Annotated in this window: 41 protein-coding genes (1 of these 41 cut by a window edge); 25 read left to right on the top strand and 16 right to left on the bottom strand. The window is 73.5% G+C overall.

Annotated features, from left to right (window positions below; all coding sequences use genetic code 11):
- Positions 1-461 precede the first annotated feature (461 nt).
- Positions 462-1,289 (bottom strand): DUF1028 domain-containing protein, encoded by an 828-nt coding sequence (locus QEZ54_RS28515; RefSeq protein WP_281307815.1) that lies wholly within the window; start codon positions 1,287-1,289, stop codon positions 462-464.
- 47 nt (positions 1,290-1,336) lie between these two features.
- Here QEZ54_RS28515 and QEZ54_RS28510 point away from each other — a divergent pair, with 47 nt between their 5' ends.
- From QEZ54_RS28510 to QEZ54_RS28495, 4 genes are all read left to right on the top strand, one after another.
- Entirely contained in the window at positions 1,337-1,840 is a 504-nt protein-coding gene (locus QEZ54_RS28510) for a polyadenylate-specific 3'-exoribonuclease AS (RefSeq protein ID WP_281307814.1), read from the top strand.
- 262 nt (positions 1,841-2,102) lie between these two features.
- Complete coding sequence (locus QEZ54_RS28505; RefSeq protein ID WP_281307813.1) at positions 2,103-3,128, top strand: 6-phosphofructokinase; 1,026 nt, start codon at positions 2,103-2,105, stop codon at positions 3,126-3,128.
- A 110-nt stretch (positions 3,129-3,238) separates the two neighbouring features.
- Positions 3,239-4,096, top strand: coding sequence for a pyrroline-5-carboxylate reductase (gene proC, locus QEZ54_RS28500; protein ID WP_281307812.1), 858 nt, complete (start codon positions 3,239-3,241; stop codon positions 4,094-4,096).
- A 159-nt stretch (positions 4,097-4,255) separates the two neighbouring features.
- Positions 4,256-4,624, top strand: coding sequence for a hypothetical protein (locus tag QEZ54_RS28495; protein ID WP_281307811.1), 369 nt, complete (start codon positions 4,256-4,258; stop codon positions 4,622-4,624).
- Between the two features lie 6 nt (positions 4,625-4,630).
- On the opposite strand, the gene QEZ54_RS28490 is transcribed toward QEZ54_RS28495, so the two are convergent.
- The gene (locus QEZ54_RS28490; RefSeq protein WP_281307810.1) at positions 4,631-5,104 is read right to left on the bottom strand and encodes a hypothetical protein; all 474 of its coding nucleotides are present in this window, start codon (positions 5,102-5,104) and stop codon (positions 4,631-4,633) included.
- A gap of 143 nt (positions 5,105-5,247) precedes the next feature.
- On the opposite strand from QEZ54_RS28490, the gene QEZ54_RS28485 reads away from it, so the two are divergent.
- Positions 5,248-6,675 (top strand): 3-deoxy-7-phosphoheptulonate synthase class II, encoded by a 1,428-nt coding sequence (locus QEZ54_RS28485; protein ID WP_281307809.1) that lies wholly within the window; start codon positions 5,248-5,250, stop codon positions 6,673-6,675.
- Here the strand turns inward: QEZ54_RS28485 and QEZ54_RS28480 are convergent.
- Positions 6,672-7,280: a hypothetical protein gene (locus tag QEZ54_RS28480; protein WP_281307808.1), complete on the bottom strand. Its 609-nt coding sequence runs from the start codon at positions 7,278-7,280 to the stop codon at positions 6,672-6,674. The genes QEZ54_RS28485 and QEZ54_RS28480 overlap by 4 nt on opposite strands.
- 162 nt (positions 7,281-7,442) lie before the next feature.
- Here QEZ54_RS28480 and QEZ54_RS28475 point away from each other — a divergent pair, with 162 nt between their 5' ends.
- The gene (locus tag QEZ54_RS28475; RefSeq protein ID WP_281307807.1) at positions 7,443-8,474 is read left to right on the top strand and encodes a GntG family PLP-dependent aldolase; all 1,032 of its coding nucleotides are present in this window, start codon (positions 7,443-7,445) and stop codon (positions 8,472-8,474) included.
- A gap of 113 nt (positions 8,475-8,587) precedes the next feature.
- Here QEZ54_RS28475 and bfr read toward each other — a convergent pair whose 3' ends face one another.
- The 5 genes from bfr to QEZ54_RS28450 form a co-directional block, all read right to left on the bottom strand.
- A complete protein-coding gene (gene bfr, locus QEZ54_RS28470) occupies positions 8,588-9,067 on the bottom strand; it encodes a bacterioferritin (RefSeq protein WP_212825900.1) in 480 nt (159 codons plus the stop codon).
- Positions 9,068-9,124: 57 nt separating this feature from the next.
- Entirely contained in the window at positions 9,125-9,313 is a 189-nt protein-coding gene (locus QEZ54_RS28465) for a (2Fe-2S)-binding protein (RefSeq protein WP_281307806.1), read from the bottom strand.
- Positions 9,314-9,386: 73 nt separating this feature from the next.
- Positions 9,387-10,232 carry a deoxyribonuclease IV gene (locus QEZ54_RS28460; protein WP_281307805.1) on the bottom strand — a complete coding sequence of 282 codons (846 nt, stop codon included), beginning with the start codon at positions 10,230-10,232 and terminating at the stop codon, positions 9,387-9,389.
- On the bottom strand, positions 10,232-12,220 hold the full coding sequence (gene pknB / locus QEZ54_RS28455; RefSeq protein ID WP_281307804.1) for a Stk1 family PASTA domain-containing Ser/Thr kinase: 1,989 nt from the start codon (positions 12,218-12,220) through the stop codon (positions 10,232-10,234). The genes QEZ54_RS28460 and pknB overlap by 1 nt, the downstream gene beginning before the upstream one ends.
- Positions 12,221-12,295: 75 nt before the next feature.
- Entirely contained in the window at positions 12,296-12,883 is a 588-nt protein-coding gene (locus tag QEZ54_RS28450; RefSeq protein WP_281307803.1) for a hypothetical protein, read from the bottom strand.
- A 132-nt stretch (positions 12,884-13,015) separates the two neighbouring features.
- Between QEZ54_RS28450 and QEZ54_RS28445 the strand changes: the two genes are divergently transcribed.
- The 3 genes from QEZ54_RS28445 to QEZ54_RS28435 are packed head-to-tail and all read left to right on the top strand — an operon-like array spanning position 13,016 to position 14,014.
- Positions 13,016-13,387: an Rv2175c family DNA-binding protein gene (locus tag QEZ54_RS28445; RefSeq protein ID WP_281307802.1), complete on the top strand. Its 372-nt coding sequence runs from the start codon at positions 13,016-13,018 to the stop codon at positions 13,385-13,387.
- A gap of 4 nt (positions 13,388-13,391) precedes the next feature.
- Entirely contained in the window at positions 13,392-13,703 is a 312-nt protein-coding gene (locus QEZ54_RS28440) for a lycopene cyclase domain-containing protein (protein ID WP_281307801.1), read from the top strand.
- Positions 13,700-14,014, top strand: coding sequence for a lycopene cyclase domain-containing protein (locus QEZ54_RS28435; RefSeq protein WP_281307800.1), 315 nt, complete (start codon positions 13,700-13,702; stop codon positions 14,012-14,014). Before QEZ54_RS28440 ends, QEZ54_RS28435 begins: the two co-directional genes overlap by 4 nt.
- Here the strand turns inward: QEZ54_RS28435 and mptB are convergent.
- Positions 13,953-15,515, bottom strand: coding sequence for a polyprenol phosphomannose-dependent alpha 1,6 mannosyltransferase MptB (gene mptB, locus QEZ54_RS28430; RefSeq protein WP_281307799.1), 1,563 nt, complete (start codon positions 15,513-15,515; stop codon positions 13,953-13,955). The two genes, QEZ54_RS28435 and mptB, sit on opposite strands and share 62 nt — an antisense overlap.
- A 57-nt stretch (positions 15,516-15,572) precedes the next feature.
- On the opposite strand from mptB, the gene QEZ54_RS28425 reads away from it, so the two are divergent.
- Positions 15,573-16,010: a ribonuclease domain-containing protein gene (locus QEZ54_RS28425; protein ID WP_281307798.1), complete on the top strand. Its 438-nt coding sequence runs from the start codon at positions 15,573-15,575 to the stop codon at positions 16,008-16,010.
- A gap of 151 nt (positions 16,011-16,161) precedes the next feature.
- Here the strand turns inward: QEZ54_RS28425 and QEZ54_RS28420 are convergent, their stop codons facing one another.
- Together QEZ54_RS28420 and QEZ54_RS28415 are read right to left on the bottom strand one after the other, a co-directional pair.
- Positions 16,162-17,232, bottom strand: coding sequence for a polyprenyl synthetase family protein (locus tag QEZ54_RS28420; protein ID WP_281307797.1), 1,071 nt, complete (start codon positions 17,230-17,232; stop codon positions 16,162-16,164).
- Between the two features lie 10 nt (positions 17,233-17,242).
- Positions 17,243-18,469 (bottom strand): helix-turn-helix transcriptional regulator, encoded by a 1,227-nt coding sequence (locus tag QEZ54_RS28415; protein ID WP_281307796.1) that lies wholly within the window; start codon positions 18,467-18,469, stop codon positions 17,243-17,245.
- Positions 18,470-18,746: 277 nt separating this feature from the next.
- On the opposite strand from QEZ54_RS28415, the gene QEZ54_RS28410 reads away from it, so the two are divergent.
- The 4 genes from QEZ54_RS28410 to QEZ54_RS28395 all read left to right on the top strand — a co-directional run bounded on the left by QEZ54_RS28410 (position 18,747) and on the right by QEZ54_RS28395 (position 22,071).
- Positions 18,747-19,490, top strand: coding sequence for a GntR family transcriptional regulator (locus QEZ54_RS28410; RefSeq protein WP_281307795.1), 744 nt, complete (start codon positions 18,747-18,749; stop codon positions 19,488-19,490).
- Positions 19,491-19,994: 504 nt separating this feature from the next.
- Complete coding sequence (locus tag QEZ54_RS28405) at positions 19,995-20,312, top strand: hypothetical protein (RefSeq protein WP_281307794.1); 318 nt, start codon at positions 19,995-19,997, stop codon at positions 20,310-20,312.
- Positions 20,313-20,392: 80 nt separating this feature from the next.
- On the top strand, positions 20,393-21,313 hold the full coding sequence (gene metF / locus QEZ54_RS28400) for a methylenetetrahydrofolate reductase [NAD(P)H] (protein ID WP_281307793.1): 921 nt from the start codon (positions 20,393-20,395) through the stop codon (positions 21,311-21,313).
- Positions 21,314-21,354: 41 nt separating this feature from the next.
- The gene (locus QEZ54_RS28395) at positions 21,355-22,071 is read left to right on the top strand and encodes a CDP-alcohol phosphatidyltransferase family protein (protein WP_281307792.1); all 717 of its coding nucleotides are present in this window, start codon (positions 21,355-21,357) and stop codon (positions 22,069-22,071) included.
- Between the two features lie 33 nt (positions 22,072-22,104).
- Here the strand turns inward: QEZ54_RS28395 and QEZ54_RS28390 are convergent, their stop codons facing one another.
- From QEZ54_RS28390 to QEZ54_RS28380, 3 genes are read right to left on the bottom strand one after another with little or no spacing between them, the layout of a single operon-like run.
- Entirely contained in the window at positions 22,105-22,668 is a 564-nt protein-coding gene (locus tag QEZ54_RS28390; protein ID WP_281307791.1) for a GNAT family N-acetyltransferase, read from the bottom strand.
- Positions 22,665-23,156, bottom strand: coding sequence for a YbaK/EbsC family protein (locus QEZ54_RS28385; protein WP_281307790.1), 492 nt, complete (start codon positions 23,154-23,156; stop codon positions 22,665-22,667). Before QEZ54_RS28385 ends, QEZ54_RS28390 begins: the two co-directional genes overlap by 4 nt.
- The gene (locus tag QEZ54_RS28380; RefSeq protein ID WP_281307789.1) at positions 23,116-24,111 is read right to left on the bottom strand and encodes a DMT family transporter; all 996 of its coding nucleotides are present in this window, start codon (positions 24,109-24,111) and stop codon (positions 23,116-23,118) included. The genes QEZ54_RS28385 and QEZ54_RS28380 overlap by 41 nt, the downstream gene beginning before the upstream one ends.
- 500 nt (positions 24,112-24,611) lie before the next feature.
- Between QEZ54_RS28380 and QEZ54_RS28375 the strand changes: the two genes are divergently transcribed.
- The 4 genes from QEZ54_RS28375 to QEZ54_RS28360 all read left to right on the top strand — a co-directional run bounded on the left by QEZ54_RS28375 (position 24,612) and on the right by QEZ54_RS28360 (position 31,452).
- Positions 24,612-25,019, top strand: a complete 408-nt coding sequence (locus tag QEZ54_RS28375; RefSeq protein ID WP_281307788.1) for an SAV_6107 family HEPN domain-containing protein — start codon at positions 24,612-24,614, stop codon at positions 25,017-25,019.
- Between the two features lie 100 nt (positions 25,020-25,119).
- Positions 25,120-25,896, top strand: coding sequence for a hypothetical protein (locus tag QEZ54_RS28370; RefSeq protein WP_281307787.1), 777 nt, complete (start codon positions 25,120-25,122; stop codon positions 25,894-25,896).
- 5 nt (positions 25,897-25,901) lie between these two features.
- On the top strand, positions 25,902-27,470 hold the full coding sequence (locus tag QEZ54_RS28365) for a DNA polymerase Y family protein (RefSeq protein ID WP_281307786.1): 1,569 nt from the start codon (positions 25,902-25,904) through the stop codon (positions 27,468-27,470).
- Between the two features lie 622 nt (positions 27,471-28,092).
- Entirely contained in the window at positions 28,093-31,452 is a 3,360-nt protein-coding gene (locus QEZ54_RS28360) for an error-prone DNA polymerase (RefSeq protein ID WP_281307785.1), read from the top strand.
- Between the two features lie 61 nt (positions 31,453-31,513).
- Here QEZ54_RS28360 and QEZ54_RS28355 read toward each other — a convergent pair whose 3' ends face one another.
- Complete coding sequence (locus tag QEZ54_RS28355; protein ID WP_281307784.1) at positions 31,514-32,233, bottom strand: helix-turn-helix domain-containing protein; 720 nt, start codon at positions 32,231-32,233, stop codon at positions 31,514-31,516.
- A gap of 223 nt (positions 32,234-32,456) precedes the next feature.
- Here QEZ54_RS28355 and QEZ54_RS28350 point away from each other — a divergent pair, with 223 nt between their 5' ends.
- The 7 genes from QEZ54_RS28350 to QEZ54_RS28320 all read left to right on the top strand — a co-directional run bounded on the left by QEZ54_RS28350 (position 32,457) and on the right by QEZ54_RS28320 (position 39,384).
- A complete protein-coding gene (locus tag QEZ54_RS28350; RefSeq protein ID WP_281307783.1) occupies positions 32,457-33,128 on the top strand; it encodes a DUF4097 family beta strand repeat-containing protein in 672 nt (223 codons plus the stop codon).
- Positions 33,129-33,308: 180 nt separating this feature from the next.
- Positions 33,309-34,589, top strand: coding sequence for a hypothetical protein (locus tag QEZ54_RS28345; protein ID WP_281307782.1), 1,281 nt, complete (start codon positions 33,309-33,311; stop codon positions 34,587-34,589).
- Positions 34,590-34,651: 62 nt separating this feature from the next.
- Positions 34,652-35,353, top strand: coding sequence for a PASTA domain-containing protein (locus tag QEZ54_RS28340; RefSeq protein WP_281307781.1), 702 nt, complete (start codon positions 34,652-34,654; stop codon positions 35,351-35,353).
- A gap of 49 nt (positions 35,354-35,402) precedes the next feature.
- Complete coding sequence (locus QEZ54_RS28335) at positions 35,403-36,155, top strand: methyltransferase domain-containing protein (protein ID WP_281307780.1); 753 nt, start codon at positions 35,403-35,405, stop codon at positions 36,153-36,155.
- A gap of 35 nt (positions 36,156-36,190) precedes the next feature.
- Positions 36,191-37,333 (top strand): nucleotide pyrophosphatase/phosphodiesterase family protein, encoded by a 1,143-nt coding sequence (locus tag QEZ54_RS28330; RefSeq protein WP_281307779.1) that lies wholly within the window; start codon positions 36,191-36,193, stop codon positions 37,331-37,333.
- Positions 37,334-37,562: 229 nt separating this feature from the next.
- The gene (dinB, locus tag QEZ54_RS28325) at positions 37,563-38,873 is read left to right on the top strand and encodes a DNA polymerase IV (RefSeq protein ID WP_281307778.1); all 1,311 of its coding nucleotides are present in this window, start codon (positions 37,563-37,565) and stop codon (positions 38,871-38,873) included.
- 127 nt (positions 38,874-39,000) lie between these two features.
- Entirely contained in the window at positions 39,001-39,384 is a 384-nt protein-coding gene (locus QEZ54_RS28320) for a DUF3040 domain-containing protein (RefSeq protein ID WP_281307777.1), read from the top strand.
- Positions 39,385-39,676: 292 nt separating this feature from the next.
- Here QEZ54_RS28320 and QEZ54_RS28315 read toward each other — a convergent pair whose 3' ends face one another.
- Positions 39,677-40,880: the 3' end of a DUF3488 and transglutaminase-like domain-containing protein gene (locus QEZ54_RS28315; RefSeq protein ID WP_281307776.1), read on the bottom strand. 1,250 nt of this gene lie beyond the right edge of the window; 1,204 of the gene's 2,454 nt are visible here — the last part of the coding sequence; the start codon falls outside the window, past its right edge; its stop codon occupies positions 39,677-39,679.

Here is a 40,880-nt window from a genome sequence, read left to right as displayed (position 1 = left end):
TGCATCATGCAAACCCACGCCGCTTGACAAACACCACTCACAGATCGCTGTCAGTGGTCGTAACGTGGCGCTGGGGCGCGTTGAATGACCGCCGGCGCTGATCTTCGCGTTGGAGATCAGCGTGGGTGGATAGAATCTCGGGTTTCGGGTTGAGGGCGCGCGGGGAAGTGACCGTAGATGGCGATCTTCGGAGCTGATGTCCCGTGATGCGGGAGCGGTCGAACGATTCGCAGTCGTCAATGCACCTGTACTGACCGCGGGCAGCGATCTTGGACCGTGACGCTGTGAAGATCACCACGTGCGGTCAAAAGCGCCGCTGCCACTTGAGATTTCGACCGCCCACTGTGATCTTCGCCGGAGCCGGAGCCGGAGCCGGAGCCGGAGCCGGAGCCGGAGCCGGAGCCGGAGCCGGAGCCGGAGCCGGAGCCGGAGCCGGAGCCGGAGCCGGAGTTGGGCTGGGGTCAGGTGGTGCGGAGGTGGGTGAGGACGAGGGGGTCGATGCGGCCGGGGACCAGGCGCTCCTCCAGGTTCTCGATGCCGGCCCAGGAGGCGAGGGCGGCGTCGAGATCGGAGTGGGTGTGGCCGCGGGCCGCCAGGAGGGTGCGTACCTCGGTGGCGAGGGTGCCGGACAGGTCGAGCAGGGTGGCCGGGTCGGGGCGGTCGAAGAGGAGGCTGTGGACGTCGAGCAGGCGGGCCAGTTCGGTGCACGGGTCGGGGTGGTCGTCGACGCGCAGGTCGACGACGGTGTCGCCGGTGCCGCCGTACCCCTGGCCGGGGCTGACGACCAGGAGCGCCGCGCTCTGCCGCCCGCGCTTGTCGCCGCCCGCCGCGTCCCCGGCGCGCAGCGCCGCGAGCAGCCGCCGGGCCAGGGGAGCGGCCGGGTCGCCGTCCAGCCACGCCTGCCGCATGGCGTCGACGACCTCGGGGCCGGTGAGGATGTTGCCCTGGATGGCGAAGCCGTCGCCGTAGGCGCCGCCGGCCCAGTCGTGGCAGCCGGGGCCGGTCCAGCCGGCGCCGTCTCCGGCCGTACCCACGACGCCGAGCTGGCGCTGCGCCCGGCCCGGATCGGCGGCGGTCAGCCCGGCCACGACGTCGGCCGCCGCGGTGCCCGTGCGCAGCAGGGCCAGGCCCTGCGGGCGGTAGGCGAGGTTGGCATAGGACTGGGTGGCGAGGGCGCCCACTGCGGCCTCGGCGGCGGGTACGGCCGCGCCGACGGCGAGGAACTTGCTCGCCACGGCCACCCCGTGTGCGGTGCCGTCGGCCGAACGCGCGACGATCGAGAACGTCATCGCGTCAGGGTAGGCGCGGCGTCGCGGCGGAAGGAAGACCGGTTCACATGGCGTATCGCTACTTCTACGACTGCGAGTTCATCGAGGACGGGACCACGATCGACCTGGTCTCGATCGGCGTGGTCGACGAGTACGGCCGGGAGTTCTACGCGGTCTCGACCGAGTTCGACCCCGGCAGGGCGATCCCGTGGGTGCGCGACAACGTGCTCAACCTGCTGCCGTCCCCGGCGGACAAGGCGTGGCGCTCGCGCGAGCGCATCCGTACCGACCTGCTGGACTTCCTGAGCGAGCCGGTCAAGGGCCGCCCGAACGAGACCCTGGAGCTGTGGGCCTGGTACGGCGCGTACGACCATGTCTGCCTGGCGCAGCTGTGGGGCCCGATGGTGGCGCTGCCGCGGGTGATCCCGCGCTTCACCAAGGAGCTGCGGCAGCTGTGGGACGAGACGGGCCGGCCGGGTCTGCCCGAGGCGGCCACGGCGCGCCATGACGCGCTGGTCGACGCGCGGCACAACCTGGCCCGCTGGCAGGCGATGACGGCCCGCAAGCGGTGACCGGGGCGCGGTGAGCCGCGCCGCCATGGCCTGTCAACGGCGAGTAACCTCGTCATTGCGAGGCTGTTGCGCCCTCCTGGTGCGGAATTCGCCGCCCCGACATCCGACCGACATTCGGACGTGGGCGGGGCGTGCTGGCCCTATCCGGGTGGTCGCAGTACAGTGCCCATTTGCGGCCCGCCCCGGCCGGCAGCGTAGCCGTGTTCACTCGTCATCCCGGGGCTAGGCAATGTGACTACCCGTATTCGGGAGGACGAGAACAATGCGTATCGGCGTACTCACCGGCGGCGGCGACTGCCCCGGTCTCAACGCGGTCATCCGCGCCGTGGTCCGCAAGGGCGTGGGCACCTACGGGCACGAGTTCGTCGGGTTCCGCGACGGCTGGAAGGGCCCGCTGGAGGGCATCACCCGCCCGCTGGGCATCCCGGAGGTGCGCGGCATCCTGCCCCGTGGCGGCACGATCCTGGGCTCGTCCCGGACCAACCCGTTCAAGATCGAGGGCGGCGTCGAGCGGATCAAGGACAACCTCGCCAACCTGGGCGTGGACGCCCTGGTCGCCATCGGCGGCGAGGACACCCTCGGCGTGGCCACCAAGCTGACCGACCTGGGCGTGAACGTCGTCGGCGTGCCGAAGACGATCGACAACGACCTGGGCGCCACCGACTTCACCTTCGGCTTCGACACCGCGGTCAACATCGCGATGGAGGCCATCGACCGGCTGCACACCACCGCCGAGTCGCACCACCGCACCGTGGTCGTCGAGGTCATGGGCCGCCACGCGGGCTGGATCGCGCTGCACGCGGGCCTGGCCGGCGGCGCGAACGTGATCCTGCTGCCCGAGCAGAAGTTCGACCTGGAGAAGGTCGTCGAGCACGTCGAGACCCGCTTCAAGACCAACTACTCGCCGATCATCGTGATCTCGGAGGGCGCCATGCCCACCGACGGTGACATGATCACCCTGAACGGCGAGCTCGACGCGTTCGGCCACGTCCGCCTCGGCGGCATCGGCAACTGGCTGGCCGACCAGCTGGAGAAGCGCACCGGCAAGGAGGCGCGCGCGGTCGTGCTGGGCCACACCCAGCGCGGTGGCACGCCGACCGCCTTCGACCGGGTGCTGGCCACCCGCTTCGGGCTGCACGCGATCGACGCCGTGCACGAGGGCGACTTCGGCAAGATGGTCGCGCTGCGCAGCACGGACATCGTCCGCGTCCCGCTGGCCGAGGCCACCCGCGAGCTGAAGACCGTCCCGCTGCACCGCTACAGCGAGGCCGAGGCCTTCTTCGGCTGACCCGCCGCCGCCCACGGCCCGCACCACCGCGTGCGGGCCGTGGGCCCCGCTCTTCCCGTTGATCATGAACTTATGGACGTGTTCGACGGTGTGTCGACCCCCATAACTTCATGATCAACATTTTGGGCGCGGGAGAGCGCAGGAGCGCGGGAGGCGTGGCAGTGCGGACGGTTGCGGTTGTCGGGGCTGGGAAGATCGGCGAGGTGCTGCTCTCCGGGCTGGTGAAGGCCGGGTGGCCGGTGGACCGGCTGATCGCGACGGCGCGGCGGCCGGAGCGGGCCGAGCAGCTGCGCACGCGGTACGGGATCCGGGTGCTGGACAACGCGGCGGCGGTCGAGGCCGCCGACGTGGTCGCCATCGCGGTCAAGCCGCAGGACGCCGGCGTGCTGATGGCCGAGCTCGGACCGCAGATCCCGGCGGGCAAGCTGGTGGTGTCGCTGTGCGCGGGCCTGCCCACCGCCTTCTTCACCAAGTGGCTCAACGACGCGGTGCCGATCGTGCGGGTCATGACCAACACCCCGGCGCTGGTGGACGAGGCGATGACGGCCATCTCGGCCGGGCCGCACGCCGTCGCCGAGCACCTGGCCGTGGTCGAGGAGCTGTTCACGCCGCTGGGCCGGACCATCCGGGTGCCGGAGAGCCAGCAGGACGCGGTCACCGCGCTGTCCGGCTCGGGTCCGGCGTACTTCTACTACCTCGTCGAGGCGATGACCGACGCTGGCATCCTGCTCGGCCTGCCGCGCCAGGTGGCGCACGACCTCATCGTGCAGACGGCGATTGGCTCGGCCATCATGCTGCGCGACTCCGGCGAGCACCCGGTGAAGCTGCGCGAGGCGGTCACCTCGCCCGCGGGCACCACCATCTCGGCCATCCGCGAGCTGGAGAACCACGCGGTACGCGCGGCGCTGCTGGCCGCGCTGGAGGCTGCCCGGGACCGGGCCCGCGAGATCGCCGACCAGGCCGCCTGACGGTGGTCATACCCCCGCGGGTGTGCGAGTTTCATCGCGCTGCCGCAGGTCACGCACCTCATTCACGCCTGCGGGGGTTCCGGCTCGGTCCACCCCCGACTTAGGCTCGGACCAGGGGATTCTTCCAACCCCACTCCGCCGAGCTGCTAGGAGGCGGCCATGCGACGTGCCCTGACCATCCTCGGGACCACCCTCGCCACGATCATGATCTCGGCCCCGGCGTACGCGTACGCGCACGACCGGGTGCGCAATCCCTACCTGCACGCGCTGCTCGACGTGCTCACCCTCGCCGTCGTGACGGCGCCGGTGTGGACGGCCTTCACCTGGTCCCGGGGCCGCCGCACGCCGATGCTGCTGGTGCTGATCGGTCTGGTGCAGATCCCGGCCGGGGTGCTGGCGTTCGTGCCGATCCCCAACCCGGTGCTGCACACGGCGGCTCTGATCGCCAGCCTCGGCATCACCGCCGCGTCCATCGTGTACGTACGCCGGGAGGCGCGCGCCGCGGTGCCGGCCGAAGTGGTCGGCTGACTCCGGTCACCCCCGCTGCCGGCCGGGCCCGGTGGCGCACAGAGAGCCGCTGTCGGCCGTGTGCGACTCGTCGCGGACGGCCGGCGGCACCACCGCGCAGGCACCCGTCCCGGCCGGTCCGGGCCGGGTGTCCGCGTGCTCGGCCACAGTGGCCTGCACGGGCAGGATGATCCGGTCGCGGCCGGTGTCCACCGCCAGCACCCCGGCCTCGCGGCGTACGCGGGGGCAGCCCTCGTGCGGGGCGGTCCAGCCCGCGTCGTCGCGGTAGGCGGTCCAGCGGCAGTGCTGCTCTCCGACGAAGCCCCACGCCATGAACAGCTCCGCGCCCCGGTAGCGGTAGACGCCGACGGTGGCGATCCGGTCGCCGTCGGGCCGGCGGAAGAACTCCCCGGTCAGCCCGGGTACCACGTGCCCCTCGAGGTCGATGTCGGGCACGGTGCGGTGCGGGCGGAAGTCGGCCAGGCGCGGCAGTACGGTCATACCTGATCAACGATCCCAGGTTGCGGGACGGCAGCGGGAATCGCATCCCGTAGCAGGACTGGTGGTTCACCTCGGCCAGCCACCTTTTGGGATGAGGCCATGTCGACGGCGGGCGCCCGGCGGTCGGCCGTAGTCTGGAGCGCATGCGCCACGAATGGCATGACCTCCGGCACCCCGGCCTGGAACTGGCCGAGGCCCGCCAGTACGGCGAGTCCGGTGTCAGCATCGCCCGCCCGGCCACCGAGAAGTCCGCCGAGGACCTCGGCCTCGACCACTGGCGGACGCTGCCGCGTGCGCAGATGCCGCCGTGGGAGGACTACGCCGAGGTCGAGAAGGTCTGCCGGGTGCTGGACTCGGTGCCCTCCGTCGTCGCGCCGTACGAGGTGGACCAGCTGCGCCGCCGACTGGCGCTGGTGTGCGAGGGCAAGGCGTTCCTGCTGCAGGGCGGCGACTGCGCCGAGACGTTCGCCGACAACACCGAGAGCCACCTGCTGGCCAACGCGCGCACGCTGCTGCAGATGGCGGTGGTGCTGACCTACGGCGCGAGCATGCCGGTGGTGAAGGTGGCCCGGGTCGCGGGGCAGTACACCAAGCCGCGCTCGCAGCCGCTGGACTCGCTCGGGCTGCCCGCGTACCGCGGCGACATGATCAACTCGCTGGAGCCGACCGCCGAGGCGCGCGTGGCCGACCCGCAGCGCATGATCCGGGCGTACGCCAACGCCGCCGCCGCGATGAACATGCTCCGGGCGTACCTCGGCGGCGGCCTGGGCGACCTGCACGCGGTGCACGACTGGAACCGCGACTTCGTGCGCACCTCCGCCTTCGGCGAGCGCTACGAGGCGATCGCCCGCGAGATCGACCGGGCGCTGGCCTTCATCCGCGCCTGCGGCATGACCGATGAGGAGGCGCTGCGCACGGTCACCCTCTACGCCTCGCACGAGACGCTGGCGCTGGAGTACGACCGGGCGCTGACCCGCATCGCCGACGGCCGCGCCTACGGCCTGTCCGGCCACTTCCTCTGGGTCGGCGAGCGCACCCGCGAACTCGACGGCGCCCACCTGGACTTCATCTCCCGCATCGCCAACCCGATCGGCGTGAAGCTCGGCCCGTCGACCACGCCCGACTACGTCCGGCGCCTGTGCGAGATGCTCAACCCCGACAACGTGCCGGGCCGGCTCACCCTGATCAGCCGCATGGGCAACCACCAGGTCCGCGACCGGCTGCCGAACCTGGTCGAGAGCGTGCGCGACAGCGGCGCCAAGGTCGTCTGGCAGTGCGACCCGATGCACGGCAACACCCACGAGTCGTCCAACGGGTACAAGACCCGCCACTTCGACCGGATCGTGGACGAGGTGCTGGGCTACTTCGAGGTGCACAAGATGGCCGGCACCCACCCGGGCGGCATCCACGTGGAGCTGACCGGCGAGGACGTCACCGAGTGCCTGGGCGGCGCGCAGGCCCTGGTCGACGCCGACCTGCCCGGCCGGTACGAGACCGCCTGCGACCCGCGCCTGAACACCCAGCAGTCGCTGGAGCTGGCCTTCCTGGTCGCGGAGATGCTGCGCGGCTAGTCCGCGCAGTTCTCGCCTCCCTCGAAGGCGACGACGGGGTCGAGCGTGAACTGCTGCTCACGGTCGACCCCGAGCACGGTGTAGCGCACCGGCAGCGCTCCCCACCAGGTCCGCGTGCAGCCGTCGCCCGGGTCGTTGTCCACGCGCACGGTGAGGTGGACGAGCACCGCCTCCTGCGCGGCGAGCGTGAACGGTGCGAACGGCTCGCCCGCGCCCAGGTTGCCGTCGACATCGCGGTTCACCTCGATCGCGGTGATGGGGAACATCGACTGCGGCCACTCCTGCGGGTCGCCACCGAAGCCGGTCACCCGCACCGCGAGCGGACCGGGGTTGCGCATGGAGATCGAGATCCGGTGCGAAGTGCCGAGGACCATGGGGTAGCGGTACTCGCGCACGTCACCCGCGACGTGCTCCACGGCGTCGGGCGAGCGGAGGCCCAGGTATCCGGGCTCCAGCTCGTAGCTCCGGGCGGTGACCTGCCAACCGGCTGAGGCGAGCACCACCGCGCTCAGCAGCGCCAGGACCGCGACGGCCCGGCGGCGGCCGCTCGGACGGGCGCTGGCGGCGAGAGGAGCGGCGGTCTCAGAAGCGGCGGTCTCGGTCATGGCGCGGAGCGTAGTGGTCGGCTGCTGGGTCTGCTGTCCCGTGATCCGAGATCGTGGACGCCCGGTGCTGCCAGAGCGACATCTGGCGTCCACGATTTCGGATCTTGGTCGATGGTCGGGGTGGGGCGCCGGGCGGCCGGGGCGATGCGGTAGGAACGAGGGATGACGCAGCTGGTTGACCTCCGCAGTGACACCGTGACCAAGCCCACCGCCGCCATGCGCGCCGCGATGGCCGGCGCGGAGGTCGGCGACGACGTGTACAGCGAGGACCCGACCGTCGTCGCGCTGGAGCAGCGGGTGGCGGCCATGTTCGGGCACGAGGCGGCGCTGTTCGCCCCGTCCGGGTCGATGGCCAACCAGATCGCGCTGCAGCTGGTCGTGCCGCCCGCGCAGGAGCTGCTGTGCGATGCCAACGCGCACGTGGTGACGTACGAGTTCGCCGCGGCCGCCGCCATCGGCGGCATCTCCAGCCGCACCTGGCCGTTCGCGGGCGGCGAGATCGACGTGGACCTGGTCGCGTCCATGATCCGCCCCGACGGCTACTGGGCCGTGCCGACCCGGGCCATCGCGGTCGAGCAGACCCACAACCTGGGCGGCGGCTTCGTCATCGGGCTGGACACCCTGCGCGGGCTGCGTGCCGCCGCCGACGCGGCCGGGATCGCGCTGCACTGCGACGGCGCCCGCATCTGGCACGCCCACGTGGCCACCGGCGTCCCGTTCGCCGAGTACGGCGCCCTGTTCGACACGATGTCGGTGTGCCTGTCCAAGGGGCTGGGCGCGCCGGTCGGCTCGCTGGTGGTGGGCAGCGCCGAGAAGATCGCGCGGGCGCGCTGGATCCGCAAGCGGATGGGCGGGGGTATGCGGCAGGCCGGCATCCTCGCCGCGGCGGGGCTGTACGCGCTGGACAACCACGTCGAGCGGCTGGCCGACGACCACCGGCGGGCGCAGCGGCTGGCGCTGGCGCTGGCGCCGTACGGGGTGGTGGACCCGGAGCGGGTGCACACGAACCTGGTGGTGCTCGATCTGGCGAAGTCGGCGGTGGACGCGCCCGCGCTGGCGGCTGCGGCCCGGGAGCGCGGGGTGCTGATGAGCGTGCTGGGGCCGCGTACCGGTCGCCTGATCACGCACCTGGACGCCGACGACGCGGCCGTGGATCACGCGACCGAGGTGCTCACGGGCATCCTGTCCGCCTGACCCGGCCCGCCCGGTCTTTAAATTGACGCTGGCCTATCTAGAAGACGGATTTCGGAGAATCGTCCTCTGGATAGGCCAGCGTCAATGCTAAGGCGGGGGAGGGCCGGGGTGGGTCAGGCTTCGGGGTGTTCGGTGACGTTCTGGAGGTAGAGGGCTTCGCCGAGGCTGGCGATCAGGCCGAGCTGGGTCTCCAGGTAGTCGACGTGCGACTCCTCGTCCCGCAGGATCTCCTCGAAGATCTTCGCCGAGGTCACGTCACCGACCGAGCGCATGTAGTCGATCCCGCCGCGCAGCCGCTCGACCGCCTCGACCTCGACCTTCATGTCGCACTCGAACTGCTCCTTGACGGTCTCGCCGATGCGCAGCGCGAAGAGCTTCTGGTAGTTCGGCAGGCCTTCGAGGAACAGGATGCGGTCGGTGAGCACCTCGGCGTGGCGCATCTCGTCGATCGACTCGTGCCGGGTGTACTTCGCCAGCTTCGTGTAGCCCCAGTTCTCCTGCATCTTGGCGTGCAGGAAGTACTGGTTGATGGCCGTGAGCTCAGCGGTCAGCTGCTCGTTGAGGAACTCGATGACCCGGGCGTCGCCTTGCATGAAAAAGAAACCCCCCACGAATTTTCCGTATAGGGGGAATCTACGCCAGAAAGTCTGTTATGCCGCGCTGACCGCGAGCGTGTCGGCGCCCTCTTCCTCGATCAGGTCATAGATGCGGTCGAGGCAGGTACCGCAGCCGGTGCCCGCGCCGCAGGCGGTGCCGACGCTGTCCTCGCAGCGGTTGCCGGCGCGGATCACGGAACGGATCTCGCACTCACGCACCCGCTCACAGATGCACACGAACACGGACGTACCCTTCGGCCGAGGAGTGGGCCGCTCTGTTCAAGCAAGCCTTGCCTCAGTAAGGGTGCCCTAAGGGTTATTCGCTGCGCAAGCCCCTGAGCAGGGAAATGTCAGTGGCGTGCAGCTCACCGGGGGTCTCGACGATCACCGGTACGCCCGCCAGCGCCGGGTGCCGCATCATCTCCCCGAACGCCGCCGCGCCGATGGTGCCCTTGCCGATGCTCTCGTGCCGGTCGCGCAGCGAGCCGCAGGTGTCGCGCGAGTCGTTGGCGTGCACCAGCGCCAGGCGGCCCGCGCCGCACACCGCGACCAGCTCGTCCAGCGTCTGCGTCATGCCGCCCGGCTTGGCCAGGTCGTGTCCGGCCGCCCAGGCGTGGCAGGTGTCGAAGCAGACCGCCAGCCGGGGGTGGAAGTCGACCGCCTCGAAGTAGGGCCCCAGGTCCTCGACCCGGGCCGCCAGCGACCGGCCGCCGCCCGCACTGGGCTCGACCAGCAGCTTCGGGCCGTCGTCGGGCAGCGCGTCCAGCAGCGGCAGCAGCACCTCGCGCACCTGCCGGAACGCCTGCGGGGCGTGCTCGCCGTCCACGGCCGAACCGGCGTGGAAGACCACTCCGGCCGCGCCGATGCCCGCCGCGCGCACCAGGGCGTGGGCCAGCGTCTCGCGCGACTGATCGACCGTGGCCTCGGTGGGGGAGCCGATGTTGACCAGCAGCGAGGCGTGCACGTACGCCGGGATCGCCCGCTGGTGGCAGCCCGCGGTGAACGCCTCGTCCTGGGCCGGGTTGCCGGCCGGGCGGGCCCAGCCCCGCGGATTGCCCACGTAGACCTGGACCGCCCCGGCCGACACCGTGTCGACGTACGCCAGCGCCGCCTTGGCCAGCCCGCCGGCGACGGGGGCGTGGCCGCCGATACCGTGTGTCATCAGACCTTGCACCTGATCCGGACGTGCTGCTGCGGCTGCACCGGGATGCCGGGCTCCGGGTTCTGCCGCTCCACGTGGCCGAACCACTTCTCCATGTCGTTGCCGGCCACCTCGACGTCGAGCTGCATGCCGCGCAGCTGGTTCTCGGCGTCCCGGCAGCTCATGTTCAGCACCGCCGGCATCGGGGTGCCCGTCGGGTTGTTGCTGGTCTTTAGCTTGATCACGGTGTCGCGCTCGACCCCGGCCCCGTTGGGCGGGTTCTGCTCCAGCACCTCGTCGTAGGGCTTGTCCGAGTCGACCTGCTCCACCTCGACGCGCAGGCCCATACCCTCGAGGATCTCCTTGGCCTCGGACAGGTTCTTCCCGACGACGTAGGGCACGGTCAGCGGGGCGCGGCCCTTGCTGACGACGACCGTGATCTCGGCACCCGCCTTGACCTCATCGCCCGCCTTCGGCTCGGTGTACAGGACGACGCCCTTCGGGATCAGGTCGTCGTACTTGTCCGCACCGCGCTTGACCACCAGCTTCAGCGGGTCGGCCTTGAGGTCGACCGAGGCCATGTCGAAGGTCTTGCCCGACACGTCCGGGACCATGTAGCGCTCGGGGCCCGCCGACAGCTGCAGCGTGATGGTGCCGCCGCGGATCACCCGGTCGCCTGCGGGCGGGTCCTGGACGAGCACGACGTCCTTCTCGACGGTCTCGCTGTAGATCGGCTGGCCGATCTTGACCTTGAGCCCCGCCTCGGCCAGCTTCGCCTCGGCCTGGGTGCGGTTCATGTTGACCAGCTGCGGGGTCACCTCGTAGCGGCCGAAGCCGAGCCACCAGCCGCCGAGCAGCACCAGCAGCGCCACCGCGACGCCGCTGGCGATCAGCGCCATGCGGCCGCGCGGGTTGCGCATGAGCTGCTGGTACGTGTTCTTGATCCGGTCGAGCGGGCTCTCCGGCTCCGCCTGCGCGCGCCGCCGCGTCCGGGGCGCCTGCTGCTGCGGGGAGGGCAGTTTCGCCCAGGCCGGGCGCTCGGCGGGGGTGACGTGGCTGACCACGACCGTGGCCTGCTCCATCACCGGGCGCAGGCGCTGCGTGGCGGCCCCGGAGACCACGGCCTCCCGGGCGCCCTGCGCCGAGCTCAGCAGCGCTCCGGCGTCGGTGGGCCGGGCCGAGGCCTGGCGGCGCGTCGCCGAGGCGACCAGCTCGTCCAGCACCGGCGGCAGGCCGGGCACGAAGCGTGAGGGCGGCGGCACGTCGCGGTCGACGTGCTGCCAGGCCACGTCGACCGGGCGCTCGCCGTCGTACGGCACGCGGCCGGTGAGCATCTCGAACAGCACGATGCCGGCGCTGTACACGTCGCTGCGCGGGTCGGCGTAGCCGTCGCGGACCAGCTCCGGCGCCACGTAGGCGACGGTGGCCATGAGCTGGCCGCTGGCGGGGTCGTCGGCGGCGCTGGCCTCGACGGCGCGGGCCAGGCCGAAGTCGGCCACCTTCGCGACCGCGTCGATCAGGTTGTGGGTGCCGCCGCTGGGCGCCTCGGCGATGAGCACGTTCTCCGGCTTGACGTCGCGGTGCACCAGGCCCGCGCGGTGCGCGGCGCCCAGCGCCGACAGCACCTGCTCCAGCACCGCGAGCGCCTCCACCGGGCTGAGCCGGCGGCGCTCGGCGAGGATGTCGCGCAGGGTGCGGCCCCGGACGTACTCCATCACCAGGTAGGGCAGGCCGTTGTGGGTGCCCTGGTCGTAGACGGCGACCACGTTCGGGTGGGTGAGCCGCGCGATGGTCTTGGCCTCGTCGGTGAACCGGTCGAGGCTGAAAGACTGCCCGGCCGCGTCGCGGACCTGGGCCGGGTGAATGATCTTCAGGGCGACGGTGCGTTCCAGCCGCTCGTCCACGGCCATGTACACCGTCGCCATGCCACCACGGGCCACGCGACCGCGAATGCGGTAGCGCCCGTCGACGAGTGTGCCGAGCAGCTGATCGGCGACCTGAGTATTCATCGCAGCGCAGTCTAAGTCAGGGACGGGCAAACGGCGTACACCCGAGGGTGCGATCGCCCCCGACCGGGCGTTTCATCACTCCCACCCCGTGCCGGGGGCCAGCGTGCCGGGCTCGGGCAGGTGCGGTGTCGCGGGGGCGGACTCCGTTGTGTCCGGAGTCACGCTGGGCATGGGCGAGGGCTCCGGGTCCTTCGACGGCAGGGGCGACGGGCTCGGCGAGGGCGACGGACTGGGGCTCGGCGAGAGGCTGGCCGACGGGCTCGGCCGGGGCGACGGGCGGCGGGTGGCCGGTACGCCGCGCGCGGGCACGGTCCTCGCCTCGTCCGACGGGCTCGGCTCGGGGCTCCACGGCGTCGGGCTCGGCGCCTGGACCGGCGTCGGGCTGACCGACGCCGGGACCCGGGGCAGGCCGGTCGGCGGACCGCCGGAGCCGAGCAGCGCGTCCAGGCCGCCCGCGACCGCGTAGTAGCCGCCCACGCCGGTGGAGACCATCAGCAGCGCCCCGGTGGCCAGCATCACGCGCCGCCGCCCGCGCGGGGCGGGTCCGTCGGCGTCCATGCTGATCACGGCGGTCCGCTCCTGCGCGCGACGGCGGTCGAGGTCGTAGCGCATCGAGCGGCGGGCGCCGTCGATCTCGCGTCGGATGAGCTGCCAGGGATTCATCGGAGGCTCCTTTCGCGCGGGTCGGTGTCGGGTCCGGCCGCGGGTGCGCGGTCGCCGGGTGCGCCGCGCGACGGGTCGTGTCCGAGGGGGATGCGGTGGTGGGGCCGGGCAGCGACGTGGCAAGGTGTGGAGGTGGCCGAAACTTCGCAGTCGACAGACCCCGGGCAGACGATCTCGCCGGAGGCCTGGCTGCCGCTTCCTGACGTTGCCGAGCGGCTCGACCTGCCGATCATCAAGGTGCACCAGCTGATCAAGGACGGCATGCTGCTGGCCGTGCGCCACGAGGGCGTACGGCAGGTGCCCGCCGAGCTGGTGGCGAACGACACCGTGCTCAAGCACCTCCCCGGTGTCCTGACGTTGCTGCGCGACGCCGGGTACAACGACGAAGAGGCGCTGCGGTGGCTGTACACGCCCGACGCGACGCTTCCGGGGACGCCCGCGAAGGCGCTGGGCGGCGACCGCGCCCGCGAGGTCAAGCGCCGGGCCCAGGCCGTCGCCTTCTGACCCCGTGTACGCCTATCTGGCGGTGCTCGGCGGCTGCCTGCTCTGCGCGCTGTGGCTGGAGCCGGTGCTGAAGACGGGCGTGCTGCGCCAGCCGCGCCGCCTGGCCGCCACGGTGCTGCCGGTGGCCGCGGTGTTCCTGCTGTGGGACCTCGCCGCGGTCGCCGCCGGCCAGTGGAGCTTCGACCCCGCCCAACTGCTGGGGGTATGGCTGCCCGGCGGCCTGCCCCTGGAAGAGGTCCTCTTCTTCCTGGTCGTGCCGCTGTGCGCGATCCTCGGCTTCGAGGCGGTCCGCACCGTGCTGGCCCGGCGGCGATGAGCTACACGCTGGCCGCCGTGCTCGGGGTGCTGGCCGCGGTGGTGCTGGACCTGTTCGTGCTGCGTACCAGGCTGCTGCTCGGGGTGGTGTTCTGGGCGACGTACCCGATCGTGCTGCTGTTCCAGCTGCTCAGCAACGGTGTGCTGACCGGGCGCGGGGTGGTCCGCTACGACCCGGCCGCGATCACGGGGCTGCGGATCGCGTACGCCCCGGTGGAGGATCTGCTGTTCGGCTTCGCCCTGGTGCTGGTCACGCTGTCGCTGTGGACCCGCGCCGGAGCCGCACGGCGGCCCAGACCACCAGGCCGGTGACGGCGAACGCGCCGACGGTCTTGGTCAGCACCGGCACGCCCAGCCCGTTGGGCAGGGTCAGGCAGGCGCAGACGATCGCGGCGACGGCCAGCGCGCGCCGCCGCCCCGGGTGCGCCTCGACGGCGGCGAGCAGCGCCAGCGGCACCAGCGCGTACCAGGGGTAGAAGACCGGGCCGAGCAGCGCCGTCGCGGCGACCAGCCAGCCGCAGGCGGCCAGCACCCGGGCCGGTTCGCCCCGGCCCCGCCACGCCGCGCGCAGCGCCGCCAGCGCGACCGCGGCCAGCATCAGCAGCCCGAGCACCCGCCCGGCCGCCACCGCCGCGTCGAACCACTCGACCCGGCCCGCCAGCCGCAGCAGGTAGCCCGCGGCCATGCCGAGCGCGGTCGGCGGCGAACTCCACTGGGCCAGCTCGCCCGTGCCCCGCAGCGCCGCCACCCAGCCCAGCCCGAGCCCGGTCGCGGCACTGAGCCCCGCGAACGACAGCACCGCCCCGCCCAGGGCCGCCCACCAGCGGCGCCCGACGAGCAGCAGCAGGAACGGCAGCACCACCAGCGCGGTCACCTTCACCGCCACCGCGCCCGCGAGCAGCACCCCGGCCAGCAGCGCCCAGCCCGGCCCGCTGCCGCCGCCCGCCGCCCGCCCGCTGTCGCCGGGCCGCGTGACGCCCGTGGCCGGGTCCGGTCGGGAGCCGGTCGCGACGCCAGAAGCGGGCCGCGCGGCCGCGATCACCGGTTCGGAGCCGGGCGCGGTGGCGGGAGGGGGCGGCGCGGCCGCGGGCAGGGCCAGGGCGAGGGCGGCGATGGTCAGGCCCGCGACCAGGGCGTCGTTGTGGGCGCCGGAGACGGCGTGCACCGCCACCAGCGGGCTGAGCAGGCCCAGCCAGTAGGCCGCGGCCGGGGCCACGCCGCAGGCGCGGGCCAGCCGGGGGCCGAAGACCGCGGCCAGGGCCAGCCCGGCCAGGGCCAGCAGGCGCAGCCAGGCCACCGCGGTGGACAGGTCCGCCCAGGTCCCGGCGCCGGACAGGGCCACCGCGAGCGGGCCGTACGGCGTCGGGGTGTGCCACCAGAGCTCCGGGACCGCGTCGGCCCAGGGGCAGCCGCCGTCGGCGACCCCGAGGGTGTACGGGTCGAGCCCGGTGCGCCACAGCCAGCCCTGGCAGGCGTACGCGTAGCCGTCGCGGCTGCCCAGCGGCGGCGCCACCAGCAGCGGCACCGCCCACAGCGCGCCCCGCGCCAGCATTCGGCCCGCGGTCGTGCCACCGGCGCCCCCGCCCATGGGCCGCGACCACCACCAGGCCAGCGTCCAGCCGGTCAGGCCGAGCAGCCAGCAGCCCAGCCCGGCCAGGAACGGGCCGCCGACCGCGCCGAAGCCGCCCGTGCGCAGCCCGGGGCCGGGGTCGCCGCCGGGCAGGGCGCCGGACAGGAACGCCGAGACCGCCAGCAGCACGCCCGAGACGCACCCGAGGAGGAGTGCGGCACGCCGCCTGCCGAGGGGGAACATCGGTCGATGATCGCACGGTCCTTGATCGCCAGGTGTGCAGCCCGCACACTGCCTGGTGTGGACAGGCAGGTATCGCGGCGCACCCTGACGCTCGCCGCCGTCGCGGCGGTGCTGCTGGTGGCGCTGATGGCGGTGGTGGGCTACTGCGCGCGTACCGCGCTGTCTCCGGAGCCCCCTGGTGCCGCGCCCGCCGGCGCCGGGGCGACGCCGGTGTCGGGGCTGGGCACGGTGCCGCTGGCCGAGCTGCCCAAGGAGGCGGCGGCGACGGTGGCGCTGATCGACAAGGGCGGGCCGTACCCGTACCGCAAGGACGGGACGGTCTTCGCCAACCAGGAGGGGCTGCTGCCCGCGCGGCCGAACGGGTACTACCGGGAGTTCACGGTGCCGACACCGGGGTCACCGGACCGGGGGGCGCGCCGCGTCATCGCCGGGCGCGACGGCGACCTGTACTACACGTCCGACCACTACGAGAGCTTCCGCCAGATCCTCCGCTGACCCGGCCCCGCCCCGCCCCGGCCCGCCCCGGCCCGCCCGCCCGTCCCGCCCCGCCTTTTATCGACGCTGGCCTATCTGGAAGACGGATTCGCGAAAACCGTCCTCTGGATAGGCCAGTGTCAATGCTAAGTGCGGTGCGACGGTGCCCCGGTCAGGTGGCGCGGTGGACCGCGGCGGCAGCCAGTTCGCGCAGCACGGCGGCCGCCTCCGGGTCGACCGGGGCCGCGTCCAGTGCCGCCAGCGCCGCGCTGGACAGCCGCGCGATGTACGCCTCCGTCTGCGCCAGCGCCCCCGTCTCGGTGATGATCTGCCGCAGCCGGGCCACGCCCGCCTCGTCGAGATCGGGCCGGCCCAGCCCGGCCGCCAGCTCCGCCCGGTCGTCCGGCCCGGCGCCCTCGAACGCCATCGCGATCAGGTACGTCCGCTTGCCCTCGCGCAGGTCGTCCCCGGCGGGCTTGCCGGTCGCCGCCGGGTCGCCGAACACGCCCAGCACGTCGTCGCGCAGCTGGAACGCCTCGCCCAGCGGCAGCCCGAACGCCGAGTACGCCGCGCTCAGCTGTGCCGGGGCCCCGGCCAGGGCCGCCCCGAACAGCAGCGGATGCTCCACCGTGTACTTGGCCGACTTGAACCGGGCCACCTGGCTGGCCCGGCGCACCGAGGTGTCGGCGCTGGCCTGGGTCAGCACGTCCAGGTACTGGCCGACCATGACCTCGGTGCGCATGAGGTCGTACACGGGGCGGGCGTGGGTGACCACGACCGGGTCCAGGCCGCTGCCGTGCAGCAGCTCGTCGGACCAGACCAGGCACAGGTCCCCGAGCAGCAGCGCCGCCGCCGCCCCGAAGCCGGTCGGCTCGCCCTGCCAGCGCTGCTGGGAGTGCAGCGCCTCGAAGCGGCGGTGCACCGACGGCTCACCCCGGCGGGTGTCGGAGGCGTCCATCAGGTCGTCGTGCATCAGGGCGCTGGCCTGCACCAGCTCCAGCGAGGCGAGCGCGGTGACGACGTCGTCGCGGTCCTCGCCGCCCGCCCCCCGGTAACCCCAGTACGCGAAGGCGGGGCGCAGCCGTTTCCCGCCGCCGAGGATGAACGACTCGACGGCGTCGGCGAGGGGGAGCAGGCCGTCGTCGATGGCGGCCATGTGCGTACGGCGTTCCGCCAGGAACACCGCGAGCGCCTTCTCCACCCGCGGGCGCAGGGCGGCGCGATCCACCGGGTGCATGGTCATGAACATGAACTTAGACGAGTCGTCGCAGGCCCTGCTCGCCCGGGAGGTAAGACGTGACGTACCTGATCAGGTCACTCAGCTCACGTGCCGCCCGCACGTCCTGGCGCGGGGCCAGCCGGGCGGCCAGTTCCCGGGTCTGCTCGGCGGCGCGGACCGAGCCCGAGCGGACCGAGGCGACGACGCCGTCCGCCCCGACCGCGCACGCCTCCTCCAGCTCGCCCACCCCGAGCAGCGCCCGCGCCAGCCAGCCGGAGTACACCGCCAGCGAGCGCGGCTGGCGCCCGCCGCGCAGCTCCGGGCGGCCCAGCAGCGCCAGCGCGCGCAGCGGGCGGTCCAGCGCGACCAGGCAGCGGCCGGTCATCGCCGCCAGTTCCGACTGGTCCAGCCAGTAGAGCCAGGGCGGCTCCCGCTCGGGCACCAGCCGCTCGCCGAGGCGCTGCGCCACGAGCAGGCAGCCGTGCGCGGCCCGCGGGTCGCCGCAGCGCGCCGCCGCGTACGCCGCCCGGTGCGCCAGCAGCGCCCGCAGGCCGGGACTGCCGTGCACCCGTACGCCGGCGGCGGCGGTGCGGGCCAGCTGCCAGGCTGGCCCCGGCTCCCGCTCGCCCAGCAGATGGCTGGCACTGCCCAGCAGATGCGCCCCGAGCTGCCGGTCCCCGGCCTCCATCGCCAGCACCAGCCCCTCCCGGTACGTCGCGAGCGCCGCGCGCGGCTGCCCCGCGTCGGCGGCGGTCCAGCCCGCCAGCTGCGACAGCTCCACCGCGGGCAGCAGCAGCCGCGCGCGGTCGGCCCCCTGCGCCGGACGCAGCGCCGCCACCGCCTGCCGCCGCCGCCTGGCCGCGACCGGCGCCAGGTCGGCCCCGCCGACCAGGTCGTCCATCCGCCGCAGCTCGCCGATGCCGGGATCGGGTGCGGCCGGCCCCGGGCCGCGGACCGGATCCTGCCGCAGCCAGCGACCGGCGAGCAGGCACAGGTCGGCGACCTCGGCGGTCGAGATCCGGCGCAGCTCCGGCGCGGCGGCCAGGCCCAACCGGGCGGGGGACAGGTCGAGCACGTGGGCCAGCCAGCCCAGCCACTGCGCGCCGGGCAGGCGGTCACCGCGCTCCCAGCGGCTCACCTCGTGCCGGGTCACGGTCGGGCTGTCCGCGGCGGCGCACAGCAGTTCGGCGAGCCGGGCCTGGCTGTAGCCGCGCAGCCGACGTTGCTGCGCGATCAGCCGACCCAGCGAGGACGGTGACATGGCGGCCTCCCACCCCGTGGTGCTCCTGCAGGCCGACCCCCGGCGCTGACCCCGTGCGCCGCCCAACTTCCTACCGTCCACCTACGACAACTCCCGGCCGCCCGCCGCCGACCTTCGCCCATGATCCGTTCTCGTGGACGCTGGGTGCTGCCATAGCGACATCAGGCGTCCACGATTCCGGATCTTCGAGCTTGTCCGGCAGTGGTTGGCGGGAGTCGAGAGCCGTGTGGTGCCGTAGAGTGCGACTGTTCCGAAGGATGAGGGGTGGTCCGGCGCGATGGCGGGCGAGCAGGCGGCGTACCGGCGGGTGGCCGATCAGCTCCGCCAACGGATCCTGTCCGGCGAGCTGCCTGAAGGCGCCCGGCTGCCCTCTCTGCGCGACATCGCCGCGCAGTACGACGTCGCCGTCGGCATCGCCACCCGCGCCCTCGACGTCCTGCGCGCCGACGGCCTGGTCATGTCCCGTCCGGGTGCGGGCACCTTCGTGCGCCGATTCGAACGGATCGTGCGCAGCTCACCGGGCCGGTTGGCCCGTGCGCATTGGGGCGCGGGCGCCTCGATCCAGGACCACGACACCGGTCCTCGGCCGCGCACGGTCGATGTCGTCGTCGGCGACGTGCCGGCCCCGGACTACGTTGCGAGCGCGCTCGGTGTCGAGACCGGCACTCCAGTCCTCTCGCGATCGCGGCGTTTCGCGGTCGAAGAGCGGGTGGTGCAGCTCGCCGTGTCCTATCTGCCCATTGAGCTGGCTCGCGGCACGCGGATCGAGCACACCGACACCGGGCCTGGCGGCGTCTACGGCCGCCTTGCCGAACAGGGTTGTGCGCCTGATCGGTTCACCGAGCGGATCATCGGCCGCAGTCCGACACCAGATGAGGTGGTCGCGCTCGATCTGGCCGCCGACGGTGCCCGCGTGCTGGAGGTGACACGGGCGGCCCATTCGGGCGAGCGCTGTGTCGAGATCACCCGCATGGTTCTCGACGCTGACGCCTACGAGCTGGAGTATTCCTTCCCCGCTTGAACGGCCGTTCCCTCCCAGCATAACTGTTCCGAACAGTTGTTGATTGTTCGGAACAGTTGTGTTTGACTGATGCCACACCGTCCACAAAGGAGGTCGGGTGGCATGGGTGAACCTGTCGGCGAGCTTGAGTTCCGTGCATACGCCGCAGCCCACGCGGCACGGGCCAGGGGTCTGCTACGGGAGCATCGACGTGACGGCTCGGGCTGCTGTCGCAGTTGCGGCAGACCGCATCCATGCGAGGTTCGGACGCACGCGGGCCGCCTGATCGTTCAGTTCGAGGACTGGGCGACGTACCCATAAGTCTTGTTCTTGCTTTCGGGCTGGCAAGGTAAGGACTCAAAGGGCGTTGGCCCACATACAGCTGGCCCCTCCCAAGGCGCGGCGGATGCGCTTTGCTGAGACGTCCGCGACGGTTGACCACTCCCATGGCCTGGCGCGGGCGCCGGGGCGGCGCGTCATCTCCCATGGCCCGCGCCGCCCCGGTCCTTCCTTCCTGGAGGTCCGATGGAGCTGCCCCAGATCGACTGGGAGAACCCGCCGCTCGATCCACCCGGGCAGGTCGCCCAGCCGCTGATGTGGCGCCTGGCCGCGCGCCTGCTGCACGACCACGTGACCGCCGACGGCTCCTGGCCGCAGGCCCGGTGCCGGACGTGCGAGCTGGTCTGGCCCTGCCCCGCCCGGCGCTACGCCGAGCGCGGCCTGCTCGCCGCCTGCCGCCACCCGGTGTCGGGGCGGGGCGCGGCCGCGTTCACCGACTGGTTCCTGGGCGCCGACGAGCCCTGGTTCTCGGACGGCGACGAGCGGTTGGGCGGCGGCTGGTGAGCATGATCACCAGGGGGTACGGCCGCCACACCCTGAGACGGATCGACCTCTCGGGCGCCGTGGCCGATAGAGTCGGCAGGGTGACACTGCGTGCTCCCTCCACCATGCCCGGGCCTCGCCCGACGGTCCGTGACCTGCTGTCGGCGGGGGAGCCCACGTTCTCGTTCGAGTTCTTCCCGCCGAAGACGCCCGACGGCGAGCGGACGCTCTGGCAGACGATCCGGGAGCTGGAGTCGCTGCAGCCCTCGTTCGTCTCCATCACGTACGGCGCGGGCGGCAGCACGCGCGACACGACCGTGCAGCTCACCGAGCGGATCGCCACCGAGACGACGCTGCTGCCGCTGGGGCACCTGACCGCGGTCAACCACTCGGTCGCCGAGCTGCGGCACGTGATCGGGCACTACTCCGACGCGGGCGTGCGCAACGTGCTGGCGCTGCGGGGCGACCCGCCGGGCAGCGACCCGCAGGCCGAGTGGACGGCCCACCCGCAGGGGCTGCACCACGCCGACGACCTGGTGCGGCTGCTCAAGGAGAGCGGCGACTACTGCGTCGGGGTGGCCGCGTTCCCGGAGAAGCACCCGCGCTCGCCCGACTTCGACTCCGACGTGGCTTACTTCGTGCGCAAGTGCCGGGCCGGGGCCGACTACGCGATCACGCAGTTCTTCTTCAACTGGGAGGACTGGGCACGGCTGCGCGACGCCGTGCACGCGTCCGGCTGCGACGTGCCGATCATCCCGGGCGTGATGCCGGTGACCAACGTCAGCCAGATCGAGCGGATGGCGCAGCTGTCCGGGGCGGCGTTCCCGGCCGACCTGGCGCAGCGGCTGCGCGCGGTCGCCGACGACCCGCAGGCGGTGCGGGCGATCGGTGTCGAGGTCGCGACCGAACTGAGCGCGAAGCTTCTGGCCGAGGGCGCACCCGGCCTGCACTTCATCACGTTGAACCGGTCGACTGCCACGCGCGAGGTGTGGCAGCGGCTTCGGGTGGGCGCCACGGTGTAGCCCCCGCCCGAGCCGGCCGATACCGGCCGGAAGTGGGGGGTATGACGACACCGACGACACCGGCGCCGCCGCAGGCCGTGGTGGCACCGATGAGCTGGGACGCCTACGTCGCGGGCTGGTCGAGCACGCACGACGGGTTCGATCCGCGCCACGCCGGGCCGCTGCTGCGCCGGTGGCTGCGGATCGCGTTCACGGTCGGCGGGGTGCTGGCGCGGTTCGGGCTGCGGCCGTCGTACCCGATGCTGATCGCCGCGGCATGCGCGGTGCTGGTGCCGCTGCTGGCGGCCCGCGGTGGCGCCTGGCCCGCGCTGGCGGCGGTGGCGCTGCTGCTCGGCGTCGGCGCCGACACGGTCGGGCAGACGCTGGCGGTGCTGCTGCGCCGCTCGACCCGGTTGGGCGGCTTCTACCGGGCGATGCTCGACCGGATGAGCGAGATGTGCTGGCTGGCGGCGCTGGCCGCGCTCGGCGCGCAGCCCACCGCGGTGCTGCTGTGCGTGGCGCTGGTGTGGCTGCACGAGTACGTCCGCGCGCGGGCCGGGGCGGTCGGGCTGCGCGCGGCCGGGTCGGCGACGATCGGCGACCACGGCACCCGCGTCTGGCTCACCCTGCTCTCGCTGCTGCTCGCCGCGGTGGCCACCACCCAGATCGGCGCGGACCTGGCCGCCGGCGTGGTCACCATGATGATGGTGCTGTGGCTGACCCTGGCCGTCCTGGGCCTGGGCCAGCTCATGGGCATAGTCCGCAAAGTCCTCACCTGACTCTGCCCGCCCAGCCCTCCTCCCGGTCAGCGTTCATGCAAGGCGGGGCGAGGGGGCGGCGGGGATCGGGAGGGTGTTGCCGAGGATGGCGAAGGGGCGGGGGTCGCCGGGGAACATCAGGTGGCGGCAGACGTCGGAGAAGCCGGTGCGGCGGTAGAGGCGCCAGGCGCGGGAGGCCTGCTCGTCGGCCTCGGGAGTGGACAGCAGGGTGGTCCGGGCGCGGGTCATCGACAGCAGCGCCCGCAGCTGCGCCTCGCCCAGGCCGTGGCCCTGCGCGCTGGGGCGTACGTGCAGCTCCACGACCTCGAAGCAGTCGGACATCCACTGACCGCGCTGGGTGTCGGACAGCACGGTGCTGACCACGTCGTGCCACCACTGGCCGGGGGCGGAGTGGTAGCCGTACGCGAAGCCGAGCAGGTGGCCCTGGAGGCTGAGCCCGGCCACGGCCCGGAACTGCGGCCGCCGCAGGTGGGTGGTGATGTAGCCGCGCCGCACCGCCAGGGCGTCGGCCTGGTACGACATCGCCTCGCCGAACACCAACAGCACGTCGTCCATCCGCCGGGACAGGTCGTCCGGCGTCCAGGCCACCAGCCTCATGCGGCCGCCACCTGAGCCGGGGCGGCCGAGGTGACCCGCAGCAGCTCGGGGTAGGTGATGGGGAAGACCGCGCGGGGCACCCCGCCCGCGGCCCAGATCTGGTCGTACTCGGCCAGGGCGGTGTCGATGAGCGTGCGCACCGGCTTGGGGTGGCCGAGCGGGGCGACGCCGCCGATGGGCTGGCCGGTGTGCTCGCGGACGAACTCCGGGCTGGCCCGGTGCAGCTTCGGCACGCCGAGGTCGGCGGCGACCCGGGCGGTGTCGACGCGGTGGCGGCCGGAGGTGAGCACCAGCAGCGGCTCGCCGCCCACCTCGAAGATCAGCGAGTTGGCGATCTGGCCGACCTCGACCCCGAGCGCCTGCGCGGCCGCGACGGCGGTGTGCACGCCGTCGTCCAGCTCGATCACCTGGCAGCCAGCGCCGGAGGAGTCGCGCGCGTCGGCGGCGTCAAGGGCGTGCTGGACTGCGGTCACGTTCGGGTGCGACATGGCTCTCATTCTGCCCCAGCGCCACCGGTTCCAGCAGCGCCGCGGGCACCCGCGCGGTCTCGGCGAGCACCACCCCGACCAGCACCAGCGCGCCGCCCGCCAGCTGGGCCGGGTTCAGCCACTCGCCCAGCACCAGCCAGGCGGCCGCGGTGGCGAAGACCGGCTCCACCATGCCGAGGATGCCGACGCTGGTGGCGGGCAGGTGCCGCAGGGCCCCGGCGACCAGCAGGTACGGCACGATCGTGCCGAGCACGAGCAGGTAGGCGGCCAGCAGCCAGAGCGGCGTGCCGCCCGCGGTGTGCCCGGCCAGCGCGCTCCAGTCCGGGGCGGTGCCGGTGGCCAGGCGCAGCAGCAGTCCGGCCAGGGCCGACACGCCGAAGGCCCAGCCGGTGAGCGAGATGGTGTCGCGGCTGGCCACGCCCTGGGCGCCGAGGATGTAGTAGCAGGCGAGCAGGGCGGCCGCGCCGAGTCCGGCGGCCAGGCCGACGCTGTCCAGGCGCAGGTCGCCCCATACCTCGGCGACGCAGGCGAGGCCGAGCAGGCACAGCAGCAGGCCGGCCCACAGGCGCGGGCGGACGGGCTGGTGCTGGCCGAAGCGGGCCCACAGGGCGACCAGCAGCGGCGCGGTGTACTCGAACAGCAGCGCGATGCCGACGGGCATGCGGGAGATGGCGACGAAGTAGAGCAGCGGGACGCCGAAGAAGCCGGTCAGGCCGTACGCGATCAGCAGCGGCAGCTGCCGGGCGGTGACCCGGAACCGGCGCAGCCCCGGCCGCAGCGCGGCGCCCAGCACGACCAGGCCGAGGCAGGCGCCCAGGGCGCGCAGCGTGGTCAGGTCGGGTGCGCTGACGCCGCCGCGCAGGATCAGCTTGGAGGCGGTGCCGTTGAGCGCGAACAGCAGCCCTGAGAGCAGGACCATGAGCATGCCCAGGGTGGGCCGGGAGCGGAACGGCACTGGTCGAGGCTACCTGGTGTCACGTACGTATCTCAATTTGGTCCTTACGCGGCGGGTCAGGGTTTACAACCGGGGGTTATCGAACTAATGTTCTACTCGTTGTTCGGACAGGTGTTCGAGACAATGATGTTGAACTGAAGAACAGTGATGTTGAACTGAAGATGTTCTCCAGGGGAAGCGGTTCGCGACGCGAACCCTGGGACGGTGTTCGCGACACCGTCATTGGTCGGCGAAGATTCGCGGCTTCGCCGATCGCAGGCGGGACGTCGCACGCTGCCCACCGACCCCCGGGCAGCGCGCGACGCGCCCGACCGGCGTGCCGGTCCGGGCGTGGCGTGGGGAAGCTCCACGCCCGACCGGCACCGCAACTCCACGCTCTTCCTCCGTGGCTGGTGAGACAGCTGGTGAACGTGGGCATGTCGTCAGTAGCCGTGCGACGCCGCACGGTGGCGATACGCCAGACGCGGCCGCTCGTGGCCGACGAGGAGGGAACCGCCGAGATGAGAGCCACCACGACGGTGCCGGCGCACACGCTGCCCCACCGGACCCCGATCGAGCTGATGAACCTGGCCCGCCGCGGACTCGCCGAGGCACACGCCCCGAGCGACCGCGCCCAGCAGTACGCCGCCGCCCACCTGGCCGCGCTGCGTGCCGCCGCCGCGGTCATCGCCGCCCGGGCCACCCCCGCGCCCGCGCGCCGCAAGCAGATCACCAGCGTCTGGATCCTGTTGAGCATGGTGGCCCCCGAGCTGACCCCCTGGTCGACGTTCTTCTCCGCCGGTGCCGCCAAGCGGTCCGCGGCCGAGGCGGGCATCGCGCGGGTCACCGCCGAAGAGGTCGACACCATCCGGCAGCAGGCGGGTCGCTTCATCGAGCTGATCGAGCAGATGCTCGACCTCGCGGCCTGACACCCGCGCCGCCGCCCCCTGCGGCGCCCACGACTTCCACATTCAAGCCCGCATCCGCGGGGCACCCGACTACCGATCGCGACGACAGGGGGCGGACGCCATGGCGGGGCTGAGCCTGGCCCGGCCGGTGGAGTTTCGGCACGAATCGGTGCGGCGGGCCAGCGACCTCGTCGCCGACGGCGCCGGCCTCAGCACCGACCGTACGCTGCCGGTGCTGCCGGAACTGCGTCGGCTCATGCCCGGCGGGCTGCGCCGGGGCAGCACGGTCGCGGTCGCCCCCAGCCCCGACCCGGGCTGCGGCGGGACCACCTCGCTGCTGCTGTCGCTGCTGTCCGCCGCGTCGGCCGCCGGCTCCTGGTGCGCCGTGGTCGGCCTGCCCACCCTGGGTATGGCCGCCGCCGCCGAACTGGGCATCGTGCTGGAGCGGTTCGCCCTGGTGCCCCACCCCGGGCCGCAGTGGGCCACCGTGGCCGGGGCGCTGCTCGACGGGTTCGACGTGGTCGTGGTCGCCCCGCCCGGACCGGTCGCCCCCACCGTGCGCGGCCAGCTCGCCGCCAGGGCCCGCCAGCGCGGCAGCGTACTGGTCCCGTTCTGCGGCCCCGGCCGCACCTGGGACGGCGCCGACCTCACCCTCAGCCTGGTCGACGGCGCCTGGCAGGGCCTCGGCCCCGGCCGGGGGCGGCTGCTCGGCCGGGAGCTGAGCATCAGCGCGTCCGGCCGGGGCGCCGCCGCCCGCCCCCGCCGCGCCACGGTGTGGCTGCCCGCCACCGCGGGCCTGGCCGCCACCCTGTACGGCAAGGTCAGCGCCGAGGTGTCCCCGCCCCCGGCCGTCCCCGGGCACTCCGACACGCCCGTCCGCCGACTGCACCTGGTGTGAGCGCGATGCGCGACACCCTGCGCACCATGCTCGTCTGGTGCCCCGACTGGCCCGTCATCGCCGCGGACCTCATCGACGGCGTGCCCGCCGACCGCCCCGTCGCGGTGCTGCACGCCAACCGGGTGGTGGCCTCCTCCGCCGCCGCCCGCGCCGAGGGCGTACGCCGCGGGCTGCGCAAACGGGAGGCACAGGCCCGCTGCCCGCAGCTGATCGCCGTCGACTACGACCCGGTGCGCGACGTGCGCGCCTTCGAACCGGTGCTGGCCGCGGTCGAGGAGGTGGCCGCCTCGGTGGCGGTGCTGCGGGCCGGGGTGTGCGCGTTCGCGGCCCGCGGCCCGGCCCGCTACCACGGCGGCGAGGAGGCCGCCGCCGAGCGGATCATCGAGCAGGTGGCCCAGGAGTGCCGGGTCGAGGCCCAGATCGGCGTCGCTGACGGCACCTTCGCGGCCCTGCTCGCCGCCCGGATGGGCCGCGTCGTGCCGCCCGGCCGGACGCCCGAGTTCCTGGCCGGGATGCCGGTGGGCACGCTGGACCGGCCCCAGCTGGCCGGGCTGCTGCGGCGGCTGGGCATCACCACCCTCGGCGCCTTCGCGGCCCTGCCGCCCAGCGACGTGCTGGCCCGGTTCGGGCTGGACGCGGCCCTGGCCCAGCACCTGGCCGCCGGACGCGACGACCGGCCGCTCGCCGTCCGGCAGGCGCCGCCGGACCTGGAGGTCGACGAGCGGTTCGACGAGCCCGTGAACCGGGTCGACACGGCCGCGTTCGCGGCCCGCGCGCTGGCCGAGCGGCTGCACGAACGGCTGGCCGGATACGGCATGGCGTGCACGCGGCTGGCGATCGCCGCGGTCACCGCCGACGGCCGCGAACTGCACCGGGTATGGCGCCACGACGGCATCCTGACCGCGGGCGGCATCGCCGACCGTACCCGCTGGCAGCTCGAAGGCTGGATCACGCGGCGGCAGCTCGGGCCGGGCCCGTCCCGGCACGCGACCACCCACGACCGGCCCGACCAGGGCATCGTCGCGCTGCGGCTCATCCCGGACGGGCTGGTCCGGCAGGTCGGGCTGCAGGCCGGGCTGTGGGGCGACCCCGGCGTCGAACGCGACCGGGCCCACCGCGCCCTGCACCGGGTGCAGGGCATCCTCGGCCCCGAGGCGGTGGTGACCGCCGTGCTCGGCGGCGGCCGCGACCCCCGCGAGCAGGCGACCCTGGTGCCATGGGGCGACGAGCGGATCGCCGCCCGCCCCGCCGGGCCGTGGCCGGGGCGGCTGCCGCCGCCGTCACCGGCGGTGGTGCTGGACCAGCCGCAGCCGGCCCGGCTGCTGGACGCGTACGGGCAGCTGGTGGGGGTCAGCGCGCGGTTGGAGCTGACGGCCGAGCCCGACCGGCTGGTGCTGGAGCGCGGCGCGGTCGAGGTCGTCGGGTGGGCCGGGCCGTGGCCGGTGGACGAGCAGTGGTGGGACTCGCGCCGCGCGGTCCGCGCGGTACGCCTCCAGGTCCTGCTGGCCGACGGCCGCGCCCTCCTGCTCACCCTGTCAGCCGCCGAATGGACCATCACCCTCCACTTCGACTGACCCACCCCAACCGCCCCGCGCCCCGCGCCTCGCGCCTCGCGCCTCGCGCCTCGCGCCTCGCGCCTCGCGCCTCGCGCCTCGCGCCTCGCGCCTCGCGCCTCGCGCCTCGCGCCTCGCGCCTCGCGCCGCGCGCCGCGCGCCGCGCGCCGCGCGCCGCGCCCCGCGCCCCGCGCCCCGCGCCCCGCGCCCCGCGCCCCGCGCGCCGGGCGCCGGGCGCTGCAGTTTCGGGGAAACTGCACGAATCCGGGCCATGATTCGCGCACTTTCCCCGAAACTGCAGCACCGACCACACTCCGGAGGGCTCCGAGCCTGGGTTTGAAATAGACGCTGGCCTATTACGTGGACTGGGGCAAGATCGAAATCAATGTAATAGGCCAGCGTCTATGCAAGAAGGGCCGGTGGGCGGGGCGGCCGCGGCGGCGGGCGGGAGCAGGCGGGAGCGGGTGGGAGTGGGAGCGGGAGTGGAAGTGGGGGTGGGAGCGGGAGTGGAAGTGGGGGTGGGAGCGGGAGCGGGAGTGGGGGTGGGGGTGGGTGGGTCGTGCTGGGTGGGTTTTCGGGGTGGGGGTCGTGTTCTCGGACCCCGTACATTCATGATCGACTTGGTAGTACACTTGTTCGAATCATGGGATGGAGCAGTAACGACAACCTGTCGTGGGCCGAGCTGGAGCGGCGGATGCGGGGCGGTAAGGCCGTCGACCCGCTCGCCGACGGCGGGGACGCGCCCGCGTTCTCGCGCAAGCGGGAGCCGTACCGCCCGGAGCCGGTGGTCCGGCCGCGCACCGGCGTGCCGTACGCGGAGCTGCACTGCCACACGAACTTCAGCTTCCTCGACGGGGCGAGCCACCCCGAGGAGCTGGTCGCCGAGGCGGTGCGGCTGGGGCTGAGCGCCCTGGCCATCACCGACCACGACGGCCTGTACGGCGTGGTCCGCTTCGCCGAGGCGGCCCGCGAGCACGGCCTGCCGACGGTGTTCGGCGCGGAGCTGAACCTGGCCGGGATGCCCCGGGGCGGCGTGCCGGATCCGGTGGGGGCGCACCTGCTGGTGCTGGCCCGGGGCCCGCAGGGCTACGCCAACCTGGCCCGGGCGCTGTCGAAGGCGCATCTGCGCGGTGGCGAGAAGGGCCGCCCCAGCTATGACCTCGACGAGATAGCCGGGCACCTGGACGGGCAGGGGGTGGTGCTGACCGGGTGCCGGAAGGGGCTGGTGCCGAGGGCGTTGCAGGCGGGGCTGCTGGCGCCGCCGGGCAGCGGGGGCGACGGCGGCATGAGCGCGGCCGCCAGGGAGCTGGACCGGCTGAGGACGCTGTTCGGCCAGGACAACGTGGTGGTGGAGCTGACCGATCACGGTGATCCGCTGGACGGCGACCGCAACGACGCGCTGGCGCAGCTCGCGGCCGGGGCGGGGCTGCCGGTGCTGGCCACGAACAACGTGCACTACCACGCGCCGGGGCGGCGGCGGCTGGCCACGGTGACGGCGGCGGTGCGGGCCCGCAGCAGCCTGGACCAGCTGGACGGGTGGCTGCCCGCCGGGGCGACCGCGCACCTGCGGTCGGGGGCGGAGATGGCGGCGCGGTTCGCGGCGTACCCGGGGGCGGTGGCGTACGCGGCGCGGCTGGGTCAGGAGCTGGCGTTCGACCTGCGGCTGGTGGCGCCGAAGCTGCCGCCGTTCACCGACCGGGCCGGCGAGCGGGTGGACGAGGTGGCGTTCCTGCGGGAGCGGGCGTACGCGGGGGCGGCGGACCGGTACGGGCCGCGGCAGGCGTATCCGGAGGCGTACGAGCGGATCGATCGCGAGCTGGCGCTGATCGAGCAGCTGGAGTTCCCGGGGTACTTCCTGGTGGTGTGGGACATCGTCGACTTCTGCCGGCGGGAGAAGATCTACTGCCAGGGGCGGGGGTCGGCGGCGAACTCGGCGGTCTGCTACGCGCTGCGGATCACCAATGTGGACCCGCTGGGGCCGGACGGCGGGCTGATGTTCGAGCGGTTCCTGGCGCCGGAGCGCGACGGGCCGCCCGACATCGACGTGGACATCGAGTCCGACCGGCGCGAGGAGGTCATCCAGTACGTGTACCGCCGCTACGGGCGGGAGCACACGGCGCAGGTGGCCAACGTGATCTCGTACCGGCCGAGGTCGGCGGTGCGCGACGTGGCCCGCGCCTTCGGGTTCTCGCCGGGGCAGCAGGACGCCTGGAGCAAGCAGATCGACCGCTGGAACGGCATCTCCGCCGCCGACGTGGAGGGCATTCCGCAGCACGTGGTCGACTTCGCCGGGCAGCTGCTGCAGGCGCCGCGCCACCTGGGCATCCACTCCGGCGGCATGGTGATCTGCGACCGGCCGGTGATCGAGGTGTGCCCGGTGGAGTGGGCGCGGATGCCCGGCCGCACCGTGCTGCAGTGGGACAAGGACGACTGCGCCGCGATCGACCTGGTCAAGTTCGACCTGCTGGGCCTGGGCATGCTGTCGGCGCTGCACTACGCGTACGACTTCCTCGGCGACGAGCTGGACCTCGGCGACCTGAAACCCGACGACCCCGAGGTGTACGAGATGCTGTGCCGCGCCGACACCGTCGGGGTGTTCCAGGTGGAGAGCCGCGCGCAGATGTCGACGCTGCCCCGGCTGCGCCCGGAGCGCTTCTACGACCTGGTGGTGGAGGTGGCGCTGATCCGGCCGGGCCCGATCCAGGGCGGCTCGGTGCACCCGTTCATCCGGCGCAAGAACGGGCTGGAGGAGGTCGACATCCCGCATCCGCTGATGCGCAACTCGCTGACCCGTACCCTGGGCGTGCCGCTGTTCCAGGAGCAGATGATGCAGCTGGCCGTCGACGTCGCCGACTTCACCCCGACCGAGGCCGACCAGCTGCGGCGGGCGATGGGGTCCAAGCGCTCGATGGAGCGGATGGAGCGGCTCAAGGACCGGCTCTATGACGGTATGGCCCGCAACGGCATCACCGGCGAGCTGGCCGACGACATCTTCAACAAGCTCGCCGCGTTCGCCAACTACGGCTTCCCGGAGAGCCACGCGATGAGCTTCGCCTACCTGGTGTACGCCAGCGCCTGGCTCAAGCGCTACCACCCGGCGGCGTTCTGCGCGGCGCTGCTCGGGGCGCAGCCGATGGGCTTCTACTCGCCGCAGTCGCTGGTCGACGACGCGCGCCGGCACGGGGTGCGGGTGCTGCGGCCCGACGTCAACGCCAGCGGGGTCAAGGCGGGCCTGGAGGGCGATCCGGGTACGCGGTGGGGCAGCGCGCCGGGTGAGCCGCCCTCGAAGTGGGGGCTGGGCGGCCCGGTGGTCCGGCTGGGCCTGGACACGGTGCGCACGCTGGGGGAGGAGGCGGCCGAGCGGATCGTGGCGGCGCGCGGCGACCGGCCGTACACGGACATGACGGATCTGGCCCGGCGCACCGGCCTGACCGCCGCCCAGCTGGAGGCCCTGGCCACCGCGGACGCCTTCGCCTGCTTCGGCCTGGACCGGCGCGCGGCGCTGTGGGCCGCCGGGGCCGCCGCCACCGACACCCCCGACCGGCTGCCGGGCACCGCGGTGGGCACGCAGGCGCCGATGCTGCCGGGCATGGATGAGGTGGAGCGCCTGGTCGCCGACGTCTGGGCGACCGGGCTGTCCCCGGACGACCACCCCATCCGGCTGGTACGGCCGCGGCTCAACGCCGACGGCGTGCTGCCCGTGGCGCAGCTGTCCGGCGTCGAGTCCGGTGCCCGGATCAGCGTCGGCGGCCTGGTCACGCACCGGCAGCGGCCCGCCACCGCGGGCGGGGTCGTCTTCCTCAACCTGGAGGACGAGACCGGCATGCTCAACGTGGTGTGCTCACCGGGCCTGTTCGCCCGCAGCCGCAGGATCGTGCAGCTCAACTCGGCGCTGATCGTGCGCGGACGGCTGGAGAGCGCCTCCGGAGTGATCAACCTGGTGGCCGACAAGGTGCTTCCCCTCCACATCGCCACGACGCCCGCCTCGCGCGACTGGCGCTAAGGAAGGGGCCCTTCTTATCGCAATACGTAGTAGAAGGGGCCCTTCTTCACTGCTCCTCTTACTACTCGCGAGTGGGCGCGGGGTTCGTGTGCAGGACCTCGCGGACCTGCTCGGCGGCTCGCATGATGCTCTCGCTGATGAAGTCGCTGAAGCGGGCGATGTTCTCCAGGCGGTTGGCGGCCGCGCCGGGCCCCAGGATGCCGACGCCCTGCCGCGCGGTCGCGGCGACCTGGGCGATGCCCTGGGCGCTGGCGACCGTCGACTGGTACCAGACGTCGTCGTCGACGTAGTAGCGGTCGCGCCGGCGCTCGTCGCGCTCGCGGCGCACCAGGCCCTGCTCCTCCAGGAAGGAGATCGCCTTGGAGACCGACGCCGGGCTCACCTGCAGCCGCTGGACCAGTCCGGCGGCGGTGACGCCGCTCTCGTCGGCGGTGAAGAGGCAGGTCAGCACGCGGGCCGTCATCTTGGGCAGGCCCTGGTTCATCATCAGGGTGGTGAACGTCTCCTCGTAGTCGCGCACGGCCTCGTCGTCGGGCCCCTGGCCCGGCGCCGGGGCACCCTGCCCCCGGGACGGGGACCGGCGCCGGTGGGCGCGGCGTTCGGTGGCGCGGTGGGCCAGGTCGGCGCGGTACGCGTTGGGGCCGCCGTTGCGCATCACCTCGCGGGTGACGGTCGAGGTGGGGCGGTCGAGCCGCCGGGCGATCTCGGCGTAGGCCAGGCCGTCGGCCAGCCCGAGCGCGATCTGCTGCCGTTCCTGCTGGGCGAGTCTGCCTCCCGGCACCGCCGTCTCCCTCCGTATGTCCGCTCCGGGCCAGCGTAGCGTTCACTCCCACTCAGTGCAACAAGCGCAGCCGATCTCATTGCGTTAGTTGTACATCTGTTGCAACGAAATATCGGCGACTAGCAGTGAAAACACCTCCGCTGTGCAACGAGTATGTTGCGTCATTCTTGAACGCAACGTAGCGTTTCGCATATCAGAAACATCGAGTGCTGAGGAGAGCACCATGCAGAAGTTCGACACCCCCGCCGCCATCGCCGCCGTCCTGAACATCCCCGCCGGGCGCATCCAGGTGATCGCGGCCGACCGCGCCGACACCACCGTGGAGGTCTGGCCCGCCGATCCCGCCAAGGGGCGCGACGTGAAGGCGGCCGAGCAGACCAAGGTGGAGTTCGCTGACGGCGTGCTGCGGGTCGACGGACCGGAGGTGGCCAACCAGCTCTTCGGCCCGTCCGGCTCCATCGAGGTGACGGTGCGGCTGCCCGCGGGTTCCCGGGTCGAGGCCAAGGCGGCCGCCGCCGAGTTCCGGGGCGTGGGCCGGCTGGGCGAGGTCGCCTGTGCGGGCGCGCACGGCACGGTCAAGATCGACGAGGCCGCCAGCGTACGGATCGCCGCCCACGCCGGGGACGTGACCGTCGGCCGCCTCACCGGGCCCGCGGAGATCACCGTCGAGAAGGGCGGCATCGCCATCGCCGAGGCGTTCGCCGGTGCGGTCGTGCTCCGTACCCGGATGGGCGACGTGACCGTCGGCGCCGCTCGCGGCGTCTCGGCGAACCTGGACGCCGGCACCACCTACGGCCGGATCCAGAACACGCTGTACAACGCCGAGGGCGCCGGTGCCGGTCTGCGCATCCACGCGACCACCGACTACGGCGACATCACGGCCCGCAGCCTTTAGGGCATCGGGCGATGACGGCGCGCGGGCGGCTCCCGATCGGGGGCCGCCCGCGCCCGTCGCGACTTCGGGTAGTCCACCGACTACAGCTAGTCCATGTCGGACGTGAGAAAGTCTTGTGTGGACCGCATCGTGCCGATACCGTCTGTCCGACCTACACCTCGGAGACGATCGGACACCGGCATGAGGAAAACGCTGCTTGCCGCATCCACCTGCGGACTGCTGCTGGCCACCCTTCTGGGCGATGCGGCACAGGCGGTCGAGGTGGCAGCACCGGCATGCACCGTCGACTCCCGGCCGGTCACCCTGGACGGCTCCCTGGTCGCCACCGATCTGCCCCGGTACGAGGCGTGGCTGGCCGACGCCAAGGCCGTCGAGCTCAACCACCGGGTCCAGGCCGACCGCGACGCGGCCATGGGCCTGACGCCGACGAGCACCCTGGCCGAGCAGCTGTCGGCCGGTCTCATCGGCACCGTGATGGACCACGCCACGCAGACGGTCGTCACCGTGGTCACCCCCGACTACCGCGAGGCGTCCACGCTGCGCGAACGGCTGGACACGGCCGGTGCGGCCGCCCGCGTCGTGGGCGTGAAGACCCGCACCCTGGTCGGCTGCCGCAGCGCCGCCGAACTGATCGAGGCCGAGCGGCTGCTGCACGGGCGGGCCTGGCACGCCGACGCGGCAAAGGCCGTCTTCAGCTTCGGGCTCGATCCGCGCGACTCCCGGTTCCACGTCAGCTTCGACCCGCGCTTCCCGCAGGCGGCGCAGGCGCTGCGCGACGCGCTGGGCGGCCGGGTCGTGGTCGAGTCCGGCGACGTACGCCGCGACGGGCGCCTCGACGACGGCGAGCCGCACTTCGGCGGCGCCGGGATCCGCGCCGGAGTGGGCACCGCCTCGACCAACACCTGCACCGCCGGGTTCATCGTCAAGCGCAACAGCGACGGCCGCAAGGGCGGCGTCACCGCGGGCCACTGCTTCGCCAACGGCCAGTCGGTCTACTCGGGCCCCAACTACTGGGGGACCAGCACGGGGGAGTACGGCTACCCGGACTACGACATGATCGCGGTCCTGTCGTCGACCGAGACGTACGACAACGTCATCCACTCCGACCCGTGCTGCCCGGTCAAGCGCAACATCATCGGCCGGTACAACCCGCTGGTGGGCGACCTGTTCTGCCAGAGCGGCATGAAGACCAAGGCCACCTGCAACATCGAGGTGCTGAGCCTGCTGGACCAGCTCTGCGACGCCGACGGCTGCACCACCGGGCTCATGTCGGGCTGGCGCAACAACGAGGTGCTGTCGCAGGCCGGCGACTCCGGGGCGCCGGTCTACCTCCGCTCCGGCACCGCCAACGCGTACGCGATCGGGGTGCACATCGGCTCGCGCGCCGGCGGCACCCAGGTGCTGTCGCACCGCATCGCGACCATCGAAGCCCATCTCGGTGTGACCCTGCTGACCTCCTGAGATCGACGGCAACCGGGGGCTTGCCGGCCGCGTCTGACCCCGCAACCGCAGAGGGAGTCAACATGCACAAGTGGACACTGGCCCTGGCCGCGACGGCGCTGGCCGGCCTGGCCGGCTGCGCGCAGCAGCAGCCCGTCGCCGACATCGCCGCCGTGCCGTCCCCGACCGCCTCGGCCCGGATGTCGATGGTGCCCAACCTGACCTCCGACAACCCGTCCGTGGTGGAGAAGGAGATCCTCGACGGCGAGCTCGTGCCGATCGTGAAGTACGAGCCCGGCGTGGTCGCCGACGCCAACACCGTGGTGAACACGGTGCCGCCGCCCGGCACCCGGGTGCCCGCGGGCACCGTGGTCACCATCGTGGTGGCCGGGTCCCCGGCCGCGAAGCTGTCCGCGGTGGTCGACGCCGACCGCGAGACGTTCGTCGGCATCGCCAAGGACCGCGACGGCTCCTGGGTGGTGGCCGTCTCGGCCACGGCCGACCTGCCCAAGACGCTGCAGCGGCTCAAGGCCGTCGCCGGGAAGGCGCCGTACCGGGTGCAGACCTGCGAGCGCAGCTGGGTCGAGCTGACCCGGGTGCAGCTCGAGCTGGGCCGCCGCGACTTCCTGCCCGGCGCCGACAAGCTCGCCTTCAGCACCGGCATCGACCCGATCGCCTGCGCGGTGCTGATGACCGTGCAGCTCAGCGACGGTGAGATCGCCGAACTGACCGCGCGCTACCGGGGTGCGCTGGTGGTGCGCCGGGGCGACGTACGGCGCGACTGAGCGCGGCGGCACGCCGGAGCGGCGGTCGGAGTCGGCTAGGCTCGCCAGCGTGGAGCGGACGAGTGTGGCGCAGCCGCGGATCGCGGGTCCCCGGACCGCGGTGATCTGGTCGGTGCTGCGGGCGGAGCTGGCGGCGCAGGACGGGCGACGGCTGGCCGTCGTCGACGTCGGCGGCGGCACCGGCGGGTTCGCGGTGCCGCTGGCCGAGGCCGGGCACAGCGTCACCGTGGTCGACCCCAGCCCCGACGCGCTGGCCTCGCTGCTGCGCCGGGCCGCCGACGCCGGCGTCGCCGACCGCGTGCACGCCATGCAGGGCGACGCCGACTCCCTCGGCGACCTCGTCCCGCCCGGCGGCGCCGACCTGGTGCTGTGCCACGCCGTGCTCGAGGTCGTCGACGACCCCGCCGCGGTCGCCCGGGCGCTGCACGACGCGCTGCGCCCCGGCGGGGCGGCCAGCGTGCTGGTGGCCAACCGGGCCGCGGCCGTGCTGTCGCGGGCCATGGCCGGGCAGTGGCGGGCCGCCGCCGACCTGCTCGCCGACCCCGAGGCCCGGCTGGCCGCGCGCGACATGCTGCGCCGCCGCTTCGACCTGGCCGACGCGCAGGCGCTGCTGGCCGGAGCCGCCCTGGCGGTGGAGTCGGTGCACGGCGTGCGCGTGGTGGCCGACGCGGTGCCCGGCGTGGTCGCCGACGCCGACCCCGAGGCGCTGACGGCGTTCGAGCTGGCCGTGTCCGCGCTGCCGCCGTACCGCGACGTGGCCACCCAGGTGCACCTGCTCGCGCGGCGCCGCGCCGCGCGCTGAGGCTCCGGCCGCGAGCCGGGAAGGGGAGTGGCCGGATGTTCCAGGCGCCGCGGTACGACGAGGGCACCATCGCCGACATCCTGCCCGGGGCGCTGACCGCGCTCGGGGTGCCCGGCCTGACCGACCGGCTGGGCCTGACCGCGCGCCTGCCCGACGTGCGCCGGGTGGCGGTGCTGCTGGTCGACGGCATGGGCTGGGGCCAGCTGCCCGCGCTGGCGCGGTCCGGGCCCACCGTGGCCGACACGCTGGCCGGGCGCCTGGGCGCGGCCGGGTACACCACCTGCGGCTTCCCCTCGACCACCCCCACCAGCCTGGTCAGCCTCAACACCGGCGCCGTCCCGGGCGCGCACGGGGTGCTCGGCTTCTACAGCCTGGTGCCCGGCACGAACACGGTGATCAGCCATACCCAGTGGCGCGACGACCCCGAGCCCGCGCGGTGGTCGCCGGTGCCGTCGGTCTACGCCGCCGCGGCCGCCGGGATCGACACCGCCGTGATCAGCCGCCCCGAGTACGTGGGCAGCGGCCTGACCACCGTGACCAGCACCGGCGCCCGGTACCTGCCCGCCGTCGGGGTCGACGAGGTCGCCGCCGGGATGCTCGCCGCGCTCAAGGACGGCCCCGGGCCGAGCCTGGTCTACGGCTACCACCCCGACCTGGACAAGGCCGGGCACAACCACGGGCTCACCTCGCCGCAGTGGGAGCGGGCCGCGGCCGAGGTGGACCGGCTGCTGACGATCCTGGTCGAAGGGCTGCCCGACGACGCGGCGCTGCTGGTCACCGCCGACCACGGCCAGCGCGACATCCCGCCGCACCGGCGCATCGACCTGCACGGCGACCGCGAGCTCTGCGACGGCGTACGGCACGTCGCGGGCGAGCCCCGGGTGCGCTACCTGCACACCGCCCCCGGCGCCGCCGAGGACCTGGTGGCGGTGTGGCGGGCCCGGTTCGGCCACGCCATCTGGGCGGGCACCCGCGACGAGGCGATCGCCACCGGCTGGTACGGGCCCGTCGCCGCCGACCACGCCGCCCGCATCGGCGACGTGGTGCTGGTCTGCCGCGACGACTGGGCCCTGCTGGCCTCCCGTACCGACGGGCCCTCGATCGCGACCATGGTCGCGATGCACGGCTCGCTCACCCCCGTCGAGATGCAGATCCCCCTCCTGACCTACCGCGCCTGACCCGCCCCCGCCCCCGCCCGCCCCCGTCGGGCGCGGGCGAAGCGGGCTGCAGTTTCGGGGAAAGTGCTGGAATCTTGGTGAGGATTCGTGCAATTTCCCCGAAACTGCACGATCCGCCCGCCGCGGGCCCGCGCCCGCGGCCCGGCGGCGCGGCCCGGCGGCGCGGCGCGACGAATCGCGGCGGTGCCGCGTTCGAACGGCTGTCCGACCCGCGCGGTAGCGTGCATCCGTGGGGCGCGCGTCGGGCGGCGGTGCGCCGGTGGCGGGCTTCGGGCCGACCGGCGACGATTCGGGCTGCCCGATCCTGCACATCGACATGGACGCCTTCTTCGCCTCGGTGGAGGTGCGCCGCCGCCCTGAGCTGCGCGGGCTGCCCGTGGTCGTCGGCGGCACGGGCGGGCGCGGGGTTGTCTCCTCGGCCAGCTACGAGGCGCGGGCCTACGGCGTGCGCAGCGCGATGCCGACCGCGATGGCCCGCGCCCGCTGCCCGCAGGCGATCTTCATCCAACCCGACATGGCCGCGTACGCCGAGGCGTCCCGTGCCGTCATGGCCGTGTTCCGCGACGTCACGCCCCTGGTCGAGCAGCTCTCGGTCGACGAGGCGTTCCTCGACGTGGCCGGTTCCCGGCGGCTGTTCGGCTCGCCGGCGCAGATCGCCGACCTGATCCGGCGCCGCGTCGCCGCGGAGCAGCGCCTGACCTGCTCCATCGGCGTGGCCTCCAACAAGTTCCTGGCCAAGCTGGGCTCCACCCGGGCCAAACCGGACGGTCAGCTGGTCATCCCCGCCGACCGGGTGCTCGCCTTCCTGCATCCGCTGCCGGTGTCGGTGCTGTGGGGCGTGGGCGAGCGCACCGAGGAGACGCTGCGCAAACTGGGCCTGCGCACGGTCGGCGACGTGGCCCAGGCGCCGGACGGGCTGCTGCGCGGGGCGCTGGGCCCCGCCCTGTCGGCCCACCTGCGGGAACTGGCCGCGGGCCGGGACTCGCGCCGGGTCAGCACCGAGCACCAGGAGAAATCGATCGGTGCCGAAGTGACCTTCGACACCGACGTCGACGATCCGCAGGCGCTGCGCCGCACCCTGCTCGCCCTGGCGCAGAAGGTGGCGGGCCGGGCCCGCTCCTCCGGCCAGGCCGGTCGCACCGTCTCCATCAAGGTGCGCTTCGCCGACTTCCGGACCGTGTCGCGCTCGCGGACCCTGGGCGGGCCGACCGACGTGGCGCACGACGTGTTCACGACCGCCTGGGAGCTGTTCGAACCGGTCCGGGCCCAGCAGCGCATCCGGCTCGTGGGCGTACGGTTGGAGGGGCTGCTGGCGGCCGACGGGGCGGTGCGCCAGCTGGCGCTGGACGAGCCGGAGCAGGGGTGGCGCGACGCGGAGGTGGCCGCCGACGCGGTCATCGCCCGGTTCGGTCGGGGGGCCGTACGTCCGGCCAGTCTTCTCGGGCCGAATCGGCGCGATTCGGCGCCCCGCGCGGCGGGGTCGCAAAATCCCGCTCCGGGCATGGTCGTCCCGCTTTCCGACCCGCCACCGCCCTCGTAGACTGACGGGTAGCAGTCGTCCGGCTGCGACACGTATTCACGGTTTGGCGATCATCACCTGGGGAATGGGGCGCTTCGACGCACCCTAGGAGAGAACCGCCGGACCCGGCGGACCGGGGAGGAGTGCCGTGCCGCTATCCGAGCACGAGCAGAGGCTGTTCGAGCAGATCGAGCGGTCGCTGTCCGAAGACCCTAAGTTCGCTTCGGCCGTGCGCCACAGCGATCCTAAGTTCCATGCCCGCCGGCGGATCATCGTCTCGATCGTGCTCATCCTCGCCGGCCTGGGCCTGGTGGTCTACGGCGTGGCCGACAGCTCGAAGCTGTGGCTGGGCGTGGTCGGGTTCGTGCTGATGCTGAGCGCGGCCGCGTACTGGATGGTCGCGCACCGTCGCAGCCAGAGCACCGAACTGCGCTCGGTCGGAGGAACCGCCACGCGGCGCACCCGCCGTGGCATGGGCCTCATCGACCGACTGGAGAGCCGCTGGCGCGAGCGCCGCGAGTTCGACCGCTGACACCCTCCCCGCCTACCTCGACGACGGCGAAGGGCCGCCCCTGACCAGGGGGGCGGCCCTTCGCCGTCACTGCCCTCTCACCGGGCTGCCCCGCACCCGGGTCAGGCTGCAGTTTCGGGGAAAGTGCTGGAAAGCGGCCCAAGATTCCAGCACCTTCCCCGAAATTGCAGCCATCTCCGGCCGGTTGAGCCTGAAACGCGGCCACCCGCGCCCGTCCCAGGGCGCGGGCCCGGTGGGACGTGGACGCGGGTGGCGTCGGGCCGGCAGGCCGTGCGGCCTACCGGGTGATGCTTCAGCGCAGCAGCTTGGGGCGGCGGATGCGCAGGGGGCGGGTGATGCGGACGAGGCGCTCACCGAACGCCGCCGAGCGGGCCGAAGCGGCCGCGGTGGCGGAGTAGACGGCGTTGCGCCAGCGGAGCAGGACCGACGGGGGCATCAGCAGCGCCGTCAGCCGTACGCCGCGGTCGGCGTCGGCGGCCAGGGCCGCCCGCACCGAGCGCACCGCGCCGCCGAGGCGGTCGGCCGCCAGCGGCGCCGGGGCGTAGCGGGCCCGCTCCTCGGCGATGCCGAGCAGCCTGGCCGCCTCGGTCGCGCCGCTGAGCCGGGTCCGGATCAGCCGCTCGACCGTGGCCCGGGGCGTCTCCGCCGGATCCACCGCGACCCGGAAGTCGATCATCGTGTCGATGAGCTCGTCCCAGGCCAGGTGGGCGCGGCGGCGGGCGGCGTCCAGGTCACCGGTCACGGTCAGCTCCGGGGCCGCGGCGTCGGTCGCGCCCTCCGGCAGCGGCGGGTGCGACCCGGCCGCCGTACGCAGGCCGCGGCGGCGGCGCAGCATGCTCCGGCGCAGCGCCGGTGCGGCGAGCACCAGCAGCAGCACCAGCGCGCCGCCGAGCGACCACCACACCCAGGTCGGGATCGCGGTCGCGGCGATAGGCCCGTTGCCCAGCTCTTCGCCCTCGTCCACGTTGCGGCGGGTCGGCCCGGCGCTCGGGTCCGGTCCGCCGCTGCCGCCGGGGGCGATCGACGGTCGGCTGCCCGGGGTCAGGTCCGGCGCGTCCACGTTCGGGGCCCAGGCCGGGTTGACCGAGCCCATGACGAACGCGGCCGGGGTGGCGTCGAACGGCACCCAGCCGAACCCGGCGAAGTACACCTCGGTCCAGGCGTGCAGGTTCTTGTTGGTCAGCGTGTAGACGCCCTCGTGGAACCGGTTGCCCAGCGCGAACCCGAACGCCACCCGCGCGGGCATGCCCGCAGTGCGCACCATCCAGGCCAGCGCCGCCGCGTACTGCTCGCAGAAGCCCTGCTTGCCCTCCAGGAAGTCGACGATCGCGTCGCCGCTGGTGCCGCTGGGGGCGAGCTGGTCGTAGCGGAACTCGTTCTTGGAGGAGAAGTAGTCGTACAGGCCGCGGACCTTGTCGTACGGCGTGGCCTTGTCCTTGGTCAGCCGCTGCACCAGGTCCTGCACCAGCTGCACCTGCGGCACCCGGCTGAACTGC

The organism is Catellatospora sp. KI3 (assembly GCF_029948125.1).
Taxonomy (GTDB): domain Bacteria; phylum Actinomycetota; class Actinomycetes; order Mycobacteriales; family Micromonosporaceae; genus Catellatospora.
This window is presented reverse-complemented; position numbering and strand designations above follow the sequence as displayed.

Excerpts from the sequence above, each read along its gene's own strand:
- QEZ54_RS28515 (WP_281307815.1), bottom strand. The coding sequence starts at position 1,289 with ATGACGTTCTCGATCGTCGCGCGTTCGGCCGACGGCACCGCACACGGG.
- QEZ54_RS28510 (WP_281307814.1), top strand. The coding sequence starts at position 1,337 with ATGGCGTATCGCTACTTCTACGACTGCGAGTTCATCGAGGACGGGACC.
- QEZ54_RS28505 (WP_281307813.1), top strand. The coding sequence starts at position 2,103 with ATGCGTATCGGCGTACTCACCGGCGGCGGCGACTGCCCCGGTCTCAAC.
- proC (WP_281307812.1), top strand. The coding sequence starts at position 3,239 with ATGATCAACATTTTGGGCGCGGGAGAGCGCAGGAGCGCGGGAGGCGTG.
- QEZ54_RS28495 (WP_281307811.1), top strand. The coding sequence starts at position 4,256 with ATGCGACGTGCCCTGACCATCCTCGGGACCACCCTCGCCACGATCATG.
- QEZ54_RS28490 (WP_281307810.1), bottom strand. The coding sequence starts at position 5,104 with ATGACCGTACTGCCGCGCCTGGCCGACTTCCGCCCGCACCGCACCGTG.
- QEZ54_RS28485 (WP_281307809.1), top strand. The coding sequence starts at position 5,248 with ATGCGCCACGAATGGCATGACCTCCGGCACCCCGGCCTGGAACTGGCC.
- QEZ54_RS28480 (WP_281307808.1), bottom strand. The coding sequence starts at position 7,280 with ATGACCGAGACCGCCGCTTCTGAGACCGCCGCTCCTCTCGCCGCCAGC.
- QEZ54_RS28475 (WP_281307807.1), top strand. The coding sequence starts at position 7,443 with ATGACGCAGCTGGTTGACCTCCGCAGTGACACCGTGACCAAGCCCACC.
- bfr (WP_212825900.1), bottom strand. The coding sequence starts at position 9,067 with ATGCAAGGCGACGCCCGGGTCATCGAGTTCCTCAACGAGCAGCTGACC.
- QEZ54_RS28460 (WP_281307805.1), bottom strand. The coding sequence starts at position 10,232 with ATGACACACGGTATCGGCGGCCACGCCCCCGTCGCCGGCGGGCTGGCC.
- pknB (WP_281307804.1), bottom strand. The coding sequence starts at position 12,220 with ATGAATACTCAGGTCGCCGATCAGCTGCTCGGCACACTCGTCGACGGG.
- QEZ54_RS28450 (WP_281307803.1), bottom strand. The coding sequence starts at position 12,883 with ATGAATCCCTGGCAGCTCATCCGACGCGAGATCGACGGCGCCCGCCGC.
- QEZ54_RS28435 (WP_281307800.1), top strand. The coding sequence starts at position 13,700 with ATGAGCTACACGCTGGCCGCCGTGCTCGGGGTGCTGGCCGCGGTGGTG.
- mptB (WP_281307799.1), bottom strand. The coding sequence starts at position 15,515 with ATGTTCCCCCTCGGCAGGCGGCGTGCCGCACTCCTCCTCGGGTGCGTC.
- QEZ54_RS28420 (WP_281307797.1), bottom strand. The coding sequence starts at position 17,232 with ATGACCATGCACCCGGTGGATCGCGCCGCCCTGCGCCCGCGGGTGGAG.
- QEZ54_RS28415 (WP_281307796.1), bottom strand. The coding sequence starts at position 18,469 with ATGTCACCGTCCTCGCTGGGTCGGCTGATCGCGCAGCAACGTCGGCTG.
- QEZ54_RS28410 (WP_281307795.1), top strand. The coding sequence starts at position 18,747 with ATGGCGGGCGAGCAGGCGGCGTACCGGCGGGTGGCCGATCAGCTCCGC.
- QEZ54_RS28405 (WP_281307794.1), top strand. The coding sequence starts at position 19,995 with ATGGAGCTGCCCCAGATCGACTGGGAGAACCCGCCGCTCGATCCACCC.
- QEZ54_RS28395 (WP_281307792.1), top strand. The coding sequence starts at position 21,355 with ATGACGACACCGACGACACCGGCGCCGCCGCAGGCCGTGGTGGCACCG.
- QEZ54_RS28390 (WP_281307791.1), bottom strand. The coding sequence starts at position 22,668 with ATGAGGCTGGTGGCCTGGACGCCGGACGACCTGTCCCGGCGGATGGAC.
- QEZ54_RS28385 (WP_281307790.1), bottom strand. The coding sequence starts at position 23,156 with ATGTCGCACCCGAACGTGACCGCAGTCCAGCACGCCCTTGACGCCGCC.
- QEZ54_RS28375 (WP_281307788.1), top strand. The coding sequence starts at position 24,612 with ATGAGAGCCACCACGACGGTGCCGGCGCACACGCTGCCCCACCGGACC.
- QEZ54_RS28370 (WP_281307787.1), top strand. The coding sequence starts at position 25,120 with ATGGCGGGGCTGAGCCTGGCCCGGCCGGTGGAGTTTCGGCACGAATCG.
- QEZ54_RS28365 (WP_281307786.1), top strand. The coding sequence starts at position 25,902 with ATGCGCGACACCCTGCGCACCATGCTCGTCTGGTGCCCCGACTGGCCC.
- QEZ54_RS28360 (WP_281307785.1), top strand. The coding sequence starts at position 28,093 with ATGGGATGGAGCAGTAACGACAACCTGTCGTGGGCCGAGCTGGAGCGG.
- QEZ54_RS28350 (WP_281307783.1), top strand. The coding sequence starts at position 32,457 with ATGCAGAAGTTCGACACCCCCGCCGCCATCGCCGCCGTCCTGAACATC.
- QEZ54_RS28345 (WP_281307782.1), top strand. The coding sequence starts at position 33,309 with ATGAGGAAAACGCTGCTTGCCGCATCCACCTGCGGACTGCTGCTGGCC.
- QEZ54_RS28340 (WP_281307781.1), top strand. The coding sequence starts at position 34,652 with ATGCACAAGTGGACACTGGCCCTGGCCGCGACGGCGCTGGCCGGCCTG.
- QEZ54_RS28330 (WP_281307779.1), top strand. The coding sequence starts at position 36,191 with ATGTTCCAGGCGCCGCGGTACGACGAGGGCACCATCGCCGACATCCTG.